50 protein-coding genes (1 of these 50 cut by a window edge) are annotated in these 56,137 nt (G+C 66.6%); 23 read left to right on the plus strand and 27 right to left on the minus strand.

The genetic code is table 11. The annotated features are described in order from the left end of the window. The first annotated feature begins 128 nt into the window (after window positions 1-128). Window positions 129-989, plus strand: coding sequence for a transglutaminase-like cysteine peptidase (locus tag HNQ66_RS15305; protein ID WP_184145032.1), 861 nt, complete (start codon window positions 129-131; stop codon window positions 987-989). A 21-nt stretch (window positions 990-1,010) separates the two neighbouring features. On the opposite strand, the gene HNQ66_RS15310 is transcribed toward HNQ66_RS15305, so the two are convergent. From HNQ66_RS15310 to HNQ66_RS15330, 5 genes are all read right to left on the minus strand, one after another. After that, entirely contained in the window at window positions 1,011-1,628 is a 618-nt protein-coding gene (locus HNQ66_RS15310; protein ID WP_184145033.1) for a ribbon-helix-helix domain-containing protein, read from the minus strand. Between the two features lie 2 nt (window positions 1,629-1,630). Beyond that, the gene (locus HNQ66_RS15315; protein ID WP_184145034.1) at window positions 1,631-2,914 is read right to left on the minus strand and encodes an HlyD family type I secretion periplasmic adaptor subunit; all 1,284 of its coding nucleotides are present in this window, start codon (window positions 2,912-2,914) and stop codon (window positions 1,631-1,633) included. Further along, entirely contained in the window at window positions 2,911-5,076 is a 2,166-nt protein-coding gene (locus HNQ66_RS15320; RefSeq protein WP_184145035.1) for a type I secretion system permease/ATPase, read from the minus strand. The genes HNQ66_RS15315 and HNQ66_RS15320 overlap by 4 nt, the downstream gene beginning before the upstream one ends. Window positions 5,077-5,187: 111 nt before the next feature. Further along, the gene (locus HNQ66_RS15325) at window positions 5,188-6,621 is read right to left on the minus strand and encodes a TolC family outer membrane protein (protein WP_184145036.1); all 1,434 of its coding nucleotides are present in this window, start codon (window positions 6,619-6,621) and stop codon (window positions 5,188-5,190) included. A 168-nt stretch (window positions 6,622-6,789) separates the two neighbouring features. Beyond that, window positions 6,790-7,422: a L,D-transpeptidase gene (locus HNQ66_RS15330; protein ID WP_184145037.1), complete on the minus strand. Its 633-nt coding sequence runs from the start codon at window positions 7,420-7,422 to the stop codon at window positions 6,790-6,792. A gap of 138 nt (window positions 7,423-7,560) precedes the next feature. Between HNQ66_RS15330 and HNQ66_RS15335 the strand changes: the two genes are divergently transcribed. Then, entirely contained in the window at window positions 7,561-8,340 is a 780-nt protein-coding gene (locus tag HNQ66_RS15335) for a GGDEF domain-containing protein (RefSeq protein WP_184145038.1), read from the plus strand. A gap of 67 nt (window positions 8,341-8,407) precedes the next feature. Here the strand turns inward: HNQ66_RS15335 and HNQ66_RS15340 are convergent, their stop codons facing one another. The 4 genes from HNQ66_RS15340 to HNQ66_RS15355 all read right to left on the minus strand — a co-directional run bounded on the left by HNQ66_RS15340 (window position 8,408) and on the right by HNQ66_RS15355 (window position 12,198). Further along, complete coding sequence (locus tag HNQ66_RS15340; protein ID WP_184145039.1) at window positions 8,408-9,463, minus strand: sensor domain-containing diguanylate cyclase; 1,056 nt, start codon at window positions 9,461-9,463, stop codon at window positions 8,408-8,410. An 85-nt stretch (window positions 9,464-9,548) separates the two neighbouring features. Further along, entirely contained in the window at window positions 9,549-10,247 is a 699-nt protein-coding gene (locus tag HNQ66_RS15345) for an LrgB family protein (RefSeq protein WP_184145040.1), read from the minus strand. After that, window positions 10,240-10,614 (minus strand): CidA/LrgA family protein, encoded by a 375-nt coding sequence (locus HNQ66_RS15350; protein WP_184145041.1) that lies wholly within the window; start codon window positions 10,612-10,614, stop codon window positions 10,240-10,242. Before HNQ66_RS15350 ends, HNQ66_RS15345 begins: the two co-directional genes overlap by 8 nt. 132 nt (window positions 10,615-10,746) lie before the next feature. Continuing rightward, window positions 10,747-12,198, minus strand: coding sequence for an NCS1 family nucleobase:cation symporter-1 (locus tag HNQ66_RS15355; RefSeq protein WP_184145042.1), 1,452 nt, complete (start codon window positions 12,196-12,198; stop codon window positions 10,747-10,749). A 400-nt stretch (window positions 12,199-12,598) separates the two neighbouring features. On the opposite strand from HNQ66_RS15355, the gene gst reads away from it, so the two are divergent. The 6 genes from gst to HNQ66_RS15385 all read left to right on the plus strand — a co-directional run bounded on the left by gst (window position 12,599) and on the right by HNQ66_RS15385 (window position 18,254). Then, a complete protein-coding gene (gene gst / locus HNQ66_RS15360; RefSeq protein WP_184145043.1) occupies window positions 12,599-13,204 on the plus strand; it encodes a glutathione transferase in 606 nt (201 codons plus the stop codon). A 123-nt stretch (window positions 13,205-13,327) separates the two neighbouring features. After that, complete coding sequence (locus tag HNQ66_RS15365) at window positions 13,328-13,801, plus strand: MarR family winged helix-turn-helix transcriptional regulator (protein ID WP_184145044.1); 474 nt, start codon at window positions 13,328-13,330, stop codon at window positions 13,799-13,801. Continuing rightward, window positions 13,798-14,931, plus strand: a complete 1,134-nt coding sequence (locus tag HNQ66_RS15370; protein ID WP_184145045.1) for an FUSC family protein — start codon at window positions 13,798-13,800, stop codon at window positions 14,929-14,931. The genes HNQ66_RS15365 and HNQ66_RS15370 overlap by 4 nt, the downstream gene beginning before the upstream one ends. A gap of 114 nt (window positions 14,932-15,045) precedes the next feature. Beyond that, complete coding sequence (locus HNQ66_RS15375; protein ID WP_184145046.1) at window positions 15,046-15,507, plus strand: MarR family winged helix-turn-helix transcriptional regulator; 462 nt, start codon at window positions 15,046-15,048, stop codon at window positions 15,505-15,507. Next, on the plus strand, window positions 15,500-16,720 hold the full coding sequence (locus HNQ66_RS15380) for an HlyD family secretion protein (protein WP_184145047.1): 1,221 nt from the start codon (window positions 15,500-15,502) through the stop codon (window positions 16,718-16,720). The genes HNQ66_RS15375 and HNQ66_RS15380 overlap by 8 nt, the downstream gene beginning before the upstream one ends. Further along, window positions 16,713-18,254 carry a DHA2 family efflux MFS transporter permease subunit gene (locus HNQ66_RS15385; protein ID WP_184145048.1) on the plus strand — a complete coding sequence of 514 codons (1,542 nt, stop codon included), beginning with the start codon at window positions 16,713-16,715 and terminating at the stop codon, window positions 18,252-18,254. The genes HNQ66_RS15380 and HNQ66_RS15385 overlap by 8 nt, the downstream gene beginning before the upstream one ends. A 7-nt stretch (window positions 18,255-18,261) precedes the next feature. On the opposite strand, the gene HNQ66_RS15390 is transcribed toward HNQ66_RS15385, so the two are convergent. Further along, a complete protein-coding gene (locus tag HNQ66_RS15390) occupies window positions 18,262-19,749 on the minus strand; it encodes an MDR family MFS transporter (protein ID WP_184145049.1) in 1,488 nt (495 codons plus the stop codon). 192 nt (window positions 19,750-19,941) lie between these two features. Between HNQ66_RS15390 and HNQ66_RS15395 the strand changes: the two genes are divergently transcribed. After that, on the plus strand, window positions 19,942-20,430 hold the full coding sequence (locus HNQ66_RS15395) for an RrF2 family transcriptional regulator (protein ID WP_184145050.1): 489 nt from the start codon (window positions 19,942-19,944) through the stop codon (window positions 20,428-20,430). A 43-nt stretch (window positions 20,431-20,473) separates the two neighbouring features. Here the strand turns inward: HNQ66_RS15395 and HNQ66_RS15400 are convergent, their stop codons facing one another. Beyond that, window positions 20,474-20,953, minus strand: coding sequence for a carboxymuconolactone decarboxylase family protein (locus HNQ66_RS15400; protein WP_184145051.1), 480 nt, complete (start codon window positions 20,951-20,953; stop codon window positions 20,474-20,476). A 264-nt stretch (window positions 20,954-21,217) separates the two neighbouring features. Between HNQ66_RS15400 and HNQ66_RS15405 the strand changes: the two genes are divergently transcribed. Next, the gene (locus HNQ66_RS15405; RefSeq protein WP_184145092.1) at window positions 21,218-21,718 is read left to right on the plus strand and encodes an NUDIX domain-containing protein; all 501 of its coding nucleotides are present in this window, start codon (window positions 21,218-21,220) and stop codon (window positions 21,716-21,718) included. A gap of 9 nt (window positions 21,719-21,727) precedes the next feature. On the opposite strand, the gene HNQ66_RS15410 is transcribed toward HNQ66_RS15405, so the two are convergent. From HNQ66_RS15410 to HNQ66_RS15440, 7 genes are all read right to left on the minus strand, one after another. After that, window positions 21,728-22,789 (minus strand): SIS domain-containing protein, encoded by a 1,062-nt coding sequence (locus tag HNQ66_RS15410; RefSeq protein WP_184145052.1) that lies wholly within the window; start codon window positions 22,787-22,789, stop codon window positions 21,728-21,730. A gap of 61 nt (window positions 22,790-22,850) precedes the next feature. Further along, window positions 22,851-24,638 carry a chloride channel protein gene (locus tag HNQ66_RS15415; protein WP_184145093.1) on the minus strand — a complete coding sequence of 596 codons (1,788 nt, stop codon included), beginning with the start codon at window positions 24,636-24,638 and terminating at the stop codon, window positions 22,851-22,853. A 137-nt stretch (window positions 24,639-24,775) separates the two neighbouring features. Next, complete coding sequence (locus HNQ66_RS15420) at window positions 24,776-25,825, minus strand: sn-glycerol-3-phosphate import ATP-binding protein UgpC (protein WP_184145053.1); 1,050 nt, start codon at window positions 25,823-25,825, stop codon at window positions 24,776-24,778. Continuing rightward, entirely contained in the window at window positions 25,825-26,673 is an 849-nt protein-coding gene (gene ugpE, locus HNQ66_RS15425; RefSeq protein WP_184145054.1) for a sn-glycerol-3-phosphate ABC transporter permease UgpE, read from the minus strand. The genes HNQ66_RS15420 and ugpE overlap by 1 nt, the downstream gene beginning before the upstream one ends. A 9-nt stretch (window positions 26,674-26,682) precedes the next feature. Beyond that, a complete protein-coding gene (gene ugpA, locus HNQ66_RS15430) occupies window positions 26,683-27,564 on the minus strand; it encodes a sn-glycerol-3-phosphate ABC transporter permease UgpA (RefSeq protein WP_184145055.1) in 882 nt (293 codons plus the stop codon). A 64-nt stretch (window positions 27,565-27,628) separates the two neighbouring features. After that, window positions 27,629-28,933, minus strand: a complete 1,305-nt coding sequence (gene ugpB, locus HNQ66_RS15435) for a sn-glycerol-3-phosphate ABC transporter substrate-binding protein UgpB (protein WP_184145056.1) — start codon at window positions 28,931-28,933, stop codon at window positions 27,629-27,631. 262 nt (window positions 28,934-29,195) lie between these two features. Next, window positions 29,196-29,945, minus strand: a complete 750-nt coding sequence (locus HNQ66_RS15440) for an IclR family transcriptional regulator (protein WP_184145057.1) — start codon at window positions 29,943-29,945, stop codon at window positions 29,196-29,198. Window positions 29,946-30,228: 283 nt separating this feature from the next. Between HNQ66_RS15440 and HNQ66_RS15445 the strand changes: the two genes are divergently transcribed. From HNQ66_RS15445 to HNQ66_RS15485, 9 genes are all read left to right on the plus strand, one after another. Further along, on the plus strand, window positions 30,229-31,680 hold the full coding sequence (locus tag HNQ66_RS15445; RefSeq protein WP_184145058.1) for an APC family permease: 1,452 nt from the start codon (window positions 30,229-30,231) through the stop codon (window positions 31,678-31,680). 48 nt (window positions 31,681-31,728) lie between these two features. After that, window positions 31,729-33,207 carry an aldehyde dehydrogenase gene (locus tag HNQ66_RS15450; protein ID WP_184145059.1) on the plus strand — a complete coding sequence of 493 codons (1,479 nt, stop codon included), beginning with the start codon at window positions 31,729-31,731 and terminating at the stop codon, window positions 33,205-33,207. Window positions 33,208-33,401: 194 nt separating this feature from the next. Then, entirely contained in the window at window positions 33,402-34,658 is a 1,257-nt protein-coding gene (locus tag HNQ66_RS15455) for a Tm-1-like ATP-binding domain-containing protein (protein WP_184145060.1), read from the plus strand. Continuing rightward, window positions 34,655-35,299 (plus strand): HAD family hydrolase, encoded by a 645-nt coding sequence (locus HNQ66_RS15460; RefSeq protein WP_184145061.1) that lies wholly within the window; start codon window positions 34,655-34,657, stop codon window positions 35,297-35,299. Before HNQ66_RS15455 ends, HNQ66_RS15460 begins: the two co-directional genes overlap by 4 nt. Before the next feature lie 11 nt (window positions 35,300-35,310). After that, window positions 35,311-36,666 (plus strand): aspartate aminotransferase family protein, encoded by a 1,356-nt coding sequence (locus HNQ66_RS15465; RefSeq protein WP_184145062.1) that lies wholly within the window; start codon window positions 35,311-35,313, stop codon window positions 36,664-36,666. 178 nt (window positions 36,667-36,844) lie between these two features. Then, window positions 36,845-38,122: an aspartate aminotransferase family protein gene (locus HNQ66_RS15470; protein WP_184145063.1), complete on the plus strand. Its 1,278-nt coding sequence runs from the start codon at window positions 36,845-36,847 to the stop codon at window positions 38,120-38,122. Window positions 38,123-38,125: 3 nt separating this feature from the next. After that, window positions 38,126-39,094 carry a phosphotransferase enzyme family protein gene (locus HNQ66_RS15475; RefSeq protein WP_184145064.1) on the plus strand — a complete coding sequence of 323 codons (969 nt, stop codon included), beginning with the start codon at window positions 38,126-38,128 and terminating at the stop codon, window positions 39,092-39,094. Window positions 39,095-39,244: 150 nt separating this feature from the next. After that, window positions 39,245-40,531, plus strand: a complete 1,287-nt coding sequence (locus HNQ66_RS15480) for an efflux RND transporter periplasmic adaptor subunit (RefSeq protein ID WP_184145065.1) — start codon at window positions 39,245-39,247, stop codon at window positions 40,529-40,531. Window positions 40,532-40,541: 10 nt separating this feature from the next. Beyond that, window positions 40,542-42,482: a MacB family efflux pump subunit gene (locus HNQ66_RS15485; RefSeq protein ID WP_184145066.1), complete on the plus strand. Its 1,941-nt coding sequence runs from the start codon at window positions 40,542-40,544 to the stop codon at window positions 42,480-42,482. Here the strand turns inward: HNQ66_RS15485 and HNQ66_RS15490 are convergent. The 7 genes from HNQ66_RS15490 to HNQ66_RS15520 all read right to left on the minus strand — a co-directional run bounded on the left by HNQ66_RS15490 (window position 42,479) and on the right by HNQ66_RS15520 (window position 49,677). After that, on the minus strand, window positions 42,479-43,831 hold the full coding sequence (locus HNQ66_RS15490; protein ID WP_184145067.1) for an FGGY-family carbohydrate kinase: 1,353 nt from the start codon (window positions 43,829-43,831) through the stop codon (window positions 42,479-42,481). The two genes, HNQ66_RS15485 and HNQ66_RS15490, sit on opposite strands and share 4 nt — an antisense overlap. Beyond that, window positions 43,828-44,142, minus strand: a complete 315-nt coding sequence (gene rhaM / locus HNQ66_RS15495; protein WP_184145068.1) for an L-rhamnose mutarotase — start codon at window positions 44,140-44,142, stop codon at window positions 43,828-43,830. The genes HNQ66_RS15490 and rhaM overlap by 4 nt, the downstream gene beginning before the upstream one ends. Then, on the minus strand, window positions 44,142-45,158 hold the full coding sequence (locus HNQ66_RS15500; protein WP_184145069.1) for an ABC transporter permease: 1,017 nt from the start codon (window positions 45,156-45,158) through the stop codon (window positions 44,142-44,144). The genes rhaM and HNQ66_RS15500 overlap by 1 nt, the downstream gene beginning before the upstream one ends. Continuing rightward, window positions 45,155-46,144, minus strand: a complete 990-nt coding sequence (locus HNQ66_RS15505) for an ABC transporter permease (RefSeq protein ID WP_184145070.1) — start codon at window positions 46,142-46,144, stop codon at window positions 45,155-45,157. The genes HNQ66_RS15500 and HNQ66_RS15505 overlap by 4 nt, the downstream gene beginning before the upstream one ends. A gap of 12 nt (window positions 46,145-46,156) precedes the next feature. Beyond that, window positions 46,157-47,695, minus strand: a complete 1,539-nt coding sequence (locus tag HNQ66_RS15510; RefSeq protein ID WP_184145071.1) for a sugar ABC transporter ATP-binding protein — start codon at window positions 47,693-47,695, stop codon at window positions 46,157-46,159. Between the two features lie 124 nt (window positions 47,696-47,819). Further along, complete coding sequence (gene rhaS / locus HNQ66_RS15515; protein ID WP_184145072.1) at window positions 47,820-48,815, minus strand: rhamnose ABC transporter substrate-binding protein; 996 nt, start codon at window positions 48,813-48,815, stop codon at window positions 47,820-47,822. Between the two features lie 49 nt (window positions 48,816-48,864). Next, the gene (locus tag HNQ66_RS15520; RefSeq protein WP_184145073.1) at window positions 48,865-49,677 is read right to left on the minus strand and encodes a DeoR/GlpR family DNA-binding transcription regulator; all 813 of its coding nucleotides are present in this window, start codon (window positions 49,675-49,677) and stop codon (window positions 48,865-48,867) included. Window positions 49,678-49,880: 203 nt separating this feature from the next. Here HNQ66_RS15520 and HNQ66_RS15525 point away from each other — a divergent pair, with 203 nt between their 5' ends. Both HNQ66_RS15525 and rhaI read left to right on the plus strand, forming a co-directional pair. Further along, a complete protein-coding gene (locus tag HNQ66_RS15525; protein ID WP_184145074.1) occupies window positions 49,881-51,977 on the plus strand; it encodes a bifunctional rhamnulose-1-phosphate aldolase/short-chain dehydrogenase in 2,097 nt (698 codons plus the stop codon). A gap of 15 nt (window positions 51,978-51,992) precedes the next feature. Further along, a complete protein-coding gene (rhaI, locus tag HNQ66_RS15530; protein WP_184145075.1) occupies window positions 51,993-53,285 on the plus strand; it encodes an L-rhamnose catabolism isomerase in 1,293 nt (430 codons plus the stop codon). Window positions 53,286-53,306: 21 nt separating this feature from the next. Here the strand turns inward: rhaI and HNQ66_RS15535 are convergent, their stop codons facing one another. After that, window positions 53,307-54,395, minus strand: a complete 1,089-nt coding sequence (locus HNQ66_RS15535; RefSeq protein ID WP_184145076.1) for an ROK family protein — start codon at window positions 54,393-54,395, stop codon at window positions 53,307-53,309. Window positions 54,396-54,496: 101 nt separating this feature from the next. Here HNQ66_RS15535 and otsB point away from each other — a divergent pair, with 101 nt between their 5' ends. After that, window positions 54,497-55,318, plus strand: coding sequence for a trehalose-phosphatase (gene otsB / locus HNQ66_RS15540; RefSeq protein WP_184145077.1), 822 nt, complete (start codon window positions 54,497-54,499; stop codon window positions 55,316-55,318). On the opposite strand, the gene HNQ66_RS15545 is transcribed toward otsB, so the two are convergent. Continuing rightward, the gene (locus HNQ66_RS15545; RefSeq protein ID WP_246434322.1) at window positions 55,315-55,854 is read right to left on the minus strand and encodes a cupin domain-containing protein; all 540 of its coding nucleotides are present in this window, start codon (window positions 55,852-55,854) and stop codon (window positions 55,315-55,317) included. The two genes, otsB and HNQ66_RS15545, sit on opposite strands and share 4 nt — an antisense overlap. A 110-nt stretch (window positions 55,855-55,964) precedes the next feature. On the opposite strand from HNQ66_RS15545, the gene HNQ66_RS15550 reads away from it, so the two are divergent. After that, window positions 55,965-56,137, plus strand: partial view of a hypothetical protein gene (locus HNQ66_RS15550; protein WP_184145078.1) — the 5' portion only. The gene runs 37 nt beyond the window's last position; 173 of the gene's 210 nt are visible here — the first part of the coding sequence; it begins with the start codon at window positions 55,965-55,967; the stop codon falls past the right edge of the window.

Here is a 56,137-nt window from a genome sequence, read left to right on the forward strand (position 1 = left end):
GTCCGTTGCGCCATCGCGTAGAATTTTAGTCAAGTTGCATTTCGAAATAAAGCGCACGTTCACCGTGTATTTTAGCGGGATATATAATTCGGTCGGGTAGTTTGTTCTCAACCTTGGAGAGCAGACCGATGGCAAAGAAACAGGCATTTTCGGCAGGACGGCATTACATCGCAGCGGTAAGCGGCATCGTGCTCGGCGGCTTTCTCTTCGCCGACAGCGTCGCCAATGGCGACATGAGCGCCGATGTCCCGCTCCCCGCGATCCCGGCAGGCGTCGAGATGAGCGCGAACCTTGGCGCGGCGAACGATCTCGACCTCGGCCTCGACATGACGACGACGAGCACCGTGACGACCGGCCTCTTCGGCTCCGTCGCCTTCCCCTTCAAGCCGGGGGCTCTCTCGCGCTGGAAGCAGATCGAACAGGCCGCCGCCGGCCTTTCGCAGGAAGACTGCGGCGAGCAGGTCACCTGCCGGATCCGCTCGAAGATGCTGCGCGAGACGATCGACGCTTCGGCGGACCAGCCGCTCCTGCGCAGGATCGAGGCGGTCAACGTCGCGGTGAACCGGATGGTCCGCTACGGCAAGGACATCGACGTGCACGGCAAGTTCGACTACTGGGCCATGCCGACGGAAATCCTCGCTTCCGGCCGCGGCGACTGCGAGGACTATGCGATCCTCAAGCTCGCCGCCCTGCGTCAGGCGGGCGTCGAGGCCGACGACATGACGCTGGTCGTGCTGCGGGAATCGCGGCGCAATTTCTACCACGCCGTCCTCACCGTCTCGGTCGATGGCCGCAACTACGTGCTCGACAACATGCGCGATGCGGTCCTGACCGACCGGCAACTGCCGGAATACCAGGCGCTCTATTCGCTCGGAACCGAGCGGGCCTGGGTGCACGGTTACAAGCGCGGCTCGGAATACGCCATGCAGAAGCGCCCCGCTTCGCTCGATGCGGTGCAGCCGGGCGAGGGCATCCCCGTCTCGTTCTGACGGGGCGTCGGCCCTGCCCGCTCAGGGCAGGACGTAGCAGAGGATGATGGTCCGGTCCGAGGCCGGCGCCAGCAGGGCATTGAGCTGCCCGCGCATGCGCCGGCCGCCGAACCCGACCGTAAAGCCCACGCCCAGCGGCCGGTTGCCGCTCTCCTTCAGGATGGCGGCGAGAGCGCTCAGTTGCACGTCGAGCGCAAGGCGGAGGTCGCGGTTGACCGGCTCCGTTTCCGCAGTCGGGAACCGGGCCTGGATATAGCCGAGGAAAGCCTGGTTGTAGGCGACGAGCTGCCTGTCCGGCCCGAGGGCGAATGCCGGACCGGGCGAAGCCCGCACGAGGTTGGCGATGCCGGAGGGATCGGTGATCCTGCGCTCGGCGGCCAGTTTGTCGAGCGCCCAGCGCAGGCAATGGACCCGCAGGAGCGATGTCGCGTTGGCCGATTGCGGCGCATCCGCGAGAAGGACGCCGACCAGCGCGCCGATCTTCTTCTGCCGGGCGTCGGCGATCTCCTTCAGCACCTGCCAGTAGACCGCTTCGAGGCGGATGCCGCGGCGAACGCCGTCAACCTCCACGACGCGGAAGACGAGATCCGTATCCCGCGTCGGCGGGCGGTCTCCCGCCGTGTCGGAAGGACGCTCCATGGCTACCGTTCCCGCATGGCCTCGGTGCGCGCCTTGTTGATCGGCTTCAGGAGATATTGCAGGATCGTCTTGCGGCCGGTCATGATGTCGACCGAGGCCACCATGCCGGGAATGATGGCATGGGACTTGCCGTTGCGGAAGATCTCGGATTTGTCCGTCTTCACCTGCGCGAGATAATAGGTCTCGTTGGACTTCTCGTCGAACATGGAATCGGCGGAAACGTTGGACACCTCGCCCTGCAGGCCCCCGTAGATGGAGAAGTCGAAGGCGGTGACCTTCACCAGCGCCGGCTGCCCGACGCGGATGAAGGCGATATCGTTGGGCGATATGCGCGCTTCCACGAGCAGCGTGTCGGAGGTCGGCACCACCTCGGCGACGACCGTGCCGGGCTGCACGTAGCCGCCGATCGTGGTGATCTCCAGCCGGTTGACGACGCCGTCCACCGGCGAGCGCAGGTCGGTGCGCTGCACCCGGTCGGACGCCCCGCGCACGGTTTCCGTGACGACGGAAAGGTCGGCGAGCGCCTTGGTCTTCTCCGCCAGCGCCTCCTGCTGGAAGGTGAGCATCAGTTCGTCGACCTGGAGAGAGGCTTCCTTGATGGCGGCGCGAAGGCGGTCGAGCGATTCCTGCAGCAGCTTGAGCTGGCCGGTGGCGTCGGTCAGCTCCTTCTGCACGCGCAGAAGATCGGTCTGCGGGGCGAGCTTGCGCTGGACGAGCGGCTCCAGAAGGCCGGCCTCCTTCTGCGAGAGGGCGACGTTCTCCTCAAGCCGGCGAATGCTCACCAGCGCCTCGTCGAGTTCCTTGCGCCGCTGCAGGTGGCGTTCCTGCAGCACCGAAAGCTTGTTCTGGAAGGCATCGCGCCGCGCCTTGAGAAGCTGGGCCTCGTTCTCGCAGATTTCCGGGCTCGTCTTGGCGACCTCCTGCGGGCAGGTCATCGGCGAGGTCATGTCGCCGGCCTGCTCCACTTCCAGGCGGGCGATCTGCACGCGCAGCGCCCGGGCGCGCGCCTCCAGCTCGCCGAGCGTGGAGGTCGTCGCGGTGTCGTCGAGCCGCACGAGAAGGTCGCCCTTCTTGACGATCTGGCCGAGCTTGACCGCGATTTCCTGCACCACGCTCGCCTCGCTCGCCTGGATGAGCTGGGTGCGGGAGACCGGCACGACCTTGCCCTGTCCGCGCGCGATCTCGTCCACCTCGGTGAATGCCGCCCAGACGACGAAGCTCACGATCAGCAGGGCGACCGAAACGAGGCTCATGCGAGCCCAGAGGGGAGGGGCGTCCGTCGTCATGCGGGGCGCCCCGCTTTCTTCTGCAGCTCCTCGATGACCGCGGCCTTGGGCCCGTCCGCGATGACGCGGCCGGCATCGAGGACGATCAGGCGGTCGACGAGTTCGAGCATGCTGTATCGGTGGGTGGAGATGACGATGGTCGTTTCCGGGCCGAAGGCGGTGGCGAGGTTGTTGATCAGCCGGCGCTCCGAGGCGAGGTCCATCGCGCCGGAAGGCTCGTCGAGGAAGATGATCTTCGGCCGGGCAAGAAGCAGCCGGGCGATGGCCACGGCCTGCCGCTGGCCGCCGGAAAGGTTGCCGCCGCGCTCGCCGACCGGCATGTCGTAGCCGCGGGGATGGCGCGAGACGAATTCGTCGACGCCCGTGCGGCGCGCCACCTCGATGATCTCCGCGTCGCTCGCCTCCGGATTGCCCATGAGGAGGTTTTCCTTCACGGAGCCGGAGAAGAGGTCGGCGGCCTGCGAGGCCACGGCGACCGCCGTGCGCACCACGGCGGGGTGATACTGGCGGATGTCGATGCCGTCGATCATCAGGCTGCCGGCGGTCGGCGGATAGAGCGCGCCGAGAAGGCGCCCGATGGTCGTCTTGCCCGAACCGATGCGGCCGATGACCCCGACGCGCTCGCCCGGCTGGACGGAGAACGACAGCCCGCTCAGCACCTTCTGGTCCGACCCCGGATAGACGAAATCCACCTGGTGGAAGGCGAAGCCGCCGCGGTCGATATCGCGGTTGACGAAGCCGGTGGCGCTCGGCAGGTCCTCGGGCATCGACATGATGGAATTGAGGATGCGCAGCGACAGGAGCGCCTGGCGCAGGCGCGCGAGCGTCATGGCGATCTGCCCCATCGGCGCGACCGCGCGGCCGGACAGCATGACCGCCGCGATGATGGCGCCCGACGACATCTTGCCCTGCGAGAACGCATAGGCGCCGGCAAGAATGATGACCACGGAAACGAGCTGGGAAACGAACTGCGTCCAGTTGGCCGCCGAGGCGGAAAGCTGCTTGATCTCCTCCGAGGTGAGGGCCGCCTTCTTGGAGAGCTCGTGCCACTTGCGCAGGAGATGGCGCTCGGCCTTCAGCGACTTGACCGTCTCGATGGTCGAGATCGTCTCGACCAGCAGCGATTGCTTCATGGACGATTCGTTCGTCGCCGCCGCGACCCGCCGGCCGATCCGGTGCTGCGCGATGAGGCCGATCGTCAGCGCCAGAAGGAAGGCGCAGGTCGGAACGATGACGATCCAGCCCGCCACGAGGTAGATGACGATCAGGAAGACGAAGACGAAGACCGTGTCGATGAGCACGCTGATCGTGTTGGAGGTGAAGAACTCGCGGACGAACTCGTACTGCGTGATGCGGCTGGCATATTCGCCGGTCTGCATCGGCCGCGACGACATGCTCGCGTTGAGGACCTTTTCGAAGAGCAGGTAGGACAGCTTGAGGTCGGCGCGCCGGCCGGCATAGTCGATCAGCGCGGCGCGCGCGGTCTTCAGCACGAGGTCGAAGACCACGGCGCCCGAGACGCCGAGCGCCAGCACCCAGAGCGTCGCCTTGGCGTCGTTCGGCAGGATGCGGTCGTAGACGTTCATGGTGAAGAGCGGCGAGGTCAGCGCCAGCAGGTTGATGAAGAGCGCCGCGACCGCGACCTGCGCATAGGAGCGCCAGAACGGCACGAGCGCGCTCACCAGCCAGTGCTGGCGGACGATGGCGCCGTCCATGCCCTCGACGGCGGACTTCATCGTGTCCGCGCTGACGGCGCTGAAGGCGAGCACCATCCGGATATCGTCCCTGGCCGGCAGGCGGCCCTGCAACTGGCTGCGCATCGCCTCGATATAGGACGAGCCGCCGCCATGGAGCTCAAGCAGCGTGACGGCGGAGCCGTCGTTGAGGAGGACGACGGCGGGAAGATCGAAATTGCCGGCGGCAAGGTCGCGCCAGCCGAAGCTGCGTACGTCGAGGCCGATCCTGTCGCTCAGGCGCTGCACGTCCTCGAAGGACGGGGACGCTTCGTCGAAGGGCACGCCGGAAAAGAGGACGACATCAGACCCGGGCCGGCCGAGAAAGACGGCGACCCGCTGGAAGGCTGTTCTGAAGGCTTCTCCACCGGCCGAGGCCGGCTGGCGGATGGATTGCGCGATGCCGGCCGCTTCGGGGACCGACGTCATGGGCATTGCCCGCAGCGAAGCGATGGCCCGGCGCTTTTCGCAAAAAGCGTCGATGCGCTCCGGCTCACGCCAATCGGGTCGCGGCAAGGCATGCGTGCTGCTTTCGGCTCGTCACTTCATGGTCGCCAGGAGGTCGAGGGGCAGGTCGTTGACCTGCCTCGACGGCATGCGGCGATAGGTTTCGGCCGGCGCGGTTTCCGGAACGTGGAATTCCTCGCGCGCATAGGCCTCGGACTGCTTGGCCGCGGCAAGGTTCATGCTGGAAAGCAGCATGCCGCTGGCGGCAAGGATGCGGTATTCGGCAAAGCGCGCGGCATATTGCGCCGTCTTCGACAGCACGTTGACGGTGTAGCGCGAGTTCTGCGCGCCGAGCACGTCGAGCAGCGAGCGCCGGCCGACGGAAAGCTGCTCGCGGTAGGATTCCACCAGGTTGCCGTTCGCCTGCGCCTGCTGCCTGAGCGTTGCGGCCAGTTCCGTCTGGCGGATGCGGCGATCCCAGGAGATACGCACCGCTTCCTCCACTTCACGGAAGCTCTGGTGCAGCACGAGGCGCTGCTCGCTGGCGCGCCGGATCTGCTCCTGCTCGTTGGCGATGTCGATGCCGCCGCGGTAGAGGTTCCACTTGGCCACGACACGGGCCTGCAGGCTCGACGTGCGACCGTCGGCACCGTCGATGTCCATGCCGGTGCGCGCGCGCCCTTCCAGGTAGATCTCCGGGAAGAGGTTGGAGCGCGAGGCCTTCACCATCGCGTCGGCCGCGTCGATATCGGCATTGGCGACCTTGATGCGCGGATTGTTGGCCCGCGCCATGCCGATCGCCTCGTCGAGCGATTTGGGAAGGAAGGAGGCCATGGACGGCGGCATGGAGGCATTGCTGAACGGCTTGCCGACGAGGCGCAGGAAGCGCGTCTTGGCCCCTTCGAGCTCCTCTTCGGCTTCCTTCGTGCGGGCCTTGGCGGCCAGGAGCCGCTCCTGTGCCTGCTGGCGGTCGGCGTCGGTCAGCGTGCCGCCGGAGATGAGCGCGCCGATGTCGCCGAGCATCTGCTGGTGGACGGCCATGTTGCGGCGCGATTCCTGGACGATCTCGCCCTGCAGCATGATTTCGAGATATTCGCGCACGACCTGGAGGCCGATGGTCTCGGAGCGCTCGAGCACGCGGAACGAGGCGCTGTCGACGCGGGCGGCCTGGCGCTCCAGCTCGGCCCGGCGCGCGCCGCCGTCGAAGAGCTTCTGCGTCACGGAAAGGCCGACATCGGCGGGATAGAGCGGGTCGTCGTCAAGCCCGCCAAGGCGCCGCGAGGCACTGTCGAGCCGTTCGATGCCGACCCCGCTTTCGAGGTCGATGCTGGGAAGGTAAAGGCCGCGCGCCTGGCGCAGCTCGAATTCGGTGGCCTCGCGGTTCTCGTTGGCCTGTCCGATCTCGGGATTGGACTCAAGCGTGACCGCCATCGCTTCTTTCAGCGTGAGGGCATTCGCGTTGACCGGCGAAAACGCCACCCCAACCAGCAGAGCTGCCGAAACGGCGCCCAGTAACGACTTATGCATGCCCCCAACCCCATTACATATGCCAGACGTGCAAAGCCGGCATCCAGATTCTCTTAACTTCATCTTAGGCATGCCCAAAGGCAAGCGGCAATCGGTCCCCGCACGAGCATCAGAACAATGCGATATTATCTACAACCTTGTGGCGATTCTGCCACATTTTCCCGCGTATTACCGCACGACGACAAGGCTTCCGACATCCACTTTATCGAACAGTTCGACCACATCGTCGTTGGCCATCCGGATGCAACCCGAGGATACGGCCTTGCCGAGTGTCCACGGTTCGTTGGTTCCATGGATGCGGTAGAGGGTATCGCCGAGGTAGATCGCCCGGGCCCCGAGGGGATTTTCGGGGCCGCCCTCCATCGATGCCGGCAATATCCGCCCCTTCGCCGCCTCCCGGCTCACCATCTCGGCCGGCGGCGTCCAGACGGGCCATTCCGCCTTGCGGCTGATCCTCTCGCGCCCTTTCCAGGCGAAGCCCTCGCGGCCGACGCCGATCACGTATTCGCGCGCGGTGCCGTTCCCGTTGACGTAGAAGAGACGCCGCTTCTGCGTATCGACGATAACGGTGCCGGCCTTGAATTCCCCGGCATAGGCGACGTTCCGCGCTGCGATCGGCGCGGCGTTCAGGCGCCCGGCGAGCCTGGCGTTGTCGATGCGCCGCACGACCCATTTGCCGGCCCTCGCGTCGAACTGGCGGACCGTCTGTTCCGCTGGGGCGGGAAAGGCGAGCAGCAGGGCCGGCAGGGCGGAAAGGATCGCAAGGCGACCGGGCGAAAGACGAGACCGAAACGCCGGCATGGAAGGGCTCTCCGTTGAACTGGCCCGATTTATATCGCTTATTGCTAGAATTCGACAGGTATCGGAAACCGCGGTTTTACCCCCCTGCCTTATAGCTCTCGCCAATACAGGGACATCGGAGAGAGACGGACGATGGGCATGCGAGATCTGCAGGAAACCTTTTCCCCGCGAGGAACCACGGCCACATGGCTGGCCGGCGGCGGCGCGGCCGCGCTCGGGCTGGGGCTTGCCGTCTCCGCCATCGCCAATGCGGTTTCGCCCACGGCATCCGTGACGGGCAGCACCATCCTTGCCGGCGTTGCGGCCCTCGTCGTCGCGCTGCCGCTCCTTTACGTCTGCAGCCGCATGGCGAACCGGGTCGAGCTCCTGCGCCGGGAAGTCCAGCGCCTCGGCCAGCGCGACGGGCTGACGGCCTGCCTCAACGAGCCCACCTTCTCGGCGCTCGTCGAGACCTATGCCGGCCGCCGCACCGTCGAGGACGGCGCCACTCGCGGCACCATCCTCCTCATCCATCTCGACGATATCCCGGTGGTCAACGACCGCTTCGGCTATAGCTGGGGCAACGAGGCGCTTGCCCGGGTGGCCGGGGCGATCCGCGGCACCGTCCGCCAGGGCGATATCGTCGGCCGCATCTCCGGCAACCAGTTCGGCGTCTTCCTGCCGGGCGCGGGAGAGGCGGATGCCAGGGGCGTCGCCAACCGCATCCACGACAATGTCACCGGCCTCGATTTCTTCCCGGCCGGCGTGCGCTATCCCCTGTCGATCCGGGCCGGCGCGGTGATCCTCGCCGACCAGGCGAAGTTCGACGACCTCCTGAAGACGGCTGCAGACACGCTTGAAACGACCCGCGGCGAGGACTGGATCCGCTACGCCTCGATGGGCGGCTGGCCGCAGGAAGGCGCGGCGAAGCTCCAGTAGCCCGCCTCAACTCCCGACATTGGACCATATGCGGCCGGGCTGGATATCCGCCCCGGCCGCAGCGCCGTCAGGCGGATCGCTGGAACGTGTCGCCGCCGGCGGCCTTGGCGGCGTAGAGCGCGAGGTCCGCCCGCATGAAGAGGGCGTCCGGCGTCTCCTCTCCGGCAAAGGCGATGCCGAGGGAGGCGCTGATGGTGAAGACTCGCCCCGAGCAGGTCATCGGCGCCCTTGCCGCCTCGACCACGCGCTGCGCGCTGCGCTCGACCGTCCGCAGGTCCGCGGAGGGGCCGAAGAGCACCGCGAACTCGTCGCCGCCGATCCGGGCGATCAGGTCGGCCGAGGCGCAGGTCGCCGAAAGCCGGCGGGTGAACTCGATCAGGCATTCGTCGCCGAAGGCGTGGCCGAGCGTATCGTTGATCTCCTTGAACCCGTCGAGGTCGATGAGCATCAGCGCGCCGCCCGTCTCGCAGAGGTCGGCGAGCCGCACCTGGAACTGCGTGCGGTTGGCAAGGCCCGTCATCACGTCGTGTTCGGCAAGCTGGCGCATGTGCTCGAACACCGTCCGTTCCTCGGTGATGTCCTGCTTGACGCCGAAAAGGCGGACCGGCTCGCCGTTCCGCCGCTCGACGGTGGCGGATATCCGGATCCAGCGCGTGCCGAATTCGGCGCTGTGGATTTCGGCATCGAGCCGGAAGCCGGCCCCGGCCGCGATGGCGCCGCCCCGCACCTTCTGCAGGCGGGCGAGCGATTCCTCCGAATAGCTTTTCAGGATGTCGCTGCGCACGAGGCCGTGGCTGTGCCGGACGCCGAAGATGTCGTAGGTCCCGCCGCTCCAGGTAAGCCGCTCGCCGGGCAGCTCGCATTGCCACATGCCCATGCGGGCGGCCGCGGAGGCGCGCTCGAAGATGTCGACGCCGGCAAGCGCCGCCTCGGCCCGGCGCAGGAGTGCTGCCTGATGCTCGACCTGCCGCTGCAATTGGTCGATGGCCTTCGTGTCGGACGGGCCCGTGAGGGCGGCGCGCAGGCGGCCCAGCAGGGAATAGAGCGTGGATTGCGGCGCCGAAGCCAGATCGCAAACGGGCTGGAGAACGTCCCGTTCCGCGTCTTCTGCTGGGTTTCCCATATTCGCCACCGACGTGCTGAGGCTTCCTTTTGTCAATTCCTATCGTGAAATCGTTAACCGCCGGTGAGAAGCGGCCGGCCTCCGCCTAGAGAAAGAGGTGGACGATGAGGGAGGTGAGGACGGCGTTGAGCCCCATCGCGATGCCGGAGAAGAGCCCCGCCACCGGATCGACGGAATAGGCGCGCGCCGTGCCGATGCCGTGCGAGGCAAGGCCGGCGGCAAAGCCGCGGGCGCTGTAGTCCCTGATGCGCATGGCGTTCATCATCGGCGTGACGACGATGGCCCCGCAGATGCCGGTGAGGACGACGACCGCCGCCGTCAGCGCCGGATCGCCGTCAAGGCCCGAGGAGATGGCCATGGCGACGGCCGCCGTGGTGGATTTCGGCGCGAGCGAGGCGACGACCGAGGGCGAGAAGCCGAAGAGGTGGCTGAGGAAGACGGTGGAGCCGACGGCTGCAAGGCTGCCGGCGATAAGCGCGGCGAGCATCGGCAGGAGGTTGGTCTTCACCAGCGCGAGCTTCTCGTAAAGCGGAATGCCGAGCGCGACGGTCGCCGGCCCCAGCAGGAAATGGATGAACTGCGCGCCCTCGAAATAGGTGCCGTACTGGACGCCGGAAAGAAGAAGCACCGCGGCGATGGCGGCGATCGACAGCATGATCGGGTTGAGCAGCGGATTGCCGGGACTGAGCGCGGCGATGCGCGTGGCGGCGAGCCACACGACCAGCGTGCCGGCGAGCCAGAGGAGGGGCGAGGTGGCGAGATAGACCCAGAGACCGCTATTCATCGACAGAACCTCCGGTCAGCCGTTTGACGAGGAGGAAGGCCCAGACCGTCACCGCCAGCGTGATCACCGTCGACAGGACGATGATGGCAAGAAGCGCCAGGCCCCGGTCGCGGATGAGGTCGAAGTGCTGGATGATGCCGACGCCGGCCGGCACGAAGAGGATGCCGAGATTGGCAAGGATCGCCCGCGAGGTTTCGAGGGTCTGCCGGTGGGCCGGCTGCAGCGGCGCCACGCCGCCGGTCGCCACGAGCGCCACGGCCACCATCGCCATGCCGATGACCGGCCCGGGCACGAAGCCGCCGAGGAAATAGGCGGCGGTTTCGCCGATCAACTGAAAGACGAGAAGGATGGTGATTCCAACGAGCATCCGCACCTCCGTGGCTGGGCCGCTCACTATGCCTTTTTTCACGGAAAGCGGGAGAGGGAACATGAGCCTGTGGAAAGGCCCCGGCTGCGACGCATCCGGGGCCTCGGTTGTCGGCGGTTGCCGTGCGGCCGGTCAGGCCGGCAGGGGCTTGCCCATCTTGGCGGTGCGCAGGCCGTAATAGATCACGCCTGCGATGGCGACGCCGAAGAACCAGCCGTAGACGCCCCACCACGACGGCATGATGGACGTCAGGCCCGGCAGGATCGAGGAGAAGACGATGCCGATGCCGGCGGCGATCAGCGCGTTGACGTGCCAGCCGTTCTCGAAGCGGAACTCACCGTCTTCCCGGTAGAGCGCCTCGACGTTCACCCGGCCTTTGCGGATGAGGTAGTAGTCGACCATCATCACGCCGAAGATCGGGCCCATCGTGTTGCCGACCATGTTGACGAAGTGCGCCGCGCCGCCTTCCCACGGGGCGAAGGGGTAGAGCACGAGCGCGATCAGCGCCGCGATGTAGCCGCCCTTCTTGAAGTCGATGTGCTTGGGGAAGACGTTGGCGAAGTCGAAGGCCGGCGAGACGAAGTTGGCGACGACGTTGATGCCGAGCGTTGCCACCGCGAAGGTCACCGCGGCAAGCAGCGCCAGGAAGACGCTGTCGAACTTGGCCGAGATCTGGTCGGGGTAGAGCAGCACTTCGCCGTAGACGTTGTAGGCGGCGATGGTGGTCACGCCGGCGACCAGCGAGAACAGCACGAGGTTGACCGGCAGGCCCCACAGGTTGCCGACCGTCAGCGACCGTTCGCTCGGGCAATAGCGCGAGAAGTCGCAGAAATTGAGGTAGAGCGCCGAGAAATAGGTGACCCAGATCGCGGCGACCGCCGTGAGCGCGGCGAACGATCCCGGCGTGCCCGGCACGCCCGCGTCCTTGGTCTTGTCGAGCAGCACGTCCATCGGAATCGTGTGGCTGAAGGAGAAGCCGCCGGACTTGACGACGAGATAGACGGCGAGAAGCAGCATCATGATCCAGACGGCGGGCCCCGCCCAGTCCTGGAACTTGCGCACCGTCTCCATGCCGTTCTGGATGATCAGGAGCTGCAGGGCCCATACGATGATGTAGCAGATGAGCTCCAGCGTCGAATGGCCGAGCATGTGGCTCGACTGGTGGAACTGCAGGATGCTTTCGTTGCGGATGAGCAGCGCGACGATGGCACCCGAGGCGGCCGCCGTCTGCGCGCCATACCAGAAGCAGGCGACGATGGCGCGCACCAGCGCCGGGAAGTTCGCGCCCCAGATGCCGAAGGAGGCGCGGGCGAGGACCGGGAAGGGCACGCCCGTGCGCACGCCGGCAAGGCCGACCATGTGCATCAGGGCGAAAATGATCAGCGAGCCGATGCCGATGGCCACGATGAAGTTCAGGAAGCTCCCGCAGAACAGGAACAGGCTGGCGGCGAGGTAGTAGCCCCACAGGCTATGCACGTCCGACGTCCAGACGTTGAAGATCGAGAAGGCCCCCCAGTTGCGCACTTTCGCGGGCGCGAGGTCCTCGTTGTACAGTTGTGGCGATGCATCGAGTGGTAGCGTCATCCTTGTCCCCTCCCTGACGTGTTGAACACTATGGCGCGGAAGGTGAGCCCGCGGCCGTGAGGTGTCAATCTCGCCCGCGCTTCCCGCCGCGCGCCGCGCGTTGAGAAACGGGCCGGATTTTTGCCTTTTCGCAGATCGAATGGCGAACGAAAACATATGGTTGCAATGGACACTCCCTTGCCCGCCATGGGGAGGCTTTCGTTGAAAGCGAACAAGACTTTCAATTTTAGGAGTAAGATCTTTCGTGGAAAACCGGGGTAATTGCCTCCGGCCGCCGCCTTTCCGCGGGTTTCGGCACCGCGAGACGGCGGCCGTCTACACGAAGAAGTGTAGGTATCCGCGTTGCCGGGCGTGCGGGACTTGATAGAAGCCGGCCGTCATGACCCGATAGGAGACTTCCGTGAAATTGTACTATAAGCCCGGCGCCTGCTCGCTCGCGCCGCATATCGTCCTGAGCGAATCCGGTCTTGCCTATGAGCTGGAAGCCGTCGACCTGAAGACGAAGAAGACGGAGCACCAGGCCGATTACCTCGCGATCAATCCGCGCGGCGCCGTTCCCGCGCTCGAGGTCGAGCCGGGCGTCGTCGTCACCCAGAACGCGGCGATCCTGCAATATATCGGCGACCATTCCGACATCGCGGCCTTCAAGCCGGCCTATGGTTCGCTGGAGCGGGCGCGCCTTCAGGAAGCGCTCGGCTTCTGCTCGGACCTCCATGCCGCCTTCAGCGGCCTCTTCGCGCCCAACCTCGGCGAAGAGGCGAAGGCCGGCGTTCTCGCCAACATCAACCGCCGCATGGGGCAGCTCGAAGCCATGCTGCCGGAAGGGCAGCTCTATTGGCTCGGCGCGGAATTCACGCAGCCCGACGCCTATGCCTCGGTCGTCATCGGCTGGGGTGTCAGCCTCAAGATCGACCTGTCCGCCTATCCGAAGGCGCTGAAGCTGCGCGAGCGCGTCGTGGCGCGGCCGAAGGTGCAGGCCGCGTTCAGGGAAGAGAACCTTCTCTGAGAGAAGGAACGACGGGGCCGGGGACCGCAAGTCTCCGGCCTTTTTGTTTGGCGTGGGGAGAAGGCGCGGCACAGCAAAATGATTTGTATTGCAATTCAAATCATTTTGCTGTTTAACGGCTCCATGAACACGAAACCATCATCGCCCCGCGCCCGCTTCGGCATCCGTTTCTCCCTGCTCGCCCGCCGCTGGCGGCGTGCGCTCGACGAGCGCCTTGCCGAGGCCGGCCTGTCGGACGCCACCTGGGCGCCGCTGATCCATCTTCAGGAAACCGGCGGCGGCGTGACGCAGAAGGAGCTTGCCGCGCTGGTCGGCATCGACGGCTCCAGCCTCGTGCGCCTGCTCGATATCCTCTGCCGGCAGGGGCTGGCCGAGCGGCGCGTCGACGAGAACGACAGCCGTGCCCGGCTGATCTTCCTCACCGAAGACGGCGAGAAGCGGGTCGCCGCGATCCGCCGGGAGCTGGCCAGGGGCGAGGAGGAGATGCTGGCCGATATTTCGGACGCCGACATCGCGGCCATGCTGCGGCATTTCGAGAAGATCGAGGAGCGCCTTGCCGCCATGCAGGTGCGCCGCCGCAAGGAGACGTCGAAATGAGCGCGCAGGGCCCATCGAGCGCGGCATTTCCCGCCCGGCGGATCGACGCCGCGCGCCACCTGCTGCAGCCGCGGCAGTTCCGCGAAAGCATGGCGCTCTCGGCCCAGCAGGCCTGGCGCAATTCGGCGCTTGCCGGGTTGCAGGCGGCCCTCACGGCGCTGGTGGCGCTGCCGCTCGTCCATCTCTCCCCCTGGCCGCATCTCATCGGCTTCGCCTCGCTGGGGGCGCTCGTCGCCCTGTTCGGCCGCTTCGCGCCGCGCGGCGGGCGAGGCCGCGTCGTGCTGCAATGCGCCTTCTGGCAGGTTGCCGCCGTGCTGGTCATGTCGCTGGCGGCGTGGTCGGGACTGCCGGTCGTAGGCCAGCTTCTCCTGCTGGCGCTTTTGTCCGGCCTGTTCTTCTTCGTCGTCGCCACGGGCCGGTTCGGCCCGCCGGGGGCGCTCATCTTCGTCTTCGCGGCCGGCGCCTCCATGGGACATGCGGCCCCGGGAGCGGAGGTCGCCGAACGCGCGCTCGCCACCGCCGCCGTCGCGGCATTGGCCTGGCTCATCTGCAGCGCCACGGAAATCTTCCGCCGCAAGGCCGGCGGGGAGGGCGTGCCTGCGCCCGAACCGCTGCGGCCGGCAAGCCACAGGGCGATTGCCGGCCTGCGCATCGCGCTCGGCTCCCTGGTCGCGGCCCTTGCCGCCCATGCCCTCGGCGCGGCCCATCCCGCCTGGGCGGTTCTCGGGGCGATGGTCGTCATGCAGGGTCCGCACCTGCACATCAGCATGAACCGGGCCCTCCAGCGCACGCTCGGCACGGCGATCGGCGCCGTCCTCGTCTGGCTGATCCTGCAGCAGGCGCCCTCGCTCTTTACGGTGATCGCGCTGCTCGCCGGCCTGCAATTCGCCACCGAGATGATCATCGGCGCCAACTATGCGCTGGGGCAGATCCTCGTGACGCCGATGGCGCTGCTCATGAGCTACCTTGCCGCGCCCCACGCCGCCGGGCTGGCGATGGTGCCGGAACGCGTGCTCGACACGCTCCTCGGCGCGGCCATCGGCATTGCGCTTGCCGTCGTCTGCTCGAGCCTCGACGACCGCCGCCATCTTGCCGGGCACCAGATGCGCCGCGCCGCCGGCACGGGCTGAGCCGCCGTTATCCTCCCAGTAACCGATGAACGAAACCGGGCCGGCGCATATTGCGCGGCCCGGTTTTGTGTGCTAAACAACCATATTATTAGGGCGCTAATGATAATCGCATCTATGAGTTCCACACAGTCTCTCTCCCTCCTCGCCGATATCGGCCGCTTGGTACGCAAGCGCTTCGAGCAACGGGCCCAGAGCCTCGGCCTGACGCGCGTGCAATGGCGCACGCTCGCCTACCTGTCGAAGAACGAGGGCATTCATCAGGGCGGGCTGGCGGAGCTCCTGGAAATCGAGCCGATCACGCTGGTGCGCGTTCTCGACAAGCTCGGCGAGCGCGGCTTCGTCGAGCGCCGGCGCCATCCGACCGACCGGCGCATCTGGCTTCTCTACCTGCGCGAAGAGGTGCGCCCGCTCCTCGACGAGATTCACGCCCTGGCCGATGCGACGCGCGCCGAGGCGTTGAAGGACATTGCGGACGAACGGCTGGAAGAAACCTTCACCGTCCTTTCCGAGATCAAGAACAACCTCGTGCTGGCGTGCGAGGCCCCCATTGCCGAACAAGAGCGAAAGCATGACTGACAAACCCAATTTCCGTGTCATTTCCGATGATGAGAACGCTGCCGACGAGAGCGAAGCCCTCGATTTGCAGGAGACCGTTGCCGAGGCCCCGTCCCCGGTTTCCGCCGCCGCTGCCGCCGAAGCGACACCCGTTGCCGTCCGGCCGCGCCGCCGGCGCCCGCTTGCGCGCCCGGTGCTCTTCGCCCTCCTGCCCGTCGCCCTCGTCGTCGGCGGCTACTATTACGTCACCGGCGGGCAGGTCATGTCGACCGACAACGCCTATATCCAGGCGGACATGGTGGGCATCGCCACGGACGTCTCCGGCATCGTCGAGCGCATCGACGTGCACGAGAACGAGACGATCAAGGCCGGGCAGGAGCTCTTCAGCCTGCGGCCCGATGCGTTCCGGATCAAGCTCGACGGCGCCAAGGCCCAGCTCGGCATCCAGCGCAACCAGATCGAGAACCTGAAGGCGAGCTACCGCCAGTCGCTGGCCGAGATCACCCAGGCCGAGGCGGACCTGCCCTATTACCAGGCGCAGTTCGACCGCCAGCAGAACCTCGTGACGAACGGCGGGGCGGCCCGCTCGGCCTATGACGAGGCCAAGCACAACCTCGATGCCGCACGGCAGAAGGTGGCGGTCAGCAAGGCGGAAGCGGCGGCGACCCTCGCCCAGCTCGGCGGCGACGCCGACCAGCCGGTCGAGCAGAACCCGCTCTATCTCCAGGCGAAGTCCGATGTCGACAATGCCGAGCGCGAACTCGACCACACCGTCGTGCGCGCGCCCTTCGACGGCGTCGTGACCAATGTCAGCGCCCTGCAGGTCGGCTCCTACCTCCAGGCCTCGCAGCAGGCCTTCTCGCTGGTCTCGACCCATCACCTGTGGATCGCCGCGAGCCCCAAGGAGACCGAGCTGACCTACGTCAAGCCCGGCCAGGAGGCGACCATCTCCGTCGATGCCTATCCGGGTGTCACCTGGAAGGGCAAGGTCGAGAGCATCAGCCCTGCCTCCGGCTCGTCCTTCTCGCTGCTGCCGGCGCAGAACACCACCGGCAACTGGGTCAAGGTCGTCCAGCGCATTCCCATGCGCGTCAGCATCGAGGAGAGCGCGGACAAGCCGCCGCTGCGCGTCGGCATGAGCACCGTCGTCGATGTCGAGACCGGCCACGCCCGCGGCCTGCCGGATTCCCTCCAGTCCCTCCTGGACCGTTTCACCGGCAAGACCCATGGCTAGTTCCGCCGCTTCCCCGGCGGTGACGGTCGCCAATCGCGGCGCCATCACCGCCTGCGTCATCCTTGCCGTCATCATGCAGGCGCTGGACACGACCATCGCCAATGTCGCGCTGCCCTATATCCAGGGCAGCGTTTCCGCCTCGGCGGACCAGATCAACTGGGTCCTGACCTCCTATATCGTGGCGGCCGCGATCATGACGCCGCCGTCGGGCTTCCTTGCGGCGAAGTTCGGCCGCAAGCGCGTGCTGCTGGCGGCGATCGCCGGCTTCGTCGGCGCGTCGGTCCTCTGCGGGCTTGCGCAGTCGCTGAACCAGATCGTCGCCTTCCGCCTCTTGCAGGGCCTGTTCGGCGCCTCGCTCGTGCCGCTGTCGCAGAGCATTCTCCTCGACATCTACACCGTCGAGGAGCGCGGCTCGGCCATGGCGCTGTTCGGCGTCTCGGTCATGGTCGGCCCGGTCCTCGGGCCGGTGCTCGGCGGCTGGCTGACGGACAACATAAGCTGGCGCTGGGTCTTCTACATCAACGTGCCGATCGGCGCGCTCGCCTTCATGGGCATCGTCGTCTTCGTCGGCGAGACCAAGCGGGATGCGCTGGCCAAGCTCGACTGGTTCGGCTTCGCCCTGATGAGCCTGTTCATCGCCGCGCTCCAGCTCTTCCTCGACCGCGGCGAGCAGCTCGACTGGTTCTCCTCCGGCGAGATCATGATCGAGGCGATCGTCTGCGCCGCGGCCTTCTATCTCCTGCTGGTGCACACGCTGACGAGCGAGAAGTCCTTCGTCAATCCAAGGCTCTTCCTCGACCAGAACTTCACGATCAGCATGATCTTCATCTTCGTGATCGGCATCACCTACCTTGCCTCGCTGGCGCTGATGACGCCCTATCTGCAGACCCTGATGGGCTATCCGGTGATCACGGCGGGCATCGTCATGGGCCCGCGCGGCCTCGGCACGATGCTGTGCATGTTCATCGTCGGGCGGCTGATCGGCAAGGTGGATTCCCGCTGGCTGCTGGCGCTCGGCCTCGGGCTCACCGCCTGGGCGATGTACGACATGACGAGCTGGACGCCGGACATCTCGCAATGGACGATCGTCTCGGTCGGCTTCATCCAGGGCGCCGGGCTCGGCTTCCTCTTCGTGCCGCTGACGACGATGGCCTTCTCGACCCTTCCCGCCCACATGCGCGGGGACGGCACCGGCCTCTACAACCTCTCGCGCAACATCGGCTCGTCCGTCGGCATCTCCGTGGTGACGGCGCTGATCGTCGAGAACACGCAGAGCAACCACGAGTCCATCGCCGCCTATGTGACGCCGTTCAACCGCGCCTTCGACGCGGTGGCGGCGCAGGGCCTCAGCCCGCTGACGGCGGCCGGACGCGCCGCGCTCAACGACGTCATCACGCTGCAATCGACGATCATCGCCTATATGGACGATTTCAAGCTGCTGATGCTGATGTCGCTTGCCGTCATGCCGCTCGTCCTTCTCTTGAAGAAGCCGCAGGCGGCACCGGCGATGGACCACAGCGCCGTCATGGAGTGACGCAGCGTCACTCCATGATCGGCGGGATCTCCGTCTCGCGGCCGCGCAGCGGCTTTTCCGGCATGAGCTGGAAGAGCACGAGCGCCACCGCCGTCGAGGCGGCGCAGGCGATGAAGATATAGGTGAAGGCCGTTGCCGAGGCGGCGCTGGCCCCGACGGCCGCCGCCGCCAGGTGCTCGCCGCCGAGCGGCAGGCCGTTGCCAAGCGCGATGGCGCCGAGCAGCGCCACGCTGAGGGCGCCGCCGAGCGAGCGCAGGAAGGTGAGCGCGCCGGTGGCGACGCCGAGATGGGCCTGGTCCACCGCGTTCTGCACCGAGACGGTGGCGACCGGGAACGTCATGCCCGAGCCGAAGCCGGTGCCGAAGATCAGGAGCTCCAGCGAGAACAGCGACGTCCGCCCCGAAAGGAAGGCCAGCGCGATCAGGCAAAGCACGCTGAAGAGGCCGCCGGCGACGGCGAGCCGCTTGTAGTGGGTGACATGCGGGATCGTCCGCCCGCTGGTCGTCGCGCCGAACACGGTGCCGAGCAGCAGGCCGAGCATGACGAAGCCGGAACTGCCGGCCGTAAGCCCGTGGAACGCTTGCCCGTAGACCGGGATATAGACCGAGAGGCCGATACCGGCCGTCTGCCCCATGAACATGGCGAGCGTACCGTAGCGCACGATGGGATTGCCGAGCACTTCCAGCGAGATCAGCGGCTCGTCGGCGTGGCGCAGGCGGAAGGCGAAGAGAAGCCAGAAGACGGCCGAGCAGCCGAGCAGGCCGAGAATGGCGGGCGACAGCCAGTCGTATCGGCTGCCGCCCCAGTTGAGGGCGAGCAGCAGGAGCGCGGTGGCGGTCACCAGCAGGGCCGCGCCCGCGCCGTCGATGCTGTGCGAGCGCGCGACGGCCGGCAGCTTCTTCAGCGGGTTGTTGATGATCGCCAGCGCCGCAAGCCCCAGCGGGATGTTGATCCAGAAGATCAGCGACCAGTGGAGATGCTCGGCGAAGGTGCCGCCCAGTAGCGGCCCGGCGACGCTCGCCACGGCCCAGGTGCCGGAGATCCACGCGGCATAGCGCGCCCGCTCGCGCGGCGGCACGAGGTCGCCGATCACCGTCTGCGAGAGCGCGAACAGCCCGCCGCCGCCGAGGCCCTGCACCGCGCGGCCGATGATGAGCGTCAGCATGTTGGGCGCGAGCGCGCTCACCAGCGAGCCGGCGAGGAAGATGATGATGGCCGCGAAGATGGTCGAGCGGCGGCCGTAGACGTCGGATATCTTGCCGTAGAGCGGCGCCATCGCCGTCGCGGTCAGGAGATAGCCCGTCACGACCCAGGGCAGGTAGTCGGCATGGCCGAGCGCCTTGCCGATGGTCGGCATGGCGGGCGCCACGATGGTCTGGTCGAGCGCGGCCAGCAGCATGGACAGGAGAACGCCGCCTATGATGACGTTCTTTTCCGGGTCCGACAGGGCGAAGGCCGTCGCCGCGGGTCCGTTCGCACGGGGTGTCTCATCCATTCGCTTGGGTCCGATTGCAGGTGTTGCGCATTGCGCACAGGAGGTGAGATGGGCAGGTATCAAGATAATCAACCCGCGTCACGCCTCTTTTCTGCCCGCCAGGCAGGCTCGCGCCCCCGTAACGGGGAATTGTCCGTTTACAGGGCTTTCCAATACGGATATCGTTTATCCTTATTGGATGGGCAAGGTTGAATGATCCTCAAGAGCCAAGTCGAATGGGCGCTGCACTGTTGCGCCATTCTTGCCGGACTTCCGGACGGCCGCTACCTTTCCACCAAGGCGCTTGCCGAGTTCCACGGGCTGCCGAAGGAATACCTCTCCAAGGCGCTGCAGAGCCTTTCGCAGGCGCGGCTGGTGGATTCGACGCTGGGGCCGAGCGGCGGCTACCGGCTGTCGCGCCCGCCGGCCGAGATCACCTTCCTCGACGTGGTCGAGGCGGTGGAGGGCAAGGAGCGCTCCTTCGTCTGCAACAACATCCGCGCCAACAATCCGTGCCGGCCGGAAGGCTATTGCGATGCGGGCCCCTGCGCCATCGCCCGCATCATGTGGGATGCGGACGAAGCATGGCGGGCGAGCCTGCGCGCCGTCACGCTCGCCATGCTCGTGCAAAGCCTGGAGAAGGACGTCCCGCCGGCGCTCTGGCGGGAGAGCTTCGAATGGGTGATGAAGCGGGTCGGCTGAGCCGCCGACCCGGCTGCCCGCTATTTTCGGGCGGCGGCGGGTCTCAGTTGAGGCCGGCCTTGTCGAGGCCGTAGAGCTTGTCGGCCGAGCCCGGCACCGACTTGAAGGCGATGGCGAGGCGGTTCCAGGCATTGATGGTCATGATCGAGAAGGTGAGGTCGGAAACCTCCTTCTCGGAGAGCTGGCCGCGCACGCGCTCGTAGAGCTCGTCCGCAATGCCGCCTTCCGGCAGCCGGGTCACCGCCTCGGTCCAGGCAAGGCACGCGCGCTCGCGGGGATCGAAGAGGTTGGATTCGCGCCAGATGGCGACATGGTAGAGGCGCAGCTCGCTCTCGCCGTGGATCTTGGCTTCCTTGACATGCATGTCGAGGCAGAAGGCGCAGCCGTTGAGCTGCGAGGCGCGGATGTTCACGAGATCGCGGATACCCTGCTCGATGAGGCTGTCCTTCAGCGCCATGCTGAGCTCGGAGATCTTCTTGAAGAATTCCGGCGATTGCTGCGGGTAGTTCAGGCGTTGGGTCATGTCCGTCTCCTTTATTAAGGATATAGTTTATCCTTATGGATATTTAATATCCTTAATTGCGGGATTGTAAAGCCGAAATGCCCGGACCCGGTGCATAAGGTCTCCCCGGCGGCGGTTTTCCATGCGCGAAACCGGGGGCAGGGGTGCTTCGTGGACGATCCTTGCCGCTTGGAACTTGTCCTTTTGCGCGTCGTTGGCGTATGAGCGGCAAGGGGACTATCGGGGTGGAATCGGCATCGCCCCGCAGACGAGGAGCGGAGAGCAATCAAGAAGGCGAAGGCGCATAAGGCCGAAAAACCGAAGACGATCCTGCAGAAGCTGGCCGCAACCCCCGAAAAGCTGTTTTCGGGGGCTTTCCGCCAGCAATATGCCGCCTTGTGCTTTCGCCCCGCAGAAGACGGGCCGGGCATCGAGATCCTCGTGGTCACTTCGCGCGACAGCGGGCGCTGGATCATCCCCAAGGGCTGGCCGATGAAGGGCAAGGAGCCTTACGAGGCGGCCGCCATCGAGGCCCGGCAGGAGGCCGGCGTCAGCGGAAAGGTCCGCAAGAAACCCGTCGGAAGCTACACCTACCTGAAGCTGATGGACGACGGCGAGGTCGTGCCCTGCGTCGTCGACGTCTTCCAGGTCGAGGCGACGCGGCTTGCCGGGAAGTTCAAGGAGAAGGGCGAGCGCGTCCTCGCCTGGGTCACCCCGGACGAAGCGGCGCGCCGCGTCCGCGAGGTCGAGCTGAAATCGCTGCTCGTCGAGTTCCGGCCGCGCTGAGGCGCCGCCTCACTCGATCACGGTCACCTTCGAGCCGTTGAGGAATTTCGCGGGCTCGTATCCGCGGGCGATCGCCATCGGCACCATGAGAAGCTGGATCGGAAGGATCTCCAGCACCGGCAGCAGCCCCTCGGCAACGGCCGGCAGGGTGAGGAGCATGCCGGCATCCGCCGCGCCGTCCGCGGCCCCTTCGGGCGCGATCGTCAGGCTGGCGCCGCCGAAGCGGTGGATGTCCGCGACGGTCCGCATGTTGAGGTCGCGCGTTGCCGCCTCGCCGCCCATGAAGAAGACGCTGCGGAAGCCTTCGCGCACCAGTTCCAGCGGTCCGTGGCGGAACTGCCCGCCGGAGAGCGCCTGCGTCGGGGCCTTGGCCGCCTCGGCGGTGACGAGCGCCGCCATCATCGCGCTGCCGTAGCTGCCGCCGCGGCCGATGAAGGTGAGCGGCCTTTCGTGGCCGAGGAAGGCCAGCATGGCATCGAGCCGGGCCGGCAGGTCGGCAAGGACGTTTCCGGCGGCATCGGCCAGCGCCTCGATCTCGCCGGCCAGCGCCTCGCTATCGCGGCCGAGAAGCAATTGCTCGAAGAGATAGAGGGCCGCAAGGCCCGCCGTATAGGTCTTGGTCGAGACGGTCTGTTCCGGCCCGGCCTCCGTGGCGAGCGCCAGCGAAGCCCAGCGCGACAGCGTGTTGTCGGGCGTGTTGGTGACGGCGACGCGTGCGGCCGCCCCGCCCTCGATTTCCGTCATGCGGCGCAGCTCCACGCTTTCCCCGGACTGGGAGACGGCGATGATGAGCGTTCCCTTCCGCAGCACGCCGGGGGTCTGCTGGATGAGCTCGGACGTATCCCAGAGCGAGACGGGGACGGACAGTCCCTCGCTCAGCCGCAGCCAGGTCCCGTAGGCGCTGAACAGCGAGCCACCCATGCCGGTGATGAGGACATGGCCGATCTCGCCGCGGCCGATGGCGCTGCGGATCGCCTGCACCTCGGCGGCAAGGCGCGGCGTCAGGAGGCCGGCAAGCTTGCGGATGGCCGCCGGCTGTTCGGCGATTTCGGCGAGATAGGACTGGGACATCGGTTTCCTCGTTCGTCGGGCAGGGCGTGGCCCCGCCGATCATAGGCATTTGCGCCGTAACTCATAGCTCGCCGGAAATTTCCCGGCGGTTGCGGTCGAGCTCTTCGCTGTAGCGGCGCAGCGTGTGGCTTTCCGTGAGAAGCCCGATCACCTTCTGGCCGATCATGTCCGAGACGACGGCGAGCGCTTCGCTCTCGGTCTCGTCGAAGAGCGCGACGGCCTGCTTGGCGTTCATGGTGGGCAGGAGGATGTCGTTGCGGTGCCTGGCGAAGGAGCGGATGGAGGCGCCCTCGTTCTCGCCCTCGACGAGGTTGCCGTGCACGTCCGGCACGAGGACGATGCCGGCATATTTGCCGTTCTCGTCCACGAGGATGACGCGTTGCGTGGAGCCGATGGGGAACTTCGCGCGGAAATCCTTCACCGACATGTCGGCGGCCGCGGTGCGCACGTCCGCGCGCATCAGCTTGTCGACGGTGAGGTTGCGGATCCAGCCGACGTCGTGCGCGCTGCGGATCGTCTCGCCGCGCAGGTGGAAGCGCCAGGTGGCGAAGGAGTAGCCGAAGAGCGTGCGCACGATGAAGGAGGAGGTGATGACGGCGGCGAGCACCAGCACGGTCATCGGGAAGTCGCCGGTGATCTCCAGCGCGAGGAAGGTCATGGTCAGCGGCCCGCCGATCACCGCGACGGCAAGCGAGCTCATGCCGACGACCGCATAGCTTGCCGGCGCGAGCGCGGCATGGCCGATGAAGGGCGCGGCGAAGGCGAAGAGCTTGCCGAGAAGCGCGCCCATGAAAAGCGAGGCGAAGAACAGGCCGCCGCGAAAGCCCGAGCCGATGGAGACCGCCGAGGCCGTGGCCTTCAGCAGGAAGAGGACGAGCAGGCCCGCCATCGACACGTCGGTCTCCAGGTTGACGTGCAGCGCGCCGTGCCCGCCGGAAAGCACCTGCGGGCTGATCATCGCCAGCAGCCCGACGATCGTTCCGCCGATGGCGGGGCGCACATAGCCGGGGATCGAGCTCTTGCGCGCCGTCTCCTCCACGAAGGCGACGGCCTGCATGAGCAGGATGCCGACGCCGCCGCACACGATGCCGAGCAGCAGCGCCGGCACATAGTCGGCCGGCACCACGCTGCCGATGCTGCCGACGTCGATGCCGGCGTCGCTGGCCGCGAGCAGCCGGGCGACGAGGTTGGCGATGAGGGCGGAGACGACGACGGGCGTCAGCGAGGCGATCGTATAGGCCCCGATGATCAGCTCGAAGGCGTAGAAGGCGCCCGTCAGCGGCGCGTTGAAGGCGGCGGCGATGGCCCCTGCCGCCCCGCAGCCGACGAGGATGCGCATGTCGGCGCGGCGCAGCTTCAGCTTGCTGCCGAATTTCGAGGCGATGCCGGAGGCGACCTGCGTATAGCCGGCTTCGAGGCCCACCGAGGCGCCGAAGCCGTTCGACACGATGTTCTGCACGGCGACGATCAGGCTGTCCGTCAGCGACAGGCGCCCGCCATGCAGGGCGTTCGCCTCGATGGGGTCGACGAGCGGGCGCTTGCGCCAGCGGGCGAGCACGAAGAGGAGGACGCCGAGCAGCATGCCGCCGGCAATCGGCGCGGCAAGCAGCAGGATCCTGTCGTCGACGGTCGCCCCGCTCAGCCGCTCGTCCGGCTCCAGCCCGAAGATCAGGGCGTGCATGGTGCGGGTGACGTAGGTCATGGCCGAGACGGAGAGCCCCGCCGCGACACCCACCAGCGCGCCGGCCAGCATCAGGCCGAACTCGCTGCGCCGCGGCAGGGTGCGCATCAGTTCCAGGCTCAGGAAGCGGTAGAGCACCGAGGGGCGCAGCTTGTGCAGGCGCTTCATCGTGCCGGGAAACCGGGGTGTATTCTGTGCCATGATGCCTTCCGGGCGAATGCGCGACGGGTCATGGGGGGATTTAGCCGCCACGGGAAGACTGTCAAAGAAAATCTGCGCGCGGGCGGCGGTTTTGGCCGATACGCCTATGCGTGGCGCCTGCCGTCCGCGTCGAACATGTGGAGCGCGTCGGCGCTCGCGCCCACCGTCACCTCGTCGCCGATCTCGCTGCGGCTGCGGCCGGAAACGCGGAAGACGAGGGGCGTGCCGTCGGCAAGCCTGCCGTGCAGCAGGCTTTCCGCCCCGACGAGCTCGATGCCGTCGATATGCGCCGTCGCCTGGAAGGCGAAGGGCCTGCCGTCCGGCGGGGCAAGGTGCAGGTCCTCCGGGCGCACGCCGAGCATGTAGCGCCCCTCCGGCCGCGGCACGTCGGCGGAGAGCGACCAGCCGGAGGACGTGTCCGTGCCTTCCAGGAGGTTCATGGAGGGCGAGCCGATGAAGGTGGCGACGAAGGTGGTGGCGGGCTTCTCGTAGAGCTCCAGCGGCGTTCCCACCTGCTCGATGCGGCCGGCATTGACGACGACCAGCCGGTCGGCGAGCGTCATCGCCTCCATCTGGTCGTGGGTGACGTAGACGCTGGTGGTGCCAAGCGCGCGCTGCAGGCGCTTGATCTCGATGCGCATCTGCCCGCGCAGCTTGGCGTCGAGGTTGGAGAGCGGCTCGTCGAAGAGGAAGGCGGCCGGCTCGCGCACGATGGCCCGGCCCATGGCCACGCGCTGGCGCTGGCCGCCGGAAAGCTGGCGCGGCTTGCGGTCGAGATATTGCGCGATCTCCAGCGTCTTCGACGTCTCGGCGATGCGCCGCTCGATCTCGGCCGGCGGCGTGTTGCGGTTCTTCAGGCCATAGGCGAGGTTCTGGCGCACCGTCATGTGCGGGTAGAGCGCATAGTTCTGGAACACCATGGCGATGTCGCGCTCGGCCGGCTCCACGTCGTTGACCCGGCGCGAGCCGATCAGGATGTCGCCGCCGGTAATGCCCTCCAGCCCGGCGATCATGCGCAGCAGCGTGGACTTGCCGCAGCCCGACGGGCCGACGAGGACGACGAATTCGCCGTCGGCGATGTCGAGCGAGACGCCCTTGATCGCCTCCACGGTGCCATAGGACTTGCGGACGTTGTTGAGGGTGATCTCAGCCATTACTTCTCGGTCTCCACAAGGCCTTTGACGAACCAGCGCTGCATCAGCACCACGACGACGATGGGGGGGATGATCGCGAGGATCGCGGTCACCATGACATAGTTCCAGGGCGTGGAGGCATCGGCGAAATCCACCATGCGTTTCAGCCCGATGACGATGGTGTTCATCTTCGCGTCGTTCGTCACCAGCAGCGGCCAGAGATACTGCGTCCAGCCGTAGATGAAGAGGATGACGAAGAGCGCGGCGATGTTCGTCGCCGAAAGCGGCAGCAGGATATCGCGCATGAAGCGGAAGGGCCCGGCATTGTCGATGCGCGCGGCCTCCACCAGCTCGCCCGGGATCGTCAGGAAGAACTGCCGGAAGAGGAAGGTCGCCGTCGCCGACGCCATCAGCGGCAGGGTGAGGCCGGCATAGGTGTCGATCATGCCGAGGTCGACGATGACCTTGTAGGTCGGCAGGATGCGCACCTCCACCGGCAGCATGAGCGTGACGAAGATCATCCAGAAGAACAGCATCTTCAGCGGAAAGCGGAAGAAGACGATGGCGAAGGCCGACAGGAACGAGATGGCGATCTTGCCGATGGCGATGGCGAGCGCCACGACCGTCGAGTTGAACAGAAGCCGCTCGAGGCTGACGCCGACGACGCGCTCGACGCCGCCGCCGATCGCCTCGCCGTAGTTCTCGACAAGGGCGCTGCCGGGCAGCAGCGACATCGGCGGGCGCACGATCTCGATCGACGTGTGGGTCGAGGCGATGAACGTGTAGTAGATGGGAAGGGCGACGACCAGGATGCCGATGACGAGCACCAGGTGGCTGACCAGCGTGGAGATGGGGCGGTTCTCGATCATGGGCGGGCCTCAGGAATAGTGGACCCGCTTCTCGACGAAGCGGAACTGGAAGGCGGTGAGCGCGATGACGATGATCATCAGGATCACCGACTGGGCGGCCGAGCCGCCGAGGTCGAGATTGACGAAGCCGTCGTTGTAGACCTTGTAGACCAGCGTCTCGGTGGCCTTGGCCGGCCCGCCGCCGGTGACGGCATGGATGATGCCGAACGTATCGAAGAAGGCGTAGACCGTGTTGACGACGAGCAGGAAGAAGGTCGTCGGCGCCAGGAGCGGGAAGACGATGGTCCAGAAGCGCTTGGCCCCGCGCGCCCCGTCGATGGCGGCCGCCTCGATCAGCGATTTCGGGATCGCCTGCAGGCCGGCGACGAAGAACAGGAAATTGTAGCTGATCTGCTTCCAGGCGGCCGCGATGATCACCATCGTCATGGCCTGGTTGCCGTTGAGAAGCGGATCCCAGTGGAAGCCGTTGCGCCGCAGGATATAGGCGAAGGTGCCCATGGCCGGATTGAACATGAAGAGCCACAGCATGCCGGCGATGGCCGGGGCGACCGCATAGGGCCAGATGAGGAGCGTGCGGTAGATGTTGCGCCCGCGCACGACCCGCTCGGCCGATGTCGCCAGAAGCAGCGCCACCGCCATCGAGAGGAGCGCCGTCGCAAGGCTGAACACCACCGTCACCTTCAGCGAGTGCAGGTAATCCGGATTGGAGAGGATGGCCCGGAAGTTGGCGAGCCCCACGAAGCCCGACCTCAGCCCGAACGGGTCTTCCCGGAGGACCGATTGATAGAGCGCCTGGCTGGCCGGCCAGAAGAAGAACACGACGGTCAGCACGATCTGCGGGGTCAGCAGAAGATACGGCAGGACCTTGTTGGGAAAGACGACAGACTGCATGGCGTTCCCCTTCCGGAAAGGACGGTCCCGCGCCGCCGGGCGGCGCGGGTTATGGACGGGAGGATTACTTGCCGATGGCGGCGGCGATGGCGGCGTTCGCCTTCTGCACGCCCTCGGTCAGGGCAGCCTTGGCATCCTTCTGGCCGGCGAGCATCGCTTCGAATTCCTCGTTGAGGATGTCGCGGACCTGCGGCAGGTTGACGAGGCGCACGCCCTTGGAATTCTCGGTCGGAGCCTTGCCCATCATCTGCTGGATCGGCGTCTCGCGGCCCGGGTTCTTGTCGTAGAAGCCGGACTTCTTGGTCTCCTCGTAGGCGGCCATCGTCACCGGCAGGTAGCCCGAGACCTCGTGCAGGCGGACCTGGATGTCCGTGCGCGAGAGGAAGTGGAAGAACTCGGCGATGCCCTTGTATTCCGCATCGCTCTTGCCGGCGAAGACCCAGAGGCTGGCGCCGCCCGGAATGGTGTTCTGCGGGCCGTGGCCTTCGTAATAGGGCAACTGGCCGACGCCGTAGTTGACGCCCGACTTGACGATGTCGCCGAGGCCGCCGGAGGATTCCGTCAGGATCGCGCATTCGCCCGACATGAAGAGCTGCTTGGCTTCCGAGGTGCGCCCGCCGTAGCGGAACGTGCCATCCTTGCTGAGGTCGGCGATCGCCTGGAAGTGATCGACATAGATCGGCGCGTCGATCTTCAGTTCGACGTCGAGGCCGGCAAGGCCGTTCTCGTTGGTGCCGTAGGGCACGTTGTTCCAGGCGGCGAAGTTCTCGGTCTGGATCCAGGTCAGCCAGGTCGAGGTGAAGCCGCAATTGGCCGCGCCGCTCGTCTTGATCTTCCTGGCGGCCTCGAAGACCTCCGGCCAGGTCTTCGGCGGGTTCTCGGCGTCGAGACCGGCCTTCTTGAAGGCGTCCTTGTTGTAATAGAGGATCGGCGAGGACGAGTTGAACGGGAAGGACAGCATGGTGCCGTCCGGCTTGGAATAATAGGCGACGATGCCCGGCAGGTAGTCGTCCTTCTTGAACTCGTAGCCGCCCTTCTGGAGCACGTCGGCCACCGGCATCATCGCGCCCTCGGCGCCCAGCATCACGCCGCTGCCGGCGTCGAACACCTGGAGGATCGCCGGCGCCTGCTTGGCGCGGAAGGCGGCGATGCCGGCGTTCAGGGCTTCGGGGTAGCTGCCCTTGTAGACGGGCACGACCTTGTATTCGCTCTGGCTCTCGTTGAATTCCTTGGCGAGCTGTTCGACCGCCTCGTTGTTGGCGCCGGTCATGGCGTGCCACCAGGCAAGCTCCGTGGCGGCGAAGGCGTTGGATGCGGCGAAGAACGAAAGCGCAGATGTGGCCGCAAGGGTCCAGGTGAAGCGTGTCATGGTGATTCCTCCCATTTTTATCACGGCAAAAGGCAGTCCTCGAATGCGCCCGACCCTCCTTGATCGCACGCACCTGGCTTTCGTGGCGAAAGCGAACGAATTAAAAGCGAACTTTTATGAACGTGCAAGGGAAAATGGAATGCGGAGATCGAAAATTTAGGAATATGGAATTTCTGTTTCATTTATGGGCAGCACATTCCGTACGTCCGCCTGATCGGACGCGCCGGCCGATCTCAACGCGCAAGGCGCGGAATGGTTCCGCTCAACGTTTCGTGCCGTAGTATTTTTCCGCGATGGCGCTGGCGGCGGCCGCGGTCCTCTCGCCGATGTCGAGGATCTTCGCCGAATCGGCGCGGGCAATGGGCGCGGCGACGGCAAGCGCGCCGACCGGCCGGCCGTTCGGCGCGACGATCGGCGCGGCGGCGCTGATGACGCCCGTCTCGAAGCCCTGCCGGTTGACGGAGAAGCCGCGCGCTGCGGTTTCGGCAAGGAGCGTGCGCACCGCATCCGCGTCGATGACGGTCTCCGGGGAGAAGCGCTGCAGCGGCCGGGCGAGCGCGCGGCCGGCTTCCGCCTTCGGCAGGAAGGCGAGGAAGGCAAGGCCCGAGGCGGTGGCGTGCAGGGGCAGGGTGGCGCCGACATCGACGATCACGCGATGGGCTTGCGTGGAATCCTCCACATGGATGGTCGCAAGCCGCCCGCCGGCAAATTCCGACAGGTGCACCGTCTCGCCCACCGCGTCGGCCAGTGCCTTGACGAAGGGCGCGGCGACGCTGGCGAAGGGAAAGCGCGCCTGGCGGATGCGCGCGAGCCGCACGGGCGCGGCGCCCAGCCGGTACTTGCGCGTCTCGCCGTCCTGTTCCACGAAGCCGTATTTCTCCAGCTCCACCAGGAAGCGCCGCGTCGTCGCCTTGTCGAGGGCGCTAAGGCGCGCAAGGTCGCTGAGGCCGATGTCCCTGTCGAGCTCGCAGAGGGAATCGAGGAGGGCGAGGGCTTTTCCGATGGTGCTCATGCGTCTCTTCCAGGCGTGATGGACGGGGCTTTGAAGCCCCGGTTTCTCCGGGCCGTTCCCGTCGCCGCGCGCATGCTCCTGTTTTCCCGCATCCCGAAAGATACTTAACATGAGAAATAACTTGACGCCGGAAATGGCTTTTGCAAATCTATAGTTAAAATAGAGGTTCAAATAATGAACCGCAAGCGGAATATCTGAATGGGAACCGCCGGCCGCGTCGTGGCCGGCTGAGGAGAGGCGGCAGCCGCGGGACGGCCGTGCCGCCATGGATGGGAGAACGATCATGACAGACCAGACCGCGCCGCTCGGCGGCGCGAACCAGCTTCGCAAGAACAGCCTCGGCGTCGGGGCGGTGACATTCCTCGTCGTCTCGGCCGCAGCGCCCCTGACGGCGGTTGCCGGCGGCGTGCCGCTGTCCATGCTGCTCGGCAACGGGCCGGGCATTCCGCTGACCTTCGCCTTCGTGACGACGGTGCTGCTGCTCTTCGCCGTCGGCTATGTCGCCATGGCCCGCCACATCAGCAATGCGGGCGCCTTCTACGCCTATACGGCGCAGGGCCTCGGCGGCCTTGCCGGCGGGGCGGCGGCGCTCATCGCGATCCTCGCCTACAACGCAATGCAGATCGGCGTCTTCGGCCTCTTCGGCGCGGCCACGTCCGGCTTCTTCGCAGGCTACGGGCTCGACCTGCCCTGGTGGGTGTGGACCTATGTCGGCATCGCGCTCGTCGCCGTCTTCGGCTATCGCCGGGTGGATTTCTCCGCCCGCGTGCTCGCCGTGCTGGTGATCCTCGAATATCTCGTCGTGCTGGTCATCGACGCGGCCATCCTCATGAAGGGCGGCGACAGCGGCCTTTCGGCCGCGCCCTTCACGCCGACGGCCTTCCTTTCGGGCACGCCGGCCATCGGCATCCTGTTCTGCTTTGCCGCCTTCATCGGCTTCGAGGCGACGACCATCTACAGCGAGGAGGCCCGCGAGCCGGCCAAGACCGTGCCGCGCGCCACCTATATCTCCGTGCTCATCATCGGCCTCTTCTACATGCTGACCTCCTGGCTGATGGTCAACGGCGCGGGCGTCGACAAGCTGGTGCCGGAACTGCAGGGCCTTGCCGATCCGACGACCTTCCTCTTCGGCCTTGCGGACCGCTATGTCGGCGGCGGCATCACCACCGTCATGGGCCTGCTCTTCGTCACCAGCCTCTTTGCCGGCGTCGTCGCCTTCCACAACGGGGTCGCGCGCTACTTCTACGTCGCCGGCCGCGAGGGCCTGCTGCCGAAGGCGCTCGGCGTCACCCATCCGGTGTTCCAGAGCCCGCATGTCGGCTCGGTCGTCCAGACGGTCATCGCCGTTCTCGTCGTCGGCCTCTTCGCCGCCACGGGGCAGGATCCGGTGCTGGCGCTGTTCTCCTGGCTCACCAATGTCGGCACGCTGGCGATCATCCTTCTGATGGCGCTGACGGCCTTCTCCATCGTCGCCTTCTTCGGCCGCAATCCGGGCCTTGAGGGCAACAAGCTGGTGACGACGGTGCTGCCGGTGGTGACGGGCCTCATCCTTCTGGCGCTGGTGTTCTATATTGCCACCAATTTCGGCGCGCTCGCCGGAGCGGAAGGGGCGCTCGCCCTCTTCCTGCCGGGCCTCGTGCTGATCGCCGCCGTCATCGGCCTCCTGTGCGCCCTGCGCCTGAAGGCCGGCGATGCCGTCGCCTTCGCCCGGCTCGGCGTCGGCCGCGAAGTCTGAGACAATGGGGTGGCGCTCCGGCGCCACCCGTCCTTTCGAGGGAAGACCATGCAGGAAAAGATCGAAGCGCTCCGCAACCGCGTCATCGCCCCGCAGGCGCTGTTCATCGACGGCGCCTTCCGCGAGGCCGAAAGTGGGGCAACGCTCGACGTCGTCTCGCCCATCGACGGGCGGCGCCTGACGACGATTGCCGATGCCGGCGCGGCGGATGTCGAGCGGGCGGTGAAGGCCGCCCGCGCCGCCTTCGAGAAGGGCCGCTGGGCGAAGGCCGCGCCCGCCGAGCGCAAGAAGGTGCTGCTGAGGATCGCCGAGCTGATCGAGAAACACGCGCTGGAGCTTGCCGTGCTCGGCGTGCGCGACAACGGCACGGAAATTGCCATGGCGCTGAAGGCCGAGCCTGGCAGCGCCGCCGGCAGCTTCCGCTATTATGCCGAGGCGATCGACAAGGTCTATGGCGAGATCGCGCCGACCGCGGGCGACATCCTCGGTCTCGTCCACCGCGAGCCGGTCGGCGTCGTCGGCGCCATCGTGCCGTGGAACTTCCCGCTGATGATCGGCGCGTGGAAGATCGCCCCGGCGCTCGCCGCCGGCAATTCCGTCGTACTGAAGCCGGCCGAGGCCGCCTCGCTCTCGCTGCTGCGGCTCGCCGAACTCTGCGCCGAGGCCGGGCTTCCCGAAGGCGTCTTCAACGTCGTCACCGGCCGCGGCGCGGTCACCGGCGAGGCGATGGGCCTCCATCCCGATATCGACGTGCTGGTCTTCACCGGCTCCGGCCCGGTCGGCCGGCGGCTTCTCGAATATTCCGCGCGCTCCAACCTCAAGCGCGTCTATCTCGAACTCGGCGGCAAGTCGCCGAACGTCGTCTTCGCCGACGCGCCGGATCTCGACAGGGCTGCGAAGGTCTCGGCCTACGGCATCTTCCGCAATTCCGGCCAGGTCTGCGTCGCCGGTTCGCGCCTCCTCGTCGAGCGCTCCATCGCCGGGGAATTTTCCGAAAAGGTGGCCGGCATCGCCGCCGCCATGAAGGTCGGCGATCCGCTGCTGCTCACCACCGAGGCCGGCGCCGTCTCCAGCGAGGCGCAGCTTGCCAAGGACCTCGGCTTTGCCGAGCAGGCGCTTTGCGAGGGTGCGCGGCTGCGCACCGGCGGCCGGCGCATCCTCGCCGAGACCGGCGGCTTCTACATGGAGCCGACCGTCTTCGACGTGACGCCCGGCATGACGCTCGCCCGCGAGGAGGTTTTCGGCCCGATCCTCTCGATCATTCCCTTCGACGGGGAGGAGGAGGCGCTGCGGATCGCCAACGGCACGGATTACGGCCTTGCCTCCGCCGTCTGGACGTCCAACCTGTCGCGCGCCCACCGCATGGTGCGCGGCATCCGCGCCGGCGTGGTCCATGTCAACACCTATGGCGGGGCGGACAATACGGTGCCGCTCGGCGGCGTCGGCCAGTCCGGCAACGGCCACGACAAGTCGCTTCACGCGCTCGAAAAATACCTCGACCTGAAGACGGCGTGGATCCAGCTCTGAGGCTGTGATGGTTCATTATATGATCCGTTGCTTCAAATATAGGACTTGCAATCCGATGCGCTTCCTGCCAAATTAATTACCGTGTTAAGTATATTCGCGGCGCCGGAGGAGGCGCGGCGGATGAGGGCCGGCTTGACGGAAAGGGGGCGAACGCCCTCAATCCCGGCCGGCCACGCAACGAGGAGGAATGGTCGATGAGCGCTGGCGCCCGTCTGCCCCATATTCTGGTGATCGGCACCGGCGACACCAAGAGCGAGGAACTGCTGTTCATGGCCGACGTCATCGGCAAGGCCGGCGGCGTGCCGGTCATGGTCGATGTCAGCGTGCTCGGCGATCCGCCCTATGTTCCCGCCCATTCCAAGCACGATGTCGCCGCCGCCGCCGGCACCTCCATGGAGGCGATCCTTGCCAGCGGCGACGAGAACAGCGCCATGGCGCTGATGGCGAGCGGGGCTGCGGCGCTGGTGCGCGCGCTTTGCGAGGCCGGCAAGGTCGACGGGATGATCGCGCTCGGCGGCTCGCTCGGCACGGACCTCGCCCTCGACGTCGCCGCCGTCCTGCCGATCGGCGTGCCGAAATTCGTCGTCTCGACCATCGCCTATTCGCATCTCCTGCCGCCCGAGCGCATCGCGCCCGACCTGATGATGATCCTGTGGGCGGGCGGGCTCTACGGGCTGAACCCGATCTGCAAGGCCGTGCTCTCGCAGGCCGCCGGCGCCGTCGTCGGCGCGGCGAAGGCGGTGGAAAAGCCCGGCCGCGAACGGCCGCTGATCGGCATGACCTCGCTCGGCTCCTCCTGCCTTCGCTACATGAAATACTTGAAGCCCGAGCTGGAAAAACGCGGCTACGACGTCGCCGTCTTCCACTCCACCGGCATGGGCGGGCGGGCCTATGAGGCGGTCGCCGCCCGCGGCGGGTTCGCCGCCGTCTTCGACCTCTGCATCCAGGAGGTGACCAACGCGGAAAACGGCACCGTCGTCACCTCCGGCCCGGACCGGCTGGAAAATGCCGGCCGCGCCGGCATCCCGCAGATCGTCGCGCCCGGTGCGGTCGACATGGTGGACATGCCCGCCTGGCAGGAGACGCCGGCGCGCTTCGCCGGCCGGCCCTACCATGCCCATAACCGGCTGATCGCCTCCGTCACCGTCTCGCCGGAGCAGCGCCGCGCGGTCGCCCGCGTCGTCGCCGCCAAGATGGCGGGCTCGGCCGCGCCCGTCGCCTTCCTCCTGCCCGCGCAGGGTATCCAGGAATGGGACCTCGCGGGCGAGCCGCTGCACGAGCCGGAAGCGCTCGAGGCCTTCCTCGACGAGATGCGCAGGGCCGTGCCGGCCTCCGTGACCTTCACGGAGGTGGACGCGCACATCAACGCCCCCGATTTCGCCGTCAAGGCGCTGGAGGTCTTCGACCGCTGGGTCGCCGAGGGCATCGTCGAAAAGGGGCGCGTGGCATGACGAAGGCCCTCATCCTCGATTTCGGCGGGGTCGTCACCCGCACGCTCTTCGAGACACACGACATCACCGAACGCGCACTCGGCCTTCCGGCCGGAACGCTCACCTGGCGCGGCCCCTTCGATCCGGCAAGCGATCCGCTCTGGGTGTCGATGCAGGCGCGCGAGATCACCGAGCGCGACTACTGGATGACCCGCACCCGAGAAGTGGGCGCGCTCCTCGGCGAGGAGTGGACGGACATGAAGACCTTCGTACAACGGGCGCGGGGAGCGGATGCCGAACTGGTGCTGCGGCCCGAGGCGCGCGAGGCGATCCTGGCCGCGAAGGATGCCGGCCTGAAGCTCGCCATCCTCTCCAACGAGCTCGACCTCTTCTACGGCGTCGACTTCCGCAGGCGCTTCCCGCTGATCGACCTCTTCGACGTCATCATCGACGCCACCTATACGAAGATATTGAAGCCCGATCCGCGCGCCTATGAACTGGTGCTCGCCGAACTCGGCATCGACCGGGCCGACTGCGTCTTCGTCGACGACCAGAGGAAGAACATCGAGGGGGCGGAGGCCGTGAACCTGCCCCATGTGCATTTCGACGTGACCCGGCCTGCCGAGAGCTATGCGCAGGCACTGAAAATGCTTGGAATTTGAAAGGAAATCCCATGCGCGATTCCAATTTCCTGATCGAGAACAACGCCCGTCATCTCTGGCATCCCATGGCCCATCCCGCCGAGATGCAGGCCAAGCCCCCGCGCATCATCAATGCCGGCGAGGGCGTCGAGGTGGTGGATATCCACGGCAAGAAGGTGCTCGATGCCGTCGGCGGGCTCTGGAACGTCAATCTCGGCTATTCCTGCGAGCCGGTGAAGAAGGCGATCCGCGACCAGCTCGAGGAACTGCCCTATTACTCCACCTTCCGCGGCACGACCAATTCGCCGCTGATCGAGCTTTCCTACGAGCTTGCCGAATTCTTCAGGGAAGACGGGCTCACGCGCGCCTTCTTCACCTCGGGCGGCTCGGATTCGGTGGAGACGGCGCTGCGCCTTGCCCGCCAGTTCCACAAGATCAACGGCCAGCCGGAGCGCACCAAGTTCGTCGCGCTGAAGAAGGGCTATCACGGCACGCATTTCGGCGGCGCGTCCGTCAACGGCAACGCCAATTTCCGCCGCAACTACGAGCCGCTGCTGCCCGGCGTCTTCCATCTCGCCGCGCCCTATCCCTACCGCAACCCGTTCAACACGGCGGACCCGGCTGAGATCGCTCAGGCCATCGCCCGCCAGTTCGAGGACGAGATCGCCTTCCAGGGTGCCGACACCATCGCCGCCTTCATCATGGAGCCGGTGCTGGGCGCGGGCGGCGTGATCGTGCCGCACGAGACCTTCATGCCGCTGATGCGCGCCATCTGCGACAGGCACGGCATCCTCCTCATCGCCGACGAGGTCATCACCGCCTTCGGCCGCACCGGCGCCTGGACCGGCTCGCGCGGCTGGGGCGTCAGGCCCGACATGATGACGACGGCCAAGGCCATCACCAACGGCTATTTCCCCTTCGGCGCGGTGATGATCTGCGACAAGGTGGCGGGCGTCTTCGAGGGCAACAAGGATGCCCTCGGCTCCATCGGCCACGGCTACACCTATTCCGGCCATCCGGTCGGCGCCGCCGCGGCGCTTGCGACCCTCAAGGAAACCGCCAGGGTCGACACCGCCGCCAACGCCGCCGCCCGCGGCGTCGAGCTGATGGCCGGCCTCGAAGGATTGAAGGCGAGGCACGAGCTTGTCGGCGACGTGCGCGGCAAGGGCCTGATGGCCGCGCTGGAACTCGTCTCCGACCGCGCGAAGAAGAGCCCCGCCGCCAAGGACGTGGTGCAGAAGGTCTACGATACAGCCTACGAGGCGGGCGTCATGGTCCGCACCTCCGGCGCCAACGTCATCATCTCGCCCCCGCTCGTCATCACCGCCGCCGACGTGCAGAAGATCGTCTCGGCGCTGGATGCGGGGCTCTCGGCGGCCAGGGGGTGAGGGCGATGGGCGATTTCACCCCCCTCTGCCCTGCCGGGCATCTCCCCCTCAAGGGGGGAGATCGGCAAGAGGCTCGATCCTTGCTCAAATTGAGACCTCAGAGAGGAGCGAAACGCTGCTCCATCCAATCTCCCCCCTTGAGGGGGAGATGCCCGGCAGGGCAGAGGGGGGTACGCCGATGACCGACACCATCCGCGCCCGCCGCGAACGCCTGCTCGGCCGCAACATGTCGCTCTTCTACGAGGACCCGGTCCATCTGGTGAGGGGCGAGGGCGTGTGGCTGTGGGATGCGGACGGGCGAAAATATCTCGACTGCTACAACAACGTGCCGCATGTCGGACATTGCCATCCGCGCGTGGTGGAGGCGATCTGCCGGCAGGCATCAACCCTCAACACCCATACCCGCTACCTGCACGAAGGCATCCTCGACTATGTCGAGCGCCTGACCGCGACCTTCGATAAGAGCCTTGACACGGCGATCCTCACCTGCACCGGCAGCGAGGCGAACGACGTGGCGCTGCGCATGGCTCAGGCGGTGACGGGAAAGACCGGCGTGATCGCCACCGACTTCACCTATCACGGCAATACGGCGGCGGTCTCGCAGCTCTCCACCCGCATGCCGCCCGTCGGCGGCTATGGCGGGCATGTGCGCCATGTGCCGGCGCCCGATGCCTGGCGCCCGCTCGGCGGGGAGGGCGGAAAGGCCTTCGCCGAGGCCTTCGCGGCGAAGGTGGAGGAGGCCATCGCCTCCTTGCAGGAAAGCCCCTTCGGCTTCTCCGCGCTGATCGTCGATCCGTTCTTCGCCAACGAGGGTTTCCCGGACCTGCCGGAAGGCTTCCTCGCCCCCGCCGTCGCGGCGGTGAGAAAGGCGGGCGGCCTTCTCATCTGCGACGAGGTGCAGCCGGGCTTCGGCCGCACCGGCACCCATATGTGGGGCCACCAGAAGGCCGGCGTCGTCCCGGATATCGTCACCCTCGGCAAGCCGATGGGCAACGGCCACCCGGTCGGCGGCGTCGTCGCGGGAGCCGAAACGCTGAACGCCTTCCGCAAGGCCTTCCGCTATTTCAACACCTTCGGCGGCAACCCGGTTTCCTGTGCGGCCGCCATGGCCGTGCTCGACGTGCTGGAGGAGGAGACGCTGCGGGAAAACGCGCTGGCGGTCGGCACATACGCGCGGCAGGGCCTGCAGAAGCTCTCCGAAAAGCACGCCCTTATCGGCAATGTGCGCGGCAGCGGCCTGTTCTTCGGCGCCGAACTGGTGCTCGACCGGAAGGAGAAGACCCCGGCCGCCGACATCGCCACGCGCGTCGTCAACGGCATGCGCGAGCGCGGCGTCCTGATGGGCAAGCTCGGCATCCACCAGAACGCCACGAAGATCCGCCCGCCCATGCCCTTCTCGAAGGAGAATGCAGACCTGATGCTGTCGACCCTCGACGACGTCCTCGGCGGGCTCTGAGCCATGGACGGCATGGCCGAGACCCTGACGCAGCGGGCCGTCGCCGCCCTTGCCCATTGGGACCTGCCCGGGCAGGTGCCGGAGCTCATCAAGTACCGCGAGAACGCGGTCTTCAAGGTGACGCTCGCCTGGGGCGAGCCGGCGGCGCTCCGTCTCCATCGCCCGGCCTATCATTCCGCGGCCGCGCTCGCCTCGGAGCTCGCCTTCATGGCGAACCTGCGCGACCGGGGCCTTGCCGTGCCGCAGCCGATCCCGGCGGCGAACGGCGCGCTGCTCGTCGCCTTCGGCGAAGGACCCTTCCATGCCGACCTGATCGGCTGGGTGGAGGGAGAGCCGCTCGGCGAGACGGGCGTTCCCCTCGCCGGGAAGGGCCGCGACCTTCCCGCGATCTTCCGCGCCATCGGCCGCGAGATGGCGCTGCTGCACGGCGCGGCCGACGCCTTCCGCCAGCCGGTGGGCTTCGAGCGCCCGGCCTGGGATGCGGCGGGCCTTCTCGGCGCGGCGCCGTTCTGGGGCCGGTTCTGGGATTGCCCGATGCTGGCGCCGGAGGACCGGGCCTATCTGGCGGGCCTGCGCGAAACGCTCGCCGCCCGGCTCGCGGCCATCGCCCCGGGTCTCGACTACGGCCTGATCCACGCCGATATCGTGCGGGAGAACATCTTCGTGCAGGGGGATGCCGTCGCCTTCATCGATTTCGACGATTGCGGCTTCGGCTTCCGCCTGTTCGACCTTGCGACGACGCTTTTGCGCAACCGCCGCGAGCCGGCCTATCCGGCGCTCTCGGCCGCGCTGATCGAAGGCTATGCCCGGATCCGGCCGCAGGTCGAGGCGGAACTGGAGCACCTGCCGCTCTTCCTGCTTTTGCGCGCGCTCACCTATATCGGCTGGGCGGCGGCGCGGCCCGATCTTCCCGACAACGCGGCCCGCCTTCAGCGCTATATCGCCGAGGTCCGTACGCTCGCCGAAGGCTAGCGCGGTTCGCCCTTTCCCGGGCGATATCGTCGCCCGAAGCGGCAAACATTACGGAAATATAATGATCCCAAGGGCTTCTCCTTGAGGGCAAGGGGTGCCACATGTCCTTTGAAGGGACGAAGAGGCAAAGCCTCGACTTGTGGAACAGCGATGACCAGCACCGTAAAACCGCACAAGGACGATCAGGCCGCCGGGGATGCCGGCCGGACGAACGTGACCTTCATGCCCGGCGCGACGCCCCCCGTTCGCCGCAAGCGCCGCTCGCGCGCCTGGATCTGGCTGCCGGCGCTCGCCGTTCTCGCCGGCGCCGGCTATTACGGCTGGCGCGCCTATGCCCCGGCCGAGACCGCGGAGGCCGTCGTCACCCAGCCCGTCATGCGCGGCGATATCGAGAACGCCGTGACGGCGGTGGGAACGCTGGAAGCGGTGAAATCCGTCGATGCGGGCGCGCAGGTCTCCGGCCAGTTGAAGGCGCTGCATGTCGCCATCGGCGATACGGTGACGAAGGACGAGCTCGTCGCCGAGATCGACCCCGCGACCATCGAGAACCGCATCGAGATCGACCGGGCGGAGCTTGCCAATCTCCAGGCGCAGCAAGAGGCCAAGAAGGCCCAGCTCGTGTTCAAGCAGGCCAATATCGACCGCCAGCGCTCGCTCGTCGCCGGCAATGCCGCGGCAAAACAGGCGCTCGACCAGGCGGTGGCCGACCTTGCGAGCGCCAAGGCCGACGTCGACGCCATCGAGGCGCAGATCCGCAAGCAGCAGGCGACCCTTGCCGGTGACGAGGTGGACCTCGGCTATACCAAGATCTACGCGCCCATGGCCGGCACCATCGTCGCCAACCCGGTGAAGGAGGGGCAGACGCTGAACTCCGCCCAGTCCGCCCCCACCATCGTGACGGTCGCCGACCTTTCCACCATGACGGTGCGCGCGGAAGTCTCCGAGGCCGATGTCGGCCGGCTGAAGGTCGGCATGGAGGCCTATTTCACGCTGCTCGGCCAGCCGGGCAAGCGCTTTGCCGGCAAGCTGCGCCAGATCGAGCCGACGCCGACCGTCGAGAACAATGTCGTGCTCTACAACGCCCTCTTCGACGTGCCGAACCCGGACGGCGAGCTGATGACGTCGATGAGCGCGCAGGTCTTCTTCGTGCAGGCCGCCGCCCGCGACGTGCTCGTGGTGCCGGCCGGCGCCGTGCGGATGAAGCGCGCCGAGGCCGGCGGCAAGCCGCAGGCCGAGGTGACGGTGGTGACCGCCTCCGGCGCAAGCGAGGTGCGCAAGGTCGAGACCGGCATCCGCAACCGCGTCAGCGTCGAGGTGAAGAGCGGGCTGGAAGAGGGCGAGCGCGTCGTCGTCACCCCCGGCTCGGACGGCCAGTCGGCGGGCAGCGGCAACAATCGGGGCTCGCGCCGCGGCATGCGCATGCCGCCGATGTTCTGAGGAGGGGGCGATGAGCGCGCTCCTCTCGCTTCGCGACGTCACCAAGACCTACGAGAACGGCGGCCTTTCCGTCGAGGTGCTGCACGGCATCTCGCTCGATATCGAGGCGGGCGAGTTCGTCGCGATCATCGGCCAGTCCGGCTCGGGCAAGTCGACGCTGATGAACATCCTCGGCTGCCTCGACCAGCCGACCTCCGGCGATTACCGCATCGACGGCGTGCCGGTTTCCGACTTCGACGGCGACGAGCTTGCGGGCCTTCGCCGGCGCACCTTCGGCTTCGTCTTCCAGAGCTACAACCTCATTCCGACGGCGAGCGCCCGCGAGAATGTCGAGGTGCCGGCGATCTATGCCGGCCTTCCCGCGCGCGCCCGGCAGGAGCGGGCGGACATGCTGCTCGGCTCGCTGAAGCTCGGCGACCGGCTCGACCACCGGCCGAACCAGCTTTCCGGCGGCCAGCAGCAGCGCGTCTCCATCGCCCGCGCGCTGATGAACGGCGGCCGCGTCATCCTCGCCGACGAGCCGACCGGCGCGCTCGACAGCCAGAGCGGCGAGGAGGTGATGGCGCTGCTGCGGCGGATGAACGAGGACGGCCACACGGTCATCCTCATCACCCATTCGCGCGAGGTGGCGGAAGCCGCCGACCGGCTGATCGAGATCCGCGACGGCCGCATCATCGCCGACCGCAACCGCAAGCCGCGCGCCTCCGGCGAGGCGGCGGCCGGCCTGCAAAAGGCGGTCAAGGAAGGCTCTGCCGCCATCGCCGACATTTCCGAAGCGGTCAAGATGGCCTTCCGGGCGTTGCACGCCAATCTTTTCCGCACGGTCCTTACGCTGCTCGGCATCGTCATCGGCGTCGGCTCGGTGGTGGCGATGCTGGCGATCGGCACCGGCGCGCAGAATTCCGTGCTCGACCGCATCTCCGCCATGGGCTCGGACCTTCTTCTGGTGCGGCCCAGCATGGCGAATTTCCGCGGCGGCGGCAGCGCGCCCGTCACGCTCATCCCCTCCGACGCCGACGCGATCCTCGAAGTGCCGAACGTCACCTTCGCCGTGCCGGAGATGACGAGCTCCGTCACCGTGCGCTACGGCAATATCGACTACCAGACGACGGCGAACGGCACGGTGCCGGCCTTCCCGCGCGCGAAATCCTGGAAGGTCGCTTCCGGCGAGTTCATCAACCAGGACGACATGGACACCTATGCTCCCGTCGTCGTGCTGGGGCAGACGGTGGCGAAGACCCTGTTTCCGGATGGCGGCAATCCGCTCGGCCAATATGTCCTCGTCAACAAGATCCCCTTCCAGGTGATCGGCGTGATGGCGGAGATGGGCGCGAGCGCCGGCGGCAACGACCAGGACGACACGATGCTCGTGCCGCTGTCGACCGGCAGCATGCGGCTCTTCGGCCAGCGCAACGTGCGCACCATCACCGTGCAGGTGGAGGATGCCGCGGCCATCGACGCCACGCAGGATGCCATCCAGACGCTGCTCAACCAGCGTCACAAGGCCGAGGACACGCAGATCACCAACATGTCCTCCGTGCGCGAGGCCTTCACCGAGACGTCGAACACGATGAAGCTGTTCCTCGGCTCGGTCGCGGCCATCTCGCTGCTCGTCGGCGGCATCGGCGTGATGAACATCATGCTGGTGAGCGTGCGCGAGCGCACCCGCGAGATCGGCGTGCGCATGGCGACCGGCGCGCGCCGGCGCGACATCCTCTTCCAGTTCCTCATCGAGGCGCTGGTCGTCTCGGCGATCGGCGGGGCCATCGGCGTCGTGCTGGGGCTCTCGGTCGGCGGGCTTGCGCAGGTCTTCGGCCTGCCCGTCAGCTTCACCGTCGGGCCGGTCGCGCTCGCCTTCGCTTGCTCGTTCCTGACGGGCCTCGTCTTCGGCTACCTGCCCGCGCGCAACGCCTCGCACCTCCAGCCGGCCGTGGCGTTGAGCGCGGATTAACCGGCAAGCCAGGCCGCGCGGTAGGCGTCGAGGCCGGCAATGGCCGTGGGCGCGACATGGGTTTCGGGCGCTGCGACCGGGGCAATCCCCGCCAGCAGCGCCGCGCCCTGGCTGGTGCCGGTCGAGCCCGGCACGGCGATGACGGGCCGTCCGGTCAGCGCGGCAAGCAGGGTGCGGTAGAGCCCGTTCGCCGCGAAGGGCCCTTCCACCACGGTCGGCCCGCCCGCGCCGATCAGGCCGAGGCAGGCCTCGTTCATCAGCGAGAGGTAGAGGCAGGCGGCTGCGTGCCGCTCGGCGCGGCTTGCGCCCCCGGCCTTCACCCAGCGGCTCTTTCGGCCGGGGAAGGGGCCGGAGCCGGAAACGACATTCGGCAGGAGCATCATCCCCTTGGCGATCACCGAAGGCAGCGCAGCCGTTGCTTCCTCTTCCGAAACATTGCCGATCTCCGCGGACAGCATCTCGAACTCCCGCCCGCCCATGAAGCGGGAGGAGGGGACGGCGCGGCCGTAGGCATCGACATTGGCGAGCGTATCGCGCGCCGGGTCGAGACGGGCAAGGTCGCCGCCGACGGCGAAATTGATCACCCAGGTGCCCGTCGAGACGACGGAGAACGGTGTCTTGCGCCCCACCAGATGCGGCAGCAGCGAGGCGTTGGAATCGTGGATGCCGCAATGGACCGGGACGGAGGTGCCGATGACCGCGGCGACCTCCGGCAGCACCGGGCCGAGCGCATCGAAGGCCGGGCGCACCGGCGCCATCAGCGAGCGGATGCCGAGCGCGTCGACCAGTGCGGAATAGGCGCCCGCCTTCGGGTTCCACAGGTCGGTATGGCAGCCGAGCGAGGTCACCTCGTTGGCGGCGATACCCGTCAGCCGTGCCGCCCAGTATTGCGGATAGGTGACGATGGCCGCGACCCGCGCGAAGGCCTCGGGGAAGGCAGCTTTCTGGTAATGCAGCTGCGCGCCGAGATTGAGCCCCATGGCAAGGCGCGGCGAGAAGGTCTCGGCAAAAGGCGGGCGCAGGGTGTCATAGGCCGCGCGGATCTCCGCCGGGTATTCGTGCTCGTAGTCGAGGACGGGCAGGACGAGCTCGCCGTCCGCATCGAGAAGCGCGGCGGACGCGCCATGCGTGGTGATCGAGATGGTATCGAAGCCGGGATCGGCGGCAAAGCGCCGGAAGGCATCGAGCGCGAAGGCCCAGAGCGCCTCCACGTCGTAGTGCGGGTAAGGGCCGTCCGTGAGGACGGTGTTGGGCGTTCGAGCGCTGGCGATCTCGGCGCCCGTTTCCGCGTCGAGGACGACGACCTTGGCATTGGTCTTGCCGATGTCGAGAACGGCGATATGGGTCATGGCATGTGGAAGACGGAAACGAGGTCGCTCTGGACGGGGGAATTGTCCGGGTTGGTCTCCATGATGTCCGCCATATGCGCCCACCAGCGCTTCATCACGGGATGATCGGGCAGGGCCGCCATCGTGTGGTCCGCCGTCCGGGTGAGGAGGCCGAAGAGGATGTTCGTCTCCGGGTCGAGATGGATCGAATAGTCGGAAACCCCGGCCTCGCGCAGCAGGCTCACAAGCTCCGGCCAGATCTCGTCATGGCGCTTCCTGTATTCCGCCGCCATGCCGGGATTGAGCTTCATCTTGAAGGCATACCGCTCCATCAGGCTTTCCTCGCATGCTTGATCCGCCGCGCGATGATCGGCAGGGCGATGGTGACGATCAGGAGGAGGCCGATGAAGATGGACATGACGATGCCCGGCACGTTGAGGAGGCCGAGGCCGAAGGTGACGAGGCCCATGACGAAGGCGGCGATGACGACGCCCGCGATGGTACCCGCCCCGCCGAGGATAGACACGCCGCCGAGCACGACCATTGTCACCACTTCCAGCTCCCACCCTTGCGCGATGGAGGGGCGGGTGGAGCCGAGGCGCGAGGTGAGGCAGACGGCGGCGATCCCGCTCATCAGGCCCGTCAGAAGGAAGAGGATGAACTTCACCCTCTCGACCGGAATGCCGGAGAAGCGGGCGGCGAGCGGGTTGTTGCCGATGACATAGACCTGCCGGCCGAAATTCGTCCGGTGCAGCAGCACGCCGAAGACCGCGGCCATGACGAGGAAGAGCACGAATTCGAAGGAGAAGACCCAGGCGACATAGCCCTGGCCGAACCAGGCGAAGTCGGCGGGGTATTTGCCGTAGGCCTGGTCGCCGAGCACGATATAGGAAATGCCGCGGAAGAGGCTCATCGTACCGATGGTGACGACGATGGACGGCAGTTTCAGGCCGGCGACCAGCACGCCGTTGAAGGCGCCGCAGGCAAGGCCGGTGCCGATGCCGATGGCCACGAGCCCCGGCGTGCCGAGCCCGGTCTGCGCCGCCGCGCCCATGGCGGTGGAGGCGAGCGCGATGATCGCGGCGACGGAAAGGTCGATCTCGCCCGCGATGATCAGCAGCGCCATGGCGAAGGCGATCAGCGCCTTTTCCGTGAAGTTGAACGTGGCGTCGGACAGGTTCCAGGCGTTGAGGAAATAGGGCGAGGCGAGCGAATTGGCGATGAAGATCGCCACCGCCACGCAGAACAGCAGCACTTCCCAGCTTGCCAGAAGGCGCGTGAAGGGCGTGCCGAGCCGGTCGGGGATCTGGCGGCGGGTTGCGGTCTCGCCGGTCGTTGCGGTGCTCATGCCAGCTTCTCCTTGGCGGCGCGCTCACGCAGGATGATGCGGCCCTTCTTCTTCTCGGCGCGGGCGTTGAAGACCACGGCGAGGATGATGACGACGCCCGAGATTGCCATCTGCGCGAAGGGCGAGATGCCGATGACGGGCAGCGCGTTCTTGATGACGCCGAGGAAGAGCGCGCCGAGCACGGTGCCGATGACCGTGCCGATGCCGCCGGCAATGGAAATGCCGCCGATGACGCAGGCCGCGACCGTGTCGAGTTCGAAGCCGGCGGCGATGTCGACATAGGCGACCGCATAGCGCGACACCCAGAGGTAGCCGGAAAGGCCGGCAAGCGCCCCGGAAAGCACGAAGGCGAGGAAGCGCGCGCGGCCGACATCGATGCCGGCATAGACCGCCGCCGTCGGATTGCCGCCCGAGGCATAGGCCGACCGGCCGAAGGGCGTGCGCATCAGCACGAACCACATGGCGAGCACGATGGCGATCGCGAGCCAGGAGAGGATCGGCAGGCCGAGGACGGGAAGGCGCGGCAGGTTGAGGAAATCGGGCGTCATCTGGTGGGCGTTCACCCAGCCGCCGCCGGAAAGCACGAAGGCCATGCCGCGATAGATGGTGAGCGTGCCGAGCGTCACAACGATGGGCGGGATCTGCAGGAGCCAGACGAGGAAGCCGTTGATCGCCCCCAGCGCTGCGCCGATGACGACGGCAAGCACGATGAGAAGGGCAAGCGGCAGGCCCGGATAGGCCGCGTCCAGCATGGCGACGGCCATGCCGGTGAAGGCAAGGTTCGCGGCGACCGAAAGGTCGATGGACTTCGTCAGGATCACCGTCATCTGGCCGAGCGCGAGGATGATCAGGATCGACGTGTCGTTGAAGATGTTGGCGAGGTTGGCGGGCGCGGCAAAGCCGGCCGCGCGCGTCGCAAAGCCTCCGATCATCACGAGGATGATCAGCGCCAGCAGGAGTTCACGGTTCTTCAGGAGACGCTGCATGGCCATCCGTCCTTATGCATTGCCGGTCGCCGCGCGCACCAGCGTTTCCGCCGTCAGCCCCTCGCGGTCGTAGATGCCCGCCATCAGGCCCTCGCGCATCACCATGACGCGGTCCGACATGCCGAGGATTTCCGGCAGTTCGGAGGAGACCATGATGATGGAAAGGCCCTCGCCGGCGAGTTCCGAGATGAAGGCGTGGACCGCCGCCTTCGAGCCGATGTCGATGCCCTTGGTGGGCTCGTCGAGGATGATGACCTTCGGCCGCGTGGCGAGCCACTTGCCGATCACCACCTTCTGCTGGTTGCCGCCCGAAAGCGTGCCGACCGGCACGGAAAGCGCGGCGGCGCGAAGGTCCAGCCGCTCGGCATATTTGCGCGCCAGCGAGAATTCGTTCGCCGCCTTGAGGAAGCCGCGCACGGAGGTGCGGGCGAGCGAGGGCAGCGACATGTTCTGGAAGATCGGCATTTCGAGCGCAAGCCCGTGCCGGCCGCGCTCCTCCGGCACGTAGACGATGCCGGCGGCAATCGCATCGGCGGAGGAGCGGATGACGATCTCGCGGCCTTCGAGGAAGGTCTTGCCCGAGGCGGGCACGGTCGTGCCGAACAGCGACTGGCAGAGTTCCGAGCGCCCCGCGCCGATGAGGCCGTAGACGCCGAGGATCTCGCCGCGGCGAAGCTCGAAGGAAATGTCGCGGAATTCGGTGTCGTGACGGTAGCCCTCGACCTTGAGCACGGTCTCGCCGATGGCGACCCTGCTCTTGGGGAAGACGTCATGCACGTCGCGGCCCACCATGAGGCGCACGATCTCCTCCTGCGGGGTTTCCTTGAGACGGCCGGAGCCCACCATGCGCCCGTCGCGGAAGACGGCGTAGTTCTCGGCGATCTCGTAGACCTCGTCGAACTTGTGGCTGATGAAGAGGATGGCCTTGCCCTGTTTCTTCAGGGTCTCGACGATGCGGAAGAGGTCGTCGATCTCCTTGCGCGAAAGGGCGGCGGTCGGCTCGTCCATGATGACGATGCGCGCTTCCACGGAGAGCGCGCGGGCGATCGCCACCAGATGCCGCTGGGCGATGGAAAGGTCCTTCAGCCTGATCGTCGGGTCGATGTCGCTTTCGAGCTGGTGCATCAGCACGCGGGCGCGCTCGTTGATGGTCTTCCAGTCGATGAGGCCGAAGCGCGTGCGCGGCGCATGGCCGAGGAAGATGTTCTCGCCGACCGTCAATTCGTCGAAAAGCACGGTCTCCTGGTGGATGGCGGTCACGCCGGCGTCGATGGCGGCCTGCGCATTGGCGAAGGCGACGGGCGCGCCGTCCATGACGATCTCGCCCTCGTTGGGGCGGTAGATGCCGGTGAGGATCTTCACCAGCGTCGACTTGCCCGCGCCGTTCTCGCCGATCAGCGCCGTCACCTGACCCGGATAGAGCGCGATATCGACGCCGTCGAGCGCTTTGACGCCGGGAAAGATCTGCGAGATGCCGCGCATCTCCAGAATGGGGGTCTCTGCGCTTTCGGACATCGAGCCGGTATCGGGCTGTTGTGTTGCGGCGAGCATGTTCGGTTTCACCTTGAGGACCTTCCGGAAGAAGGGCCGGTCAATTGCATGGAACGCACGGCGTCTCGGTTTTCCTTCTCCCCGCCGGGGAGAAGGAAGACGACAGCATCGCCCTGTTTCCGGATCAGAAGATCTTCGAGAACTGGTCGATGTTCGAGGCGTCGTAGACGAAGGGATCGGCCATGGCGGCTTCGCCGTTGTCGCCGACCTTGATCTTGCCCATGCGGCCGGCTTCGATTTCCGAGCCCGGCGCGCCGTCCGTGTCGCCCTTGACGAGGTGATAGGCGATCTGGGTTGCCGAATAGCCGAGGTCGATCGGGTTCCAGATGGCGAATTCCTTCGTCGCGCCCGACTTGATGGCGCCGGCCATTTCGGAGGGAAGGCCGAGGCCCGTCACGTAGACCTCGCCGATCTTGCCGGCATCCTTGACGGCCTGCGAGGCGGCGAGAACGCCCACCGTCGTCGGCGCCACGATGACCTTGACGTTCGGCTGCGAGGTGAGCAGGCCGTTGGCTTCGCGGTAGGACTTGTCGGCAAGGTCGTCGCCGTAGACGGTGGTGACGAGGTTGAGGCCGGGGAAGTCCTTGAGCTGCTTCTTCATTTCCTCGATCCAGATGTTCTGGTTGGTCGAGGTCGTCGTTGCAGACAGGATCGCGAAGTCACCCTTGCCGTCCGGCAGGTGGTCCTTGGCAAGCTGCAGGCACATCTTGCCGATCAGCTCGTTGGAGGAGGGGTTGAGGTGCATGATGCGGCCTTCCGACGCCACGCCCGAATCCCAGGAGATCACCTTGATGCCGCGCTGCTGGGCCTTCTTGAGGGCCGGCACGACGGCGTCCGGATCGTTCGCCGAAATGGCGATGGCGTCGACGCCCTGGGCGATCAGCGAGTTGATGACCTCGATCTGGCCTTCGGCCGTCGTCGTGGTCGGGCCGGTATAGATGATCTCGACGCCGCCGAGTTCCTTGGCGGCCTCTTCCGCGCCCTTGTTGGCGGCTTCGAAGAAGCCGTTGCCGAGCGACTTGACGAGCAGCGCGATCTTCATGTCGGCGGCGCTGGCCGAGGACATCATGGCGGCAAGCGCGAGCGCGGCGCCGGCGAGCAGTTTCGTGGATAGTTTCATTGTCTTCCTCCCGATGTTGAAACCAAAGTCACTCCTCCCGGCGCCGTTCCTAGGCCGCCGAGGTGGAATCCTCCTTCTCCGTCGAAGCCATCGGCTTCACGGTGATGAGCTTTATGCCGGCATGGGCGAGCATCGTGGCCGCCTCGTCCGAAATCCTGTCGTCGGTGATGATCGTCGAGACGTTCTCGAGCGGGCACAGGATGAGGCTGGAGCGCCGGTCGAACTTGCTGGAATCGGCCATGACGATCAGCTCCTCGGCCTGGCGCATCAGCTTCTGCTCGCTCTGGATGACCAGCGCGTCCGATTCCATGATGCCGAGCGCGTTGACGCCCTGCGCGCCGATGAACATGCGCCGCGCATAGAAATTGCGGATCGCGTCGTTGTCGAAGGGCGAGAGGATCAGGCTCTGGTCGCGGTAGATCGCCCCGCCCGGAACGCTGACCGTGCATTTGGAATGCTTGACCAGATGCTCGGCAATAGCGAAGGAATTGGTCATCACCTGCAGGCGGCGGGCCGACATGAAATGCACCATCTGGAACGTCGTGGTGCCGCCGTTGATGACGATGGAATCGCCCTCCTCGCACAGCTCGACCGCGCGGCGGGCGATTGCGCGCTTGCGATCGATATTGATCGATTCGGACACCTTGAACGGACGCGCGGCCAGATTGCCGAGCTGCGGGGGATGCACGGCCTCGGCGCCGCCGCGCACGCGGCGCAGCTTTCCCTGAATGTGCAGGGCGGCGATGTCGCGGCGGATCGTGGCCTCGGATGCCTCGGTCAGTTCGGCGATATCCTGCACCGTCACGACGGGCTTTTCCTGGATTGCGCTCAAAATGATGCGATGGCGTTCGCGTTCGTGCATGGGGCTCCTCCTGAGGATGATTTATTCGTATTCTTTTTATCCTGTCAATCAGAAACGATCAAAAAAGATCATGTTGCGCTGCACAATGATCTTTAATGATCAAAAATGATTGACATTGCGAGAAGGAATGCGCCATAGCTCGCACAGAAGGAGACGGGGGGCCGGCGTGGCGTCCCGCCAAGTGTCAAGCCAGGGAGGAAATCATGACGGGTCAGCCCCGCCTTCTCGAAAACCGTTGGGACGATGCCCATGCCGCCGGGCTCGACGAGCCCGGCAAGCTGCTCTACCGCTCCAACCTCCTCGGCGCCGACAAGCGCATCACCAATTACGGCGGCGGCAACACGTCGGCCAAGGTGGAGGAAACCGATCCGCTGACGGGCGAAAAAGCCCGCGTCATGTGGGTGAAGGGTTCGGGCGGCGACGTCGGCACGATCAGGCTCGACGGTTTCGCCACCCTCTACATGGACAAGCTGGAGGCCCTGAAGGGCATCTACAAGGGCGTCCATGACGAGGACCGCATGGTCGGCTTCCTGCCGCACTGCACCTTCAACCTCAACCCGCGCGCCGCCTCCATCGACACGCCGCTCCACGGCTTCGTGCCCTATACGCATGTCGACCATATGCATCCGGACGCAATCATCGCCATCGCTGCGGCGAAGAATTCGAAGGAACTGACGGCGAGGATTTTCGGCGACGACATCGGCTGGCTGCCCTGGCGCCGCCCCGGCTTCCAGCTCGGCCTCGACCTCGAAGCCTTCGTCAAGGCGAACCCCAGGGCCAAGGGCGTCGTGCTGGAAAGCCACGGCCTCTTCACCTGGGCGAACGACGCCAAGGATTGCTACCTCCTGACGCTGGAGATCATCAACAAGGCGATCGCGTGGTTCGCGAAGGAGACCGAAGGCAGGACGATCTTCGGCGGCGCCGTCGCACAGAGCCTCGGTGAAGCCGAGCGCCGCGCCGTCGCCGCGAAGCTGATGCCGGAAATCCGCGGCCGCATCGGCAAAGGCGAACGCAAGCTCGGCCATTTCGACGACCAGCCGGCCGTGCTCGAATTCGTCAATTCGAAGGACCTGAAGCCGCTCGGCAGCCTCGGCACCTCCTGCCCGGACCATTTCCTGCGCACCAAGATCCGCCCGCTGATCGTCGATTTCGATCCGGCGAAGCCGGATGCCGACGCCGTGATCGCCGGCCTCGACAAGGCGCTGGAAGACTACCGCACCGACTACACGCGCTATTACGAAGCCTGCAAGCACGACAATTCGCCGAAGATGCGCGACCCCAACCCGGTCATCTTCCTCGTGCCGGGCGTCGGCATGTTCTCCTTCGCCAAGGACAAGGCGACCGCGCGTATTGCCGGCGAGTTCTACGTCAACGCCATCAACGTGATGCGCGGCGCCTCCACGGTCTCCGAATATCAGGGCCTGCCCGAGCAGGAAGCCTTCGACATCGAATACTGGCTGCTGGAGGAGGCGAAGCTCCAGCGCATGCCGAAGCCGAAGAGCCTTGCCGGCCGCGTCGCCCTCATCACCGGCGGGGCCGGCGGCATCGGCCGCGCGACGGCCGAGCGGCTGGCGGGCGAGGGCGCCTGCGTGGTGCTCGCCGATATCGACGCCGATGCGCTCGGTGAGGTCGGCTCGGACTTCGCGAAGAAATACAGCGGCGATGCCGTGCGCACCGTCCAGCTCAACGTGACGGACGAGGCCGGCGTGATCGCCGCCTTCGCGCAAGCCTGCGTCGAGTTCGGCGGCGTCGATATCCTCGTCTCCAATGCCGGCATCGCCTCTTCCGCGCCCGTCGAAAGCACCGAGCTTTCGATGTGGAACAAGAACATGGACATTCTGGCGACCGGCTATTTCCTCGTCTCGCGCGAGGCGTTCCGCCTCTTCCGTCGCCAGAATATCGGCGGCAACGTGGTCTTCGTGGCCTCCAAGAACGGCCTTGCCTCCTCGCCGAACGCCTCGGCCTATTGCACGGCCAAGGCCGCCGAAATCCACCTTGCGCGCTGCCTTGCGCTCGAAGGGGCCGAAGCGGGCATCCGCGTCAACACGGTCAATCCGGACGCCGTGCTGCGCGGCTCGAAGATCTGGGGCGGCGAGTGGCGCGAGCAGCGCGCCGCCTCCTCCAAGATCGAGGTGAGCGAGCTGGAGGAGTACTACCGCAAGCGTTCGATGCTCAAGCTGAACGTCTTCCCGGAGGATATAGCCGAGGCCATCTATTTCCTCGCTTCCGACCTTTCGGCGAAGTCGACGGGCAATATCATCAACGTGGATGCCGGCAACGCGCAGAGTTTTCCGCGCTGATCAGGGAGGCTGGAAATGGCTGAGTTCAAGATCGCGGCGGATGTGATCGCCGCGGAAAACGACAAGCGGGCCGGGGCGCTGAGGGAGGACTACGACGCGCTCGGCGCCAATCTGGCCCGCCGCGGCATCGATATCGAGGCCGTCACGGCGAAGGTGGCAAAATTCTTCGTCGCCGTGCCCTCCTGGGGCGTCGGCACGGGCGGCACGCGCTTTGCGCGCTTTCCCGGCACCGGCGAGCCGCGCGGCATCTTCGACAAGCTGGACGACTGCTCGGTCATCCACCAGCTGACGCGGGCGACGCCCAATGTCTCCCTGCATATCCCGTGGGACAAGGCGGACCCGAAGGAACTGAAGGCGAAGGGCGACGCCCTCGGCCTCGGCTTCGACGCGATGAACTCCAACACCTTCTCCGACGCGCCCGGACAGGCGCATTCCTACAAATACGGCTCGCTCAGCCATACGGACGCGGCGACCCGTGCCCAGGCCGTCGAGCACAATCTGGAATGCATCGAGATCGGCAAGGCCATCGGCTCGAAGGCGCTGACGGTGTGGGTCGGCGACGGCTCCAACTTCCCGGGCCAGAGCAATTTCACCAAGGCCTTCGAGCGCTACCTTGCCGCGATGGCCGAGATTTACAAGGCGTTGCCGGACGACTGGAAGCTCTTCTCCGAGCACAAGATGTACGAGCCGGCCTTCTATTCGACGGTCGTGCAGGACTGGGGCACGAACTATCTCATCGCCCAGACGCTCGGCCCCAAGGCCCAGTGCCTCGTCGACCTCGGCCACCACGCGCCGAACACCAATATCGAGATGATCGTCGCCCGGCTCATCCAGTTCGGCAAGCTCGGCGGCTTCCATTTCAACGATTCCAAATACGGCGACGACGATCTCGATGCCGGCGCCATCGAGCCCTACCGCCTGTTCCTCGTCTTCAACGAACTGGTGGATGCCGAGGAGCGCGGCGCCAGGGGCTTCCACCCGGCGCACATGATCGACCAGTCGCACAATGTCACCGATCCGATCGAGAGCCTGATCAACAGCGCGAACGAGATCCGCCGCGCCTATGCGCAGGCCCTTCTCGTCGACCGCAAGGCGCTCGAATCCTACCAGGACGGCAACGACGCCCTGATGGCGACCGAGACGCTGAAGCGCGCCTACCGCACGGACGTGGAACCGATCCTCGCTGAAGCACGCCGCCGCGCGGGCGGGACCATCGACCCGGTCGCCGCCTACCGGGCCAGCGGCTACCGCAAGAAGGTCGCGGCCGAGCGGCCGGCCTCCGCCGCCGGTGGCGGCGGCATCATCTGAGCGGGCACGGCAGGAGGAGGCTCACGCCTCCTTCCTGTTGCGGAAGCTGGCATTGCCGAGGCCGGTGCCGATGGTGACGGCCGCCCAGCGCTCCGTATCGGCCATGCGCGGGGCCTCCGAAAGGCCCTGCACGACCGCGTCGTTGTGCATGATGACGAAGGTGGGCTCGCCGCAGATGGCGGGGATCGCCTTGCGCAGCGCCTCGGGCAGGTTGAAATGGGTGCTTTCCCAGTTGCCGCCCGGAAGGTTCTGGCCGCCGCGGGCAATCGACCCGTCCGCCGCGATCACCCCCGGGCAGCCGATGCCGATGACCGGCGCCAGCGTCAGCTTGGCCTTCTCGGCCTTGGCGATCAGCCCCTCGATCATCTCGACGAGATATTCGATGGTGGCGGTGCGCTTCGGCTCGTCGTCGGCATGGCGCCAGAGCTCCGATTTCCAGACCTTCGCCTTGGAGAAATCCGGCTTGTCGTCGAGGTTGAGCTTGACGACGCCGGCGCGGATGTTCGTGCCGCCGATATCGACGGCGAGGATGGCGTCGTGTCCCTTCAGCATCCAGGAGGGAATGAGATGGACCGCGCCGAGAAGGCCGGCTTCGTCTGGATGGTGGCCGATCGGCACGAGCTCCACCTTCATGCCCTCGGCGCGAAGGAGAAGCTGGGTGCGGGCCATCGCCATCAGCCCGGCCTTGCTGTCGCTGAACCCGCCGCCGACCACGATCCGGCGCGTTCCCTTCCAGGCGTCCTCTTCAAGATAGCGAAGGAGAATGCCGGCGAGCGCCGCCGCGAAATCGTCGATGGCCGCGCGTACGAGCGTCGCCGCCTCGCTTTCCGCGTCCTTCAGCAATCCGTCGATGTCCTTCTTGGAAAGATCGTCGGTCGGCGTGTCGCCGAGGGGATCGGGCCCGCCCGCGCGCACCCGCTTGCGCCAGCCGTCGAGGGCATCGCGGAAGGCGGTCTTGTTGGCGCGGTCGCCGATGAAGCCGGCCTTGTCGCGCAGTTCCAGATTGTAGCTTGTGACCTCGACCTTCGGCAGGTCGCCGGCGCCATGGGAGACCGGCGCGCCGATCTCGTCATCCTGTCTTGCCTGCCGTTTGCGCTGTTCGCTGCCCATGCCCGCTCCCTTGCATATGCGGATTGGGAAATGCGGCGAAGCGAAAGTTGTTCCTCGCAGAACCCTTGCCGGCGGGCGATTGCGGCCTAATTGCAGGTGTCATGCTAGACGACGACGAACAATTGCAACCGTCCGATGCGGCGATCCGCCATCTGGTCCGCCGCCTGCTCGCCGAGCCGGACCGCTGGGCCCTCTTCCTCGATATCGACGGCACGCTGATCGACCTTGCCGTGACGCCGGACGCCATCCAGGTGCCGCTGTCGCTGACGGCGAACCTTTCCGCCGTCTCCTCCCGCCTCGGCGGGGCGCTGGCGCTGGTAACGGGGCGCAGCCTTGCCTATGCGGACGAGCTGTTCTCCCCCGCCCGCTTCCCCATCGCGGGCCTGCACGGCGCGGAGCTGCGAGCCGTTGACGGCGGAACGACCGTCGCCCGCGCCACCCCCGCCTTTTCGGAATTGAAGCACCGGCTGGTGAAGGAGACCGCTTGGATGGAGGGCGTGCTGATCGAGGACAAGGGCGCGGCCATCGCCGCGCACTACCGGCTGGCCCCGGCGCTCGACACGGCGCTGGAGAAGATCATGCGGGATTTCGCCGAGAAGGCGGGGCCGGACTGGACGTTGCAGCCCGGCAAGATGGTCTTCGAGGTGCGCCCCTCGCGCGCCAGCAAGGGCGATGCGGTCGCTTCCTTCCTGGAGCAGGCGCCGTTTTCCGGCCGTCTGCCGATCGCCGTCGGCGACGACCTGACGGACGAATCGATGTTCGCGCTCGCCAATGCGCGCGGCGGCCAGTCGATCCGCGTCGGCTCGCTGTCGCATGCCACCTGCGCGCTCGCCCGGGCCTCCTCGCCCTCGGCCATCCGCACGGCGCTCGCCACCGTCGCGGCGGGCGAACCGGCTGCCTCCGGCGTCGCGGCGGCGCGCTAGCTTCTTGCGGAATGGTTCCAGAGGGTGAGAAGCGGGCCGGCGCGGCCGTAGAGCGGATCGCTGCCCGGCACCGGCAGCGCGGCGATGATCTTCAATTCGCCGGGCGTTGCCGCCGCCGTCTCGATATCGGCATGCTGGCCGGGCGGATAGCCGCCGACGACGAGGAAATCGTCGCTCGCCGAGAGGCGCCTGTGGCCGGTGCCGGCCGGAAGCACCAGGCAATCGCCCGCCTCGACATCGAGGCTTGCACCCTCCGGCCCGCCGATGAGGAGTTCGGCCTTCCCCTCGGCGATGCCGAGCACTTCGTGCGCGCCGACATGATAGTGCTGGTAGGAGAAGACGCCGTTGCGCCACACGCCTTCCCAGCCCGAATCGTAGAAAAGGCCCTCGAAGGCGTGCGCCCGGTCGTCGACCTCGGGACCGAGGACCCCGCGATAGACGAGGACTGGAAGGAAAGGGTGGTTCGGCACCCATTCGCTTGCGGAAAAGAACAGCGTTTCCGGCTGCCGCATCGTTGTTTCGCCTGCTGAGGTCATGGGATTGTTTCCGGATTTCGCTGGGAAGGAAATTCCGCAAGATCATGTTTGTTCCCGCGGAACATTCCGTCAGGGTCGCGGTTTCTCCTCTGTCTTGAAGGGAGGACGAAATGGAAGAGGTTTCCAATATCCAGTTGCATTTCGACGTTCTGAGTTGCCGCGCGCTCCTGTCCTGCGAGGGCAAGGATTATGTCCTGCCGGATACGTATCCCAATCGCGACGCCGCGCGGGCGGCCGCGCAGAAATTCGCCTGGGAACGACTGGGGCTGAAGAGCCGGCGCGC

Source organism: Shinella fusca, from assembly GCF_014203155.1.
Lineage (GTDB): Bacteria > Pseudomonadota > Alphaproteobacteria > Rhizobiales > Rhizobiaceae > Shinella > Shinella fusca.

Bases quoted from the DNA above. Each gene is read 5' to 3' on its own strand.
- HNQ66_RS15505 (WP_184145070.1), bottom strand. From the start codon at position 46,144: ATGCAGCGTCTCCTGAAGAACCGTGAACTCCTGCTGGCGCTGATCATC.
- rhaM (WP_184145068.1), bottom strand. From the start codon at position 44,142: ATGGAGCGGTATGCCTTCAAGATGAAGCTCAATCCCGGCATGGCGGCG.
- HNQ66_RS15420 (WP_184145053.1), bottom strand. From the start codon at position 25,825: ATGGCTGAGATCACCCTCAACAACGTCCGCAAGTCCTATGGCACCGTG.
- HNQ66_RS15415 (WP_184145093.1), bottom strand. From the start codon at position 24,638: ATGAAGCGCCTGCACAAGCTGCGCCCCTCGGTGCTCTACCGCTTCCTG.
- HNQ66_RS15475 (WP_184145064.1), top strand. From the start codon at position 38,126: ATGGACGGCATGGCCGAGACCCTGACGCAGCGGGCCGTCGCCGCCCTT.
- HNQ66_RS15375 (WP_184145046.1), top strand. From the start codon at position 15,046: ATGAGTTCCACACAGTCTCTCTCCCTCCTCGCCGATATCGGCCGCTTG.
- ugpB (WP_184145056.1), bottom strand. From the start codon at position 28,933: ATGACACGCTTCACCTGGACCCTTGCGGCCACATCTGCGCTTTCGTTC.
- rhaI (WP_184145075.1), top strand. From the start codon at position 51,993: ATGGCTGAGTTCAAGATCGCGGCGGATGTGATCGCCGCGGAAAACGAC.
- HNQ66_RS15355 (WP_184145042.1), bottom strand. From the start codon at position 12,198: ATGACGCTACCACTCGATGCATCGCCACAACTGTACAACGAGGACCTC.
- HNQ66_RS15345 (WP_184145040.1), bottom strand. From the start codon at position 10,247: ATGAATAGCGGTCTCTGGGTCTATCTCGCCACCTCGCCCCTCCTCTGG.
- HNQ66_RS15400 (WP_184145051.1), bottom strand. From the start codon at position 20,953: ATGACCCAACGCCTGAACTACCCGCAGCAATCGCCGGAATTCTTCAAG.
- HNQ66_RS15525 (WP_184145074.1), top strand. From the start codon at position 49,881: ATGACGGGTCAGCCCCGCCTTCTCGAAAACCGTTGGGACGATGCCCAT.
- HNQ66_RS15305 (WP_184145032.1), top strand. From the start codon at position 129: ATGGCAAAGAAACAGGCATTTTCGGCAGGACGGCATTACATCGCAGCG.
- HNQ66_RS15365 (WP_184145044.1), top strand. From the start codon at position 13,328: ATGAACACGAAACCATCATCGCCCCGCGCCCGCTTCGGCATCCGTTTC.
- ugpA (WP_184145055.1), bottom strand. From the start codon at position 27,564: ATGCAGTCTGTCGTCTTTCCCAACAAGGTCCTGCCGTATCTTCTGCTG.
- HNQ66_RS15315 (WP_184145034.1), bottom strand. From the start codon at position 2,914: ATGACGACGGACGCCCCTCCCCTCTGGGCTCGCATGAGCCTCGTTTCG.
- HNQ66_RS15325 (WP_184145036.1), bottom strand. From the start codon at position 6,621: ATGCATAAGTCGTTACTGGGCGCCGTTTCGGCAGCTCTGCTGGTTGGG.
- HNQ66_RS15490 (WP_184145067.1), bottom strand. From the start codon at position 43,831: ATGACCCATATCGCCGTTCTCGACATCGGCAAGACCAATGCCAAGGTC.
- ugpE (WP_184145054.1), bottom strand. From the start codon at position 26,673: ATGATCGAGAACCGCCCCATCTCCACGCTGGTCAGCCACCTGGTGCTC.
- otsB (WP_184145077.1), top strand. From the start codon at position 54,497: ATGCTAGACGACGACGAACAATTGCAACCGTCCGATGCGGCGATCCGC.
- HNQ66_RS15460 (WP_184145061.1), top strand. From the start codon at position 34,655: ATGACGAAGGCCCTCATCCTCGATTTCGGCGGGGTCGTCACCCGCACG.
- HNQ66_RS15545 (WP_246434322.1), bottom strand. From the start codon at position 55,854: ATGACCTCAGCAGGCGAAACAACGATGCGGCAGCCGGAAACGCTGTTC.
- HNQ66_RS15535 (WP_184145076.1), bottom strand. From the start codon at position 54,395: ATGGGCAGCGAACAGCGCAAACGGCAGGCAAGACAGGATGACGAGATC.
- HNQ66_RS15480 (WP_184145065.1), top strand. From the start codon at position 39,245: ATGACCAGCACCGTAAAACCGCACAAGGACGATCAGGCCGCCGGGGAT.
- HNQ66_RS15395 (WP_184145050.1), top strand. From the start codon at position 19,942: ATGATCCTCAAGAGCCAAGTCGAATGGGCGCTGCACTGTTGCGCCATT.
- HNQ66_RS15445 (WP_184145058.1), top strand. From the start codon at position 30,229: ATGACAGACCAGACCGCGCCGCTCGGCGGCGCGAACCAGCTTCGCAAG.
- HNQ66_RS15350 (WP_184145041.1), bottom strand. From the start codon at position 10,614: ATGCTCGTTGGAATCACCATCCTTCTCGTCTTTCAGTTGATCGGCGAA.
- HNQ66_RS15330 (WP_184145037.1), bottom strand. From the start codon at position 7,422: ATGCCGGCGTTTCGGTCTCGTCTTTCGCCCGGTCGCCTTGCGATCCTT.
- HNQ66_RS15380 (WP_184145047.1), top strand. From the start codon at position 15,500: ATGACTGACAAACCCAATTTCCGTGTCATTTCCGATGATGAGAACGCT.
- HNQ66_RS15340 (WP_184145039.1), bottom strand. From the start codon at position 9,463: ATGGGAAACCCAGCAGAAGACGCGGAACGGGACGTTCTCCAGCCCGTT.
- HNQ66_RS15510 (WP_184145071.1), bottom strand. From the start codon at position 47,695: ATGCTCGCCGCAACACAACAGCCCGATACCGGCTCGATGTCCGAAAGC.
- HNQ66_RS15520 (WP_184145073.1), bottom strand. From the start codon at position 49,677: ATGCACGAACGCGAACGCCATCGCATCATTTTGAGCGCAATCCAGGAA.
- HNQ66_RS15385 (WP_184145048.1), top strand. From the start codon at position 16,713: ATGGCTAGTTCCGCCGCTTCCCCGGCGGTGACGGTCGCCAATCGCGGC.
- HNQ66_RS15455 (WP_184145060.1), top strand. From the start codon at position 33,402: ATGAGCGCTGGCGCCCGTCTGCCCCATATTCTGGTGATCGGCACCGGC.
- HNQ66_RS15465 (WP_184145062.1), top strand. From the start codon at position 35,311: ATGCGCGATTCCAATTTCCTGATCGAGAACAACGCCCGTCATCTCTGG.
- HNQ66_RS15470 (WP_184145063.1), top strand. From the start codon at position 36,845: ATGACCGACACCATCCGCGCCCGCCGCGAACGCCTGCTCGGCCGCAAC.
- HNQ66_RS15450 (WP_184145059.1), top strand. From the start codon at position 31,729: ATGCAGGAAAAGATCGAAGCGCTCCGCAACCGCGTCATCGCCCCGCAG.
- rhaS (WP_184145072.1), bottom strand. From the start codon at position 48,815: ATGAAACTATCCACGAAACTGCTCGCCGGCGCCGCGCTCGCGCTTGCC.
- HNQ66_RS15390 (WP_184145049.1), bottom strand. From the start codon at position 19,749: ATGGATGAGACACCCCGTGCGAACGGACCCGCGGCGACGGCCTTCGCC.
- HNQ66_RS15485 (WP_184145066.1), top strand. From the start codon at position 40,542: ATGAGCGCGCTCCTCTCGCTTCGCGACGTCACCAAGACCTACGAGAAC.
- HNQ66_RS15335 (WP_184145038.1), top strand. From the start codon at position 7,561: ATGCGAGATCTGCAGGAAACCTTTTCCCCGCGAGGAACCACGGCCACA.
- HNQ66_RS15310 (WP_184145033.1), bottom strand. From the start codon at position 1,628: ATGGAGCGTCCTTCCGACACGGCGGGAGACCGCCCGCCGACGCGGGAT.
- HNQ66_RS15500 (WP_184145069.1), bottom strand. From the start codon at position 45,158: ATGAGCACCGCAACGACCGGCGAGACCGCAACCCGCCGCCAGATCCCC.
- HNQ66_RS15440 (WP_184145057.1), bottom strand. From the start codon at position 29,945: ATGAGCACCATCGGAAAAGCCCTCGCCCTCCTCGATTCCCTCTGCGAG.
- HNQ66_RS15370 (WP_184145045.1), top strand. From the start codon at position 13,798: ATGAGCGCGCAGGGCCCATCGAGCGCGGCATTTCCCGCCCGGCGGATC.
- HNQ66_RS15410 (WP_184145052.1), bottom strand. From the start codon at position 22,789: ATGTCCCAGTCCTATCTCGCCGAAATCGCCGAACAGCCGGCGGCCATC.
- HNQ66_RS15320 (WP_184145035.1), bottom strand. From the start codon at position 5,076: ATGACGTCGGTCCCCGAAGCGGCCGGCATCGCGCAATCCATCCGCCAG.